General features: G+C 34.1%; 65 protein-coding genes and 2 pseudogenes (2 of these 67 cut by a window edge). 35 read left to right on the top strand and 32 right to left on the bottom strand.

What is annotated here, in order from left to right; translation table 11 throughout:
* Positions 1-1,056: the 5' portion of a CoA-disulfide reductase gene (gene cdr / locus J5U23_RS05550; protein ID WP_218267222.1), read on the bottom strand. It extends 270 nt beyond the left edge of the window; the window shows 1,056 of its 1,326 coding nt (coding positions 1-1,056); it begins with the start codon at positions 1,054-1,056; its stop codon lies beyond the left edge, outside the window.
* A gap of 52 nt (positions 1,057-1,108) precedes the next feature.
* On the opposite strand from cdr, the gene J5U23_RS05545 reads away from it, so the two are divergent.
* The 3 genes from J5U23_RS05545 to cysS are packed head-to-tail and all read left to right on the top strand — an operon-like array spanning position 1,109 to position 3,854.
* Positions 1,109-1,546: a hypothetical protein gene (locus J5U23_RS05545; protein ID WP_218259826.1), complete on the top strand. Its 438-nt coding sequence runs from the start codon at positions 1,109-1,111 to the stop codon at positions 1,544-1,546.
* Positions 1,539-2,429, top strand: a complete 891-nt coding sequence (locus tag J5U23_RS05540; RefSeq protein ID WP_218267221.1) for a bifunctional phosphoglucose/phosphomannose isomerase — start codon at positions 1,539-1,541, stop codon at positions 2,427-2,429. The genes J5U23_RS05545 and J5U23_RS05540 overlap by 8 nt, the downstream gene beginning before the upstream one ends.
* Positions 2,430-2,441: 12 nt before the next feature.
* The gene (gene cysS, locus J5U23_RS05535) at positions 2,442-3,854 is read left to right on the top strand and encodes a cysteine--tRNA ligase (RefSeq protein WP_218259824.1); all 1,413 of its coding nucleotides are present in this window, start codon (positions 2,442-2,444) and stop codon (positions 3,852-3,854) included.
* Here the strand turns inward: cysS and J5U23_RS05530 are convergent.
* Positions 3,835-4,260 carry an NUDIX hydrolase gene (locus J5U23_RS05530; RefSeq protein ID WP_218267220.1) on the bottom strand — a complete coding sequence of 142 codons (426 nt, stop codon included), beginning with the start codon at positions 4,258-4,260 and terminating at the stop codon, positions 3,835-3,837. The genes cysS and J5U23_RS05530 overlap by 20 nt on opposite strands.
* Before the next feature lie 47 nt (positions 4,261-4,307).
* On the opposite strand from J5U23_RS05530, the gene J5U23_RS05525 reads away from it, so the two are divergent.
* A complete protein-coding gene (locus J5U23_RS05525; RefSeq protein WP_218261375.1) occupies positions 4,308-5,591 on the top strand; it encodes a hypothetical protein in 1,284 nt (427 codons plus the stop codon).
* 21 nt (positions 5,592-5,612) lie between these two features.
* Here J5U23_RS05525 and J5U23_RS05520 read toward each other — a convergent pair whose 3' ends face one another.
* The 5 genes from J5U23_RS05520 to J5U23_RS05500 form a co-directional block, all read right to left on the bottom strand.
* Positions 5,613-5,858 carry a TIGR00304 family membrane protein gene (locus tag J5U23_RS05520; RefSeq protein ID WP_218259821.1) on the bottom strand — a complete coding sequence of 82 codons (246 nt, stop codon included), beginning with the start codon at positions 5,856-5,858 and terminating at the stop codon, positions 5,613-5,615.
* Positions 5,859-5,861: 3 nt separating this feature from the next.
* Complete coding sequence (locus J5U23_RS05515) at positions 5,862-7,349, bottom strand: ATP-dependent nuclease (protein ID WP_218259820.1); 1,488 nt, start codon at positions 7,347-7,349, stop codon at positions 5,862-5,864.
* 110 nt (positions 7,350-7,459) lie between these two features.
* Positions 7,460-8,245 (bottom strand): SDR family oxidoreductase, encoded by a 786-nt coding sequence (locus J5U23_RS05510; RefSeq protein ID WP_218267219.1) that lies wholly within the window; start codon positions 8,243-8,245, stop codon positions 7,460-7,462.
* The gene (gene udg, locus J5U23_RS05505; RefSeq protein ID WP_218259818.1) at positions 8,196-8,846 is read right to left on the bottom strand and encodes a type-4 uracil-DNA glycosylase; all 651 of its coding nucleotides are present in this window, start codon (positions 8,844-8,846) and stop codon (positions 8,196-8,198) included. Before udg ends, J5U23_RS05510 begins: the two co-directional genes overlap by 50 nt.
* Positions 8,847-8,907: 61 nt before the next feature.
* Positions 8,908-9,777: a dihydrodipicolinate synthase family protein gene (locus J5U23_RS05500; RefSeq protein WP_218267218.1), complete on the bottom strand. Its 870-nt coding sequence runs from the start codon at positions 9,775-9,777 to the stop codon at positions 8,908-8,910.
* A 55-nt stretch (positions 9,778-9,832) separates the two neighbouring features.
* On the opposite strand from J5U23_RS05500, the gene J5U23_RS05495 reads away from it, so the two are divergent.
* Both J5U23_RS05495 and J5U23_RS05490 read left to right on the top strand, forming a co-directional pair.
* Positions 9,833-10,231 (top strand): metal-dependent transcriptional regulator, encoded by a 399-nt coding sequence (locus J5U23_RS05495; RefSeq protein WP_218259816.1) that lies wholly within the window; start codon positions 9,833-9,835, stop codon positions 10,229-10,231.
* 204 nt (positions 10,232-10,435) lie between these two features.
* Positions 10,436-11,317: a sulfite exporter TauE/SafE family protein gene (locus J5U23_RS05490; RefSeq protein WP_218267217.1), complete on the top strand. Its 882-nt coding sequence runs from the start codon at positions 10,436-10,438 to the stop codon at positions 11,315-11,317.
* Here the strand turns inward: J5U23_RS05490 and J5U23_RS05485 are convergent.
* Complete coding sequence (locus tag J5U23_RS05485; RefSeq protein ID WP_218259813.1) at positions 11,300-11,605, bottom strand: hypothetical protein; 306 nt, start codon at positions 11,603-11,605, stop codon at positions 11,300-11,302. The two genes, J5U23_RS05490 and J5U23_RS05485, sit on opposite strands and share 18 nt — an antisense overlap.
* Before the next feature lie 89 nt (positions 11,606-11,694).
* Here J5U23_RS05485 and J5U23_RS05480 point away from each other — a divergent pair, with 89 nt between their 5' ends.
* Positions 11,695-12,171, top strand: coding sequence for a hypothetical protein (locus J5U23_RS05480; protein WP_218259812.1), 477 nt, complete (start codon positions 11,695-11,697; stop codon positions 12,169-12,171).
* 83 nt (positions 12,172-12,254) lie between these two features.
* On the opposite strand, the gene J5U23_RS05475 is transcribed toward J5U23_RS05480, so the two are convergent.
* The gene (locus J5U23_RS05475; RefSeq protein WP_218267216.1) at positions 12,255-12,794 is read right to left on the bottom strand and encodes a hypothetical protein; all 540 of its coding nucleotides are present in this window, start codon (positions 12,792-12,794) and stop codon (positions 12,255-12,257) included.
* Positions 12,795-13,002: 208 nt separating this feature from the next.
* On the opposite strand from J5U23_RS05475, the gene J5U23_RS05470 reads away from it, so the two are divergent.
* The gene (locus tag J5U23_RS05470; protein ID WP_218267212.1) at positions 13,003-13,410 is read left to right on the top strand and encodes a winged helix-turn-helix domain-containing protein; all 408 of its coding nucleotides are present in this window, start codon (positions 13,003-13,005) and stop codon (positions 13,408-13,410) included.
* Here J5U23_RS05470 and J5U23_RS05465 read toward each other — a convergent pair.
* The gene (locus tag J5U23_RS05465; RefSeq protein WP_218259809.1) at positions 13,397-13,684 is read right to left on the bottom strand and encodes a hypothetical protein; all 288 of its coding nucleotides are present in this window, start codon (positions 13,682-13,684) and stop codon (positions 13,397-13,399) included. The genes J5U23_RS05470 and J5U23_RS05465 overlap by 14 nt on opposite strands.
* Before the next feature lie 111 nt (positions 13,685-13,795).
* Here J5U23_RS05465 and J5U23_RS05460 point away from each other — a divergent pair, with 111 nt between their 5' ends.
* Together J5U23_RS05460 and meaB are read left to right on the top strand one after the other, a co-directional pair.
* Complete coding sequence (locus J5U23_RS05460; RefSeq protein WP_218259808.1) at positions 13,796-14,221, top strand: cobalamin B12-binding domain-containing protein; 426 nt, start codon at positions 13,796-13,798, stop codon at positions 14,219-14,221.
* Positions 14,211-15,158, top strand: a complete 948-nt coding sequence (gene meaB, locus J5U23_RS05455) for a methylmalonyl Co-A mutase-associated GTPase MeaB (RefSeq protein ID WP_218267210.1) — start codon at positions 14,211-14,213, stop codon at positions 15,156-15,158. The genes J5U23_RS05460 and meaB overlap by 11 nt, the downstream gene beginning before the upstream one ends.
* Here the strand turns inward: meaB and J5U23_RS05450 are convergent.
* Together J5U23_RS05450 and J5U23_RS05445 are read right to left on the bottom strand one after the other, a co-directional pair.
* Positions 15,147-15,788 carry a DUF2250 domain-containing protein gene (locus J5U23_RS05450; RefSeq protein ID WP_218267208.1) on the bottom strand — a complete coding sequence of 214 codons (642 nt, stop codon included), beginning with the start codon at positions 15,786-15,788 and terminating at the stop codon, positions 15,147-15,149. The genes meaB and J5U23_RS05450 overlap by 12 nt on opposite strands.
* Positions 15,785-16,378, bottom strand: a complete 594-nt coding sequence (locus J5U23_RS05445) for an alpha/beta fold hydrolase (RefSeq protein WP_218267207.1) — start codon at positions 16,376-16,378, stop codon at positions 15,785-15,787. The genes J5U23_RS05450 and J5U23_RS05445 overlap by 4 nt, the downstream gene beginning before the upstream one ends.
* A 133-nt stretch (positions 16,379-16,511) precedes the next feature.
* Between J5U23_RS05445 and J5U23_RS05440 the strand changes: the two genes are divergently transcribed.
* Positions 16,512-17,756, top strand: a complete 1,245-nt coding sequence (locus tag J5U23_RS05440) for an NAD(P)/FAD-dependent oxidoreductase (protein ID WP_218267206.1) — start codon at positions 16,512-16,514, stop codon at positions 17,754-17,756.
* Positions 17,757-17,762: 6 nt separating this feature from the next.
* A complete protein-coding gene (locus tag J5U23_RS05435; protein ID WP_218267204.1) occupies positions 17,763-18,431 on the top strand; it encodes a DUF1641 domain-containing protein in 669 nt (222 codons plus the stop codon).
* Here the strand turns inward: J5U23_RS05435 and J5U23_RS05430 are convergent.
* Positions 18,421-19,230 (bottom strand): ATPase, encoded by an 810-nt coding sequence (locus J5U23_RS05430; RefSeq protein ID WP_218267202.1) that lies wholly within the window; start codon positions 19,228-19,230, stop codon positions 18,421-18,423. The genes J5U23_RS05435 and J5U23_RS05430 overlap by 11 nt on opposite strands.
* Positions 19,227-20,762 (bottom strand): phosphoenolpyruvate carboxylase, encoded by a 1,536-nt coding sequence (gene ppcA / locus J5U23_RS05425; protein ID WP_218259801.1) that lies wholly within the window; start codon positions 20,760-20,762, stop codon positions 19,227-19,229. Before ppcA ends, J5U23_RS05430 begins: the two co-directional genes overlap by 4 nt.
* 80 nt (positions 20,763-20,842) lie before the next feature.
* Here ppcA and J5U23_RS05420 point away from each other — a divergent pair, with 80 nt between their 5' ends.
* Positions 20,843-21,292, top strand: a complete 450-nt coding sequence (locus J5U23_RS05420; protein ID WP_218259800.1) for a peroxiredoxin — start codon at positions 20,843-20,845, stop codon at positions 21,290-21,292.
* Here J5U23_RS05420 and J5U23_RS05415 read toward each other — a convergent pair.
* The gene (locus J5U23_RS05415; RefSeq protein WP_218267201.1) at positions 21,284-22,789 is read right to left on the bottom strand and encodes an NAD(P)H-hydrate dehydratase; all 1,506 of its coding nucleotides are present in this window, start codon (positions 22,787-22,789) and stop codon (positions 21,284-21,286) included. The two genes, J5U23_RS05420 and J5U23_RS05415, sit on opposite strands and share 9 nt — an antisense overlap.
* 257 nt (positions 22,790-23,046) lie before the next feature.
* On the opposite strand from J5U23_RS05415, the gene J5U23_RS05410 reads away from it, so the two are divergent.
* The 5 genes from J5U23_RS05410 (at position 23,047) to nurA (ending at position 29,945) form a co-directional block, all read left to right on the top strand.
* Entirely contained in the window at positions 23,047-23,595 is a 549-nt protein-coding gene (locus J5U23_RS05410) for a rubrerythrin (protein WP_218267200.1), read from the top strand.
* 92 nt (positions 23,596-23,687) lie between these two features.
* On the top strand, positions 23,688-25,190 hold the full coding sequence (herA, locus tag J5U23_RS05405; RefSeq protein WP_012710244.1) for a DNA double-strand break repair helicase HerA: 1,503 nt from the start codon (positions 23,688-23,690) through the stop codon (positions 25,188-25,190).
* A complete protein-coding gene (mre11, locus tag J5U23_RS05400; RefSeq protein WP_218267199.1) occupies positions 25,190-26,338 on the top strand; it encodes a DNA double-strand break repair protein Mre11 in 1,149 nt (382 codons plus the stop codon). The genes herA and mre11 overlap by 1 nt, the downstream gene beginning before the upstream one ends.
* A complete protein-coding gene (locus J5U23_RS05395) occupies positions 26,335-28,929 on the top strand; it encodes an AAA family ATPase (protein WP_218259796.1) in 2,595 nt (864 codons plus the stop codon). Before mre11 ends, J5U23_RS05395 begins: the two co-directional genes overlap by 4 nt.
* On the top strand, positions 28,926-29,945 hold the full coding sequence (gene nurA, locus J5U23_RS05390) for a DNA double-strand break repair nuclease NurA (protein ID WP_218267198.1): 1,020 nt from the start codon (positions 28,926-28,928) through the stop codon (positions 29,943-29,945). Before J5U23_RS05395 ends, nurA begins: the two co-directional genes overlap by 4 nt.
* Here the strand turns inward: nurA and J5U23_RS05385 are convergent.
* The 3 genes and pseudogenes from J5U23_RS05385 to J5U23_RS05375 form a co-directional block, all read right to left on the bottom strand.
* A pseudogene (locus J5U23_RS05385) lies at positions 29,942-30,758 on the bottom strand (cation diffusion facilitator family transporter). The gene nurA and the pseudogene J5U23_RS05385 overlap by 4 nt on opposite strands.
* 131 nt (positions 30,759-30,889) lie before the next feature.
* A complete protein-coding gene (locus tag J5U23_RS05380) occupies positions 30,890-31,567 on the bottom strand; it encodes a class I SAM-dependent methyltransferase (RefSeq protein WP_218267197.1) in 678 nt (225 codons plus the stop codon).
* Positions 31,545-32,030, bottom strand: coding sequence for a hypothetical protein (locus J5U23_RS05375; RefSeq protein WP_218267196.1), 486 nt, complete (start codon positions 32,028-32,030; stop codon positions 31,545-31,547). The genes J5U23_RS05380 and J5U23_RS05375 overlap by 23 nt, the downstream gene beginning before the upstream one ends.
* Positions 32,031-32,134: 104 nt before the next feature.
* Between J5U23_RS05375 and J5U23_RS05370 the strand changes: the two genes are divergently transcribed.
* The gene (locus J5U23_RS05370) at positions 32,135-32,545 is read left to right on the top strand and encodes a Fur family transcriptional regulator (RefSeq protein WP_218267194.1); all 411 of its coding nucleotides are present in this window, start codon (positions 32,135-32,137) and stop codon (positions 32,543-32,545) included.
* Here J5U23_RS05370 and J5U23_RS05365 read toward each other — a convergent pair.
* Entirely contained in the window at positions 32,519-33,442 is a 924-nt protein-coding gene (locus J5U23_RS05365) for a nucleoside hydrolase (protein WP_218267193.1), read from the bottom strand. The two genes, J5U23_RS05370 and J5U23_RS05365, sit on opposite strands and share 27 nt — an antisense overlap.
* A 207-nt stretch (positions 33,443-33,649) precedes the next feature.
* On the opposite strand from J5U23_RS05365, the gene clsN reads away from it, so the two are divergent.
* Complete coding sequence (gene clsN, locus J5U23_RS05360) at positions 33,650-35,413, top strand: SMC-like protein coalescin (RefSeq protein ID WP_218267192.1); 1,764 nt, start codon at positions 33,650-33,652, stop codon at positions 35,411-35,413.
* A 1-nt stretch (position 35,414) separates the two neighbouring features.
* Here the strand turns inward: clsN and J5U23_RS05355 are convergent, their stop codons facing one another.
* Together J5U23_RS05355 and J5U23_RS05350 are read right to left on the bottom strand one after the other, a co-directional pair.
* Positions 35,415-35,741 carry a hypothetical protein gene (locus tag J5U23_RS05355; protein ID WP_218259788.1) on the bottom strand — a complete coding sequence of 109 codons (327 nt, stop codon included), beginning with the start codon at positions 35,739-35,741 and terminating at the stop codon, positions 35,415-35,417.
* Positions 35,742-35,948: 207 nt separating this feature from the next.
* Positions 35,949-36,926 (bottom strand): metallophosphoesterase family protein, encoded by a 978-nt coding sequence (locus J5U23_RS05350; RefSeq protein WP_218267191.1) that lies wholly within the window; start codon positions 36,924-36,926, stop codon positions 35,949-35,951.
* A gap of 68 nt (positions 36,927-36,994) precedes the next feature.
* Between J5U23_RS05350 and J5U23_RS05345 the strand changes: the two genes are divergently transcribed.
* Positions 36,995-37,627, top strand: coding sequence for a 2,3-diphosphoglycerate-dependent phosphoglycerate mutase (locus J5U23_RS05345; RefSeq protein ID WP_218267499.1), 633 nt, complete (start codon positions 36,995-36,997; stop codon positions 37,625-37,627).
* Here J5U23_RS05345 and J5U23_RS05340 read toward each other — a convergent pair.
* Entirely contained in the window at positions 37,592-38,305 is a 714-nt protein-coding gene (locus tag J5U23_RS05340; protein WP_218267190.1) for a D-aminoacyl-tRNA deacylase, read from the bottom strand. The two genes, J5U23_RS05345 and J5U23_RS05340, sit on opposite strands and share 36 nt — an antisense overlap.
* Complete coding sequence (locus J5U23_RS05335) at positions 38,295-39,209, bottom strand: NAD(P)/FAD-dependent oxidoreductase (RefSeq protein WP_218259785.1); 915 nt, start codon at positions 39,207-39,209, stop codon at positions 38,295-38,297. The genes J5U23_RS05340 and J5U23_RS05335 overlap by 11 nt, the downstream gene beginning before the upstream one ends.
* Positions 39,210-39,265: 56 nt before the next feature.
* On the opposite strand from J5U23_RS05335, the gene trxA reads away from it, so the two are divergent.
* Together trxA and J5U23_RS05325 are read left to right on the top strand one after the other, a co-directional pair.
* A complete protein-coding gene (gene trxA, locus J5U23_RS05330) occupies positions 39,266-39,673 on the top strand; it encodes a thioredoxin (RefSeq protein ID WP_218267189.1) in 408 nt (135 codons plus the stop codon).
* A 12-nt stretch (positions 39,674-39,685) separates the two neighbouring features.
* The gene (locus tag J5U23_RS05325) at positions 39,686-40,339 is read left to right on the top strand and encodes a hypothetical protein (protein ID WP_218267188.1); all 654 of its coding nucleotides are present in this window, start codon (positions 39,686-39,688) and stop codon (positions 40,337-40,339) included.
* 45 nt (positions 40,340-40,384) lie between these two features.
* Here the strand turns inward: J5U23_RS05325 and J5U23_RS15695 are convergent.
* Both J5U23_RS15695 and J5U23_RS05315 read right to left on the bottom strand, forming a co-directional pair.
* Positions 40,385-41,486: pseudogene (locus J5U23_RS15695) on the bottom strand (RNA-guided endonuclease TnpB family protein).
* 112 nt (positions 41,487-41,598) lie between these two features.
* Positions 41,599-42,114, bottom strand: a complete 516-nt coding sequence (locus J5U23_RS05315; protein WP_218259782.1) for a DUF84 family protein — start codon at positions 42,112-42,114, stop codon at positions 41,599-41,601.
* Between the two features lie 104 nt (positions 42,115-42,218).
* Here J5U23_RS05315 and J5U23_RS05310 point away from each other — a divergent pair, with 104 nt between their 5' ends.
* Positions 42,219-43,085, top strand: coding sequence for a menaquinone biosynthesis family protein (locus J5U23_RS05310; RefSeq protein ID WP_218259781.1), 867 nt, complete (start codon positions 42,219-42,221; stop codon positions 43,083-43,085).
* Here J5U23_RS05310 and J5U23_RS05305 read toward each other — a convergent pair.
* Positions 43,053-43,937 carry a cation transporter gene (locus J5U23_RS05305; RefSeq protein ID WP_218267187.1) on the bottom strand — a complete coding sequence of 295 codons (885 nt, stop codon included), beginning with the start codon at positions 43,935-43,937 and terminating at the stop codon, positions 43,053-43,055. The two genes, J5U23_RS05310 and J5U23_RS05305, sit on opposite strands and share 33 nt — an antisense overlap.
* Positions 43,938-44,532: 595 nt before the next feature.
* Between J5U23_RS05305 and J5U23_RS05300 the strand changes: the two genes are divergently transcribed.
* Entirely contained in the window at positions 44,533-44,712 is a 180-nt protein-coding gene (locus tag J5U23_RS05300; RefSeq protein WP_218259777.1) for a hypothetical protein, read from the top strand.
* Between the two features lie 75 nt (positions 44,713-44,787).
* The gene (locus J5U23_RS05295; protein ID WP_218259776.1) at positions 44,788-45,363 is read left to right on the top strand and encodes a hypothetical protein; all 576 of its coding nucleotides are present in this window, start codon (positions 44,788-44,790) and stop codon (positions 45,361-45,363) included.
* On the opposite strand, the gene J5U23_RS05290 is transcribed toward J5U23_RS05295, so the two are convergent.
* Positions 45,344-46,015, bottom strand: coding sequence for a 16S rRNA methyltransferase (locus J5U23_RS05290; RefSeq protein WP_218267186.1), 672 nt, complete (start codon positions 46,013-46,015; stop codon positions 45,344-45,346). The genes J5U23_RS05295 and J5U23_RS05290 overlap by 20 nt on opposite strands.
* Before the next feature lie 21 nt (positions 46,016-46,036).
* Between J5U23_RS05290 and J5U23_RS05285 the strand changes: the two genes are divergently transcribed.
* From J5U23_RS05285 to J5U23_RS05275, 3 genes are read left to right on the top strand one after another with little or no spacing between them, the layout of a single operon-like run.
* Complete coding sequence (locus tag J5U23_RS05285) at positions 46,037-46,351, top strand: ribonuclease P protein component 4 (RefSeq protein ID WP_012710221.1); 315 nt, start codon at positions 46,037-46,039, stop codon at positions 46,349-46,351.
* Positions 46,311-46,604: a YhbY family RNA-binding protein gene (locus tag J5U23_RS05280; RefSeq protein WP_218267185.1), complete on the top strand. Its 294-nt coding sequence runs from the start codon at positions 46,311-46,313 to the stop codon at positions 46,602-46,604. The genes J5U23_RS05285 and J5U23_RS05280 overlap by 41 nt, the downstream gene beginning before the upstream one ends.
* Positions 46,564-47,049: a DUF371 domain-containing protein gene (locus J5U23_RS05275; protein ID WP_218267184.1), complete on the top strand. Its 486-nt coding sequence runs from the start codon at positions 46,564-46,566 to the stop codon at positions 47,047-47,049. The genes J5U23_RS05280 and J5U23_RS05275 overlap by 41 nt, the downstream gene beginning before the upstream one ends.
* On the opposite strand, the gene J5U23_RS05270 is transcribed toward J5U23_RS05275, so the two are convergent.
* Positions 46,972-47,712: a class I SAM-dependent methyltransferase family protein gene (locus J5U23_RS05270; RefSeq protein ID WP_218267183.1), complete on the bottom strand. Its 741-nt coding sequence runs from the start codon at positions 47,710-47,712 to the stop codon at positions 46,972-46,974. The two genes, J5U23_RS05275 and J5U23_RS05270, sit on opposite strands and share 78 nt — an antisense overlap.
* Positions 47,713-47,734: 22 nt before the next feature.
* Positions 47,735-48,733, bottom strand: a complete 999-nt coding sequence (locus J5U23_RS05265; RefSeq protein WP_218259771.1) for an NAD(P)/FAD-dependent oxidoreductase — start codon at positions 48,731-48,733, stop codon at positions 47,735-47,737.
* Between the two features lie 84 nt (positions 48,734-48,817).
* On the opposite strand from J5U23_RS05265, the gene J5U23_RS05260 reads away from it, so the two are divergent.
* Positions 48,818-49,171, top strand: coding sequence for a hypothetical protein (locus tag J5U23_RS05260; RefSeq protein WP_218259770.1), 354 nt, complete (start codon positions 48,818-48,820; stop codon positions 49,169-49,171).
* Here the strand turns inward: J5U23_RS05260 and J5U23_RS05255 are convergent.
* The gene (locus J5U23_RS05255; protein ID WP_218259769.1) at positions 49,149-50,216 is read right to left on the bottom strand and encodes an MFS transporter; all 1,068 of its coding nucleotides are present in this window, start codon (positions 50,214-50,216) and stop codon (positions 49,149-49,151) included. The two genes, J5U23_RS05260 and J5U23_RS05255, sit on opposite strands and share 23 nt — an antisense overlap.
* Positions 50,217-50,318: 102 nt before the next feature.
* Between J5U23_RS05255 and J5U23_RS05250 the strand changes: the two genes are divergently transcribed.
* The 4 genes from J5U23_RS05250 to J5U23_RS05235 all read left to right on the top strand — a co-directional run bounded on the left by J5U23_RS05250 (position 50,319) and on the right by J5U23_RS05235 (position 54,404).
* Entirely contained in the window at positions 50,319-51,068 is a 750-nt protein-coding gene (locus J5U23_RS05250) for an NAD(+)/NADH kinase (RefSeq protein WP_218267182.1), read from the top strand.
* The gene (locus tag J5U23_RS05245; protein ID WP_218261360.1) at positions 51,052-51,528 is read left to right on the top strand and encodes an NOB1 family endonuclease; all 477 of its coding nucleotides are present in this window, start codon (positions 51,052-51,054) and stop codon (positions 51,526-51,528) included. The genes J5U23_RS05250 and J5U23_RS05245 overlap by 17 nt, the downstream gene beginning before the upstream one ends.
* 61 nt (positions 51,529-51,589) lie before the next feature.
* Positions 51,590-53,302, top strand: a complete 1,713-nt coding sequence (locus tag J5U23_RS05240) for an AMP-binding protein (protein ID WP_218267181.1) — start codon at positions 51,590-51,592, stop codon at positions 53,300-53,302.
* Positions 53,274-54,404, top strand: a complete 1,131-nt coding sequence (locus tag J5U23_RS05235) for an aminotransferase class V-fold PLP-dependent enzyme (RefSeq protein WP_218267180.1) — start codon at positions 53,274-53,276, stop codon at positions 54,402-54,404. The genes J5U23_RS05240 and J5U23_RS05235 overlap by 29 nt, the downstream gene beginning before the upstream one ends.
* On the opposite strand, the gene J5U23_RS05230 is transcribed toward J5U23_RS05235, so the two are convergent.
* Positions 54,397-54,738 carry a hypothetical protein gene (locus tag J5U23_RS05230; protein ID WP_218267179.1) on the bottom strand — a complete coding sequence of 114 codons (342 nt, stop codon included), beginning with the start codon at positions 54,736-54,738 and terminating at the stop codon, positions 54,397-54,399. The two genes, J5U23_RS05235 and J5U23_RS05230, sit on opposite strands and share 8 nt — an antisense overlap.
* 63 nt (positions 54,739-54,801) lie before the next feature.
* On the opposite strand from J5U23_RS05230, the gene cobT reads away from it, so the two are divergent.
* Positions 54,802-55,845 carry a nicotinate mononucleotide-dependent phosphoribosyltransferase CobT gene (cobT, locus tag J5U23_RS05225; protein WP_218261355.1) on the top strand — a complete coding sequence of 348 codons (1,044 nt, stop codon included), beginning with the start codon at positions 54,802-54,804 and terminating at the stop codon, positions 55,843-55,845.
* Between the two features lie 125 nt (positions 55,846-55,970).
* On the opposite strand, the gene J5U23_RS05220 is transcribed toward cobT, so the two are convergent.
* Positions 55,971-56,102 carry the end of a hypothetical protein gene (locus J5U23_RS05220; RefSeq protein ID WP_218259762.1) on the bottom strand. The gene runs 564 nt beyond the window's last position, so only the last 132 of its 696 coding nucleotides appear in the window; the start codon falls outside the window, past its right edge; it ends in the stop codon at positions 55,971-55,973.

Genomic DNA, 56,102 nt, shown 5'->3' with positions numbered 1-56,102 from the left:
ATGATGGACTGTAGCTGAAACTGTTTTGATGTTGTGACGTTTAGCCTCGTTCTCGGTAATACCAGTCTTGGCTATAACGTATTCCTCAAATTTAGTTATCATCGTCCCTATTACTCCAGGGAAAGTTACATCTTTACCGCCTATGTTATTCCCAGCTACGAAACCCATTTTATTGGCTACTGGCGCAAAGGGAACCCAATCGGGTTGTTTGGTAATAATATTTATCGATTCTGTTGAATCTCCAGCTGCATAAACGTTTTCGATGCTCGTTCTCATATGGTTATCAGCCCATATAGCGCCAGTCTCCCCTATTTTTAGCTGATCTTTAACTAGATCGACATTTGGCTCAACTCCTATAGCAACTACGGTAGCATCTACCTCATATTTTCCTTTATCTGTTACTATGAGTCTTCCCTTTTCTGTAACGCTTATTAAACTCTCATTTAACTTTAGCTCTATTTCGCTTCCAACTTTATCTGTTATTATCTTACCCATATCTTCATCGAGCATTTTATTGAGCAAATATTTTCCCCTATGAATCAAAACAAGTTTCTTTCCTCTAGCTCTTAGTGCTTCTGTCATCTCAATGCCTAATATACCCCCGCCAATTATTGCAATCCTATCAAAACTCCATAATTTTTGCCTTATGTATGAGGCGTCTGCTGGATGATGAACATAGAAAATTCTGTCTCCCTCTGCATTTAGCTTTTTGGGTTTAGCACCTGTTGAAAGTAATAGATAATCAAATTCGTATTTTTTATTTTCCTGATTTTCCCTTACTGTGATAGTTCTGGATCTTAAATCTACCTCCTCCACCTTAGAATTTATCTTAACATTTATCTTTCTCTTTTCAACAAAATATTCTGGAGTATATGTCATGAATAAGTTTTCATCGTCAAAAAGACCCTCAGTAAAATAGGGAATACCACAAGGTGCATGACTGACCATCTTAGTGGATTCAAAGACTGTTATATCTATATTTGGCTTATGCCTTCTAGCCCACGAGGCAGCTGTCATTCCAGCAGCTCCACCACCTATAATAATAAGCCTTTCCATAACTGATTAAATTCACAGAAACCTTATTATATTTACGGTCTAAATATATCACATGAAAGCTGTTGAAAGATTAGATAATACTATGGCTGAGCTGAATAAAATAAATGAGAGTGAACTAGGAATAAATGAATTAGATCTTTTAAGATTCCTAAAAAACCAATTGTCAAAATCCAAATCTCTATTCGAATCCTTCTCTAAAAGTATTGATGAAAAGAGATGGGATGATGTACTCTCTTACACTTTTCAAATATCACAACGAGTTAACTCAATCTTCGGTTACTTAGTGCAACCAGCGGTTTTCTCCATGATCTCTAGAAGTAAACTTTCAGAAAATATAGAGAATATTATAGATTCACTAGCGTTCTCTATTTCGGAAATGATCATAGCACTAAAGCAAAACAATAAGTCGCTAGGTATAGATACAATAACTGTTAACATGTCCTCTAATCCTCCATCAATGTCTATATCTGTGGTGATAAAAGGTGGATGAAATTTACCTTAATTGGGATAGAATGTTTGATGAGGCATATAGAATTCCCATTCATGAAATTAAGAACGATAACATAGTATTCTCCGGAATTGGTGGAAGTGGAATCGTTGGAGAAATAGCAAATATCTTAGGCGTTGAACTTTCCTTCAAGAGAAAGTTCACGGGAAAAGAATCATTAGTAGCCGTAAGTTATTCTGGGACTACTTCAGAGACAATAGTTGATGTAGAAAATGCAGTAAAAGCTGGATCTGAAGTCATAATAATAACGTCTGGTGGGATACTTGAAAAGTTTGCTAAAGAGAAGAGTTTGAAACTTATCAATGTACCATCAGGTTTTCAGACAAGATATGCTTTTCCATATCTTTTCACACCCTTAATAAAAATGACTACCAAAAAAAGAGGAATCAAAATAAATGAGACCGAATTAAAAGAGGGAGTAGTAGAAGCTAAAGAGAAAATAAAGGCAGATGCTTCAAGATTGGCTGAATTGCTAATAAATAGAATTCCTGTAATTTACTCGTCAAAATACTTGGCGATAGCGAAAAGATTCAAACAAGAAATAAATGAGAACGCTAAGCACCCTGCGTTTTATGGCGAAATACCAGAGATAAACCATAATGAAATAGAAAGCTATGTTCACGGACCTTCCCTTGTATCAGTCATTGTTGAAAGTTCGGAAATAGACAAAATTACTGAAGATGTATTAAACTCAATAGTTATAAAACCGTATTTTAGTAATGATTTAAAGAATATTTCTAGCCTACTAGCATTGGCTGGGGTTACATCACTTGAAATGGCTAAAAAAATTAATGAAAAACCGGATAAACTCTATAATATACCAAAAGCTAGACAATTAACTTCAAAATTATTTAGAATAAACTAGCGTGAGTTGATAATGGACTTCAGAATAAGGGTATATAATTCGCTGGGGAGAAAGCTAGAGGAATTTAGTACAATAAATCCGAATTTAGTGAAAATGTATATTTGTGGTCCCACAGTCTATGATTACGTTCATATAGGCCATGGAAGAACTTTCGTTGTATTTGACGCAATTTCAAGATATTTAAGGTTAAAAGGTTATACAGTCATTAGGGTTCAGAATATTACAGATATTGATGATAAAATAATTAAAAAATCCCAAGATACTGGAAAAGATTGGAACGAAATCGTTAATTATTACACAAAGGATTACTTGGACATGTTATCTCAACTCAAAGTAAAAATAGATATACACCCTCGCGTAACACAGCACATAAAGGAAATCATTGACTTCGTACAGAAACTAATAGATAAGGGGCACGCGTATGTAGCACCTAGCGGTAGTGTGTACTTTGACGTCGATACTTATCCTAATTATGGGGAACTTTCAAACACTAAAAAAGAAGAATGGAATCAAGGAGAAGAATTCGTTAAGGAGAAAAAGCATTCCTATGACTTCGCGTTATGGAAAGCATGGAAGCCAGGTGAGCCTTATTGGGAATCACCTTGGGGTAAGGGAAGGCCTGGGTGGCACATTGAGTGTTCGACTATGTCAACTAGGTATCTAGGTGAGAGATTTGATATTCATGGAGGAGGAGCCGATTTAGTGTTCCCACATCATGAAAATGAAAGAGCACAAACTGAGGCGTTAACTGGGGAGAAATGGGTCTCATATTGGGTTCATAGTGCATTTGTGACTATAAGAAAAGAAAAGATGAGTAAATCTTTAGGCAATATAATACCATTAAACGAAGCTATAAAGAAATGGGGACCCTCAGTTTTAAGATATTGGTACTTAACGTCTCATTATAGGTCACCGATAGACTTTTCTGAAGAAGCCCTAGAGCAAGCAAAATCCGCGTTGCAGAGAATAAAGGATTCAATGGCAATAATTAGAAACATAATATCTGAGGGGCCTAAGTTCTATGCAAAAGATAATGATATCAAAGTATCTAGAGAAATACTTAATAATTTAGATAGTTTCCATACGGCAATGAGTAACGACTTCGACACTTCCACTGCCTTGTCATATATACATGAGATAGTGAGATTAGTATTCTCCACTTTACAGTATAGTAGAGATTTCCTTGGTGCTATGTTAGCTTTCGAGGCGCTTAGACAATTCAATGAGGTATTTGGAGTAATGGATGAGGAGTTCTATCCTACCTACGATAAGATGTATAAAGTAATAGACGCAGTTGTAGATATAAGAAATCAATTAAGGCAAATGAAATTGTATGAAATCTCCGATAAGATAAGGGAGGAGTTACTAAAGGCTGGAGTTAGAATACTTGATAGTAAGGACAAGTCTACCTGGAGATTTGAATAATGGAGTATGGTGCCTTTTCCCCTTTAAAGTACATAATTAACATATCATAAGTGGTTTTTGTAGTTGGTATATCTTTCAGTTTATTGAAAGGTATATATTCTACTTCTAAGGCATCACTGGAGGCACGAAGTTTCCCACCTATTGGTTTGCACTCAAAGTCTAGAATCACATAATGATAACCTTCATTTATTACTTGCACAATAGATATAATATTACCTACAGCTATTTCAAGTCCAGTTTCCTCCCTCATCTCTCTCTTCAATGCATCCTCCAACGTCTCACCATACTCTACCTTACCACCTGGTATTGCCCATAACCCAGCATTTGGTGGGTTCTTTCTTTTAACTAAAAGAACATTATTTTCTTCAACAATAAGACAACCTACAGCTACGAGCGGCCTATCCATAAAATAACGATAAAAGTTAATATTAAGTAATTTGTGGTGTATTGTGTATGAGATCAACAACAGTTGCAATCTTGGCCTTAATAACCATGTGGGGAATTTTAGGGTCATTGGTAATTTCGCAAGCTAACACTACTATCATTAACTCCATAACTATACCTACTTCCATGACATACACTGTAAAACTAATAAATAGTACTACTGTTGAAAATAAGACGATAACACATGTTTATAATTATACGCTAACTTACCAGGTGACTAAATTTGTTCAAAATGTGATTTACGTTAATATAAGTGGGAACTTCACTAACGGTAGTTTAAAACTAGGAAATGGTGTTTATATTAAGAAAGGAGAGTACGAGGTAAATTTGTTATATCAACCATTATCGATTTATTATCCTTTCATAGAACCTAGTCTAATTTATAATACTTCATACGGAATAATAACACCAAATGAGACGATAGCCTTAGTCTATAAAAGTAAGACGTTCAGTATTATTAATGGAGTAAACTATACTTCATACAATTACTCAGTAAATATAAACAATCAACAAATAAGTGTAAATATACTTGGAAATGGTATAGTATCAAAATTAGAAAATAGATCTTTAGAATTAATCTTGTATTCCTTCTCGAACTTATCAACCATTCCGCTAAACTCTATAACCAACAGTCAATATACGAGCTTCCTAAATAGATCGTATTTGTACGCCGTGTACAACTACTCCACATTATCAAACTCTCTTATCCCTGAAGGTTATTTGCAAATAAGTTATCCAATTATCCTGGGAAATGATACTATTACTGCACAGATAACTCAAATACAGATGAGAGCAGGGCAACAATTAGCGTTGCCGGCTTCATTATTGGGAGATTCAGTAAATTTCGTATTATATATTAACCAACCACAAAACATACCTACTAGTTTTACGCTGAATGTAGGTGCAAAAAACATTACGTGGAATAATAACGTATTCACATTAGTTGGTGAAAGTAAAGTTTCTACTCCTATTGGAAACTTCATAGCATACCAGTACGTTCATAACATTTCACAAAATCAAGTACAACAAGTTCTATACTTCACGCCTAATGGAACACTAATAAAGGAAGAAGTAGTTGAGATGATTAATTCCACAACACAAATTCCATCTTTTAGCCTAAGCTTCGTTGGTAACAATTATATAAGTCCATACGAGACCTATCCTAACGTATTTAACTATACTAATACTTCATTACCATTCAAAGTAATTAATCCTAATCTGTCATTTACCATCTCTATAGTAATTACCATAATAATTGTAGCAGTACTCGTAATATTACGTAAAAAGGATTAATAATTTTTTATCATAATCACGCTACAAGATGTAAAATATCACCATTAGAATGAACAATATTACCGCGACTATCAGCATCCATTTAGCTATACCCTTTGATGAGCCAAACACTATCGGTATCGGACCAATAAAAATTACCCCACCAACTTGTGTTTTTTGATCCCTATTAGATGATTTGCTAGCTTCACGTATCATACCTACGAAAAGAAGAATTATCCCTATAAATATAAGGAAAATGCCTATATCGAATAAGATACTAAGATCCATAATTTATAGTGTTGCTTGGAGGGATTTAATTTTATTTGCTAATATCTCTATTTCCTTAGGTATTTCAATCGTGTCAGCATTAGTTATAAGCTCTCCTATAGACATCCTAAGCTTCTCGTACTCTATACCTCTTTTTCTCAAAACATTTATAATCCATCTCAAGTTTTCCTCTTTGCCTAAATCTCTTATTTCCTTCTCATCTGGATATATGCCAAGCCTTCTCAAGACCTCTAATAGGGCTTGTTTACTATAAAAATTCTCCACCTCACGACTTAAAGGAACGCAATAATCCTTTAAGGTCATATCAAGCTTGTCACATAATCCAAGGAATATCACGTCCAGGTTCAACATATTTTTCAATTTGAGCCAATGTTGTAATTCTAAGTCTGATGATACTTTATAGACAGATATACCATTATCTTCCACATTTATGTTAAGCCTCTTTAACCAATTCACTATTACAGAGGGTTCTGCTAATTCACTTGTCAGTATTATAATCCTACTAAACAAGATACTACTTAAACTGGCATTTAACAAGCTTATAGTACCCCTTAAATCTGCTGTTGGTTTCACTGTTATCGCAGTGGAATTTCCGTTAACTCTTCTCATAACGACATAACTATCCGCTGGCATTTCCACGATGTATGGGGAATGTGTAGTAAGGAAAGACTGTAATATGTTATTATCTGTCCAGTTCTTAATTAATTTCATGATTTTAGCTTGAAGAGTTGGATGCATATTCACCTCTGGTTCTTCAATTAGTAATATCTTATTTCCACTGAGCCAGATTATAAATAACATAAGTATGACTCTCTGGAAACCACTTGCAGCCAAATCTATATATATCGGCAAATTATATACGTTAAGTACCAATCTTCTTCCATCCCAAAATTCCATTCCTTTAACTTCTGGTATTGTTGCAGCTACCAAATTAACGAAATCATACCAGTACTTTCTTAAGTTAATCGGTGACTTATTCATATCAGTCATTCTCTTCAACGTTTCGTCAAAGTACGCCTGATCGAAGATAGGCACATACTCAATGGCTTGTGAAGCGTATTCAGCCAGTTTCTTTGCAACCTTCAAATCGTCCTCTCCCGGAGGAGATCCGTTTATATAAAGAGTATCCAAATTCCATTCTACAAACTTATTATTATACCTCATTTTATTTACTATCTCTAATGTTATCTTCTGATTTTTACCTACGATTTTATTTGCTTCTTCGGGCGAAAATTCCACTTTTCCTCCTATCATAATAGGTTTTGAAACATCATAACCTTGCCATAATAATATAAACTCTTGATTCCTATCTTCTACTGACCTTTTTTCTATTCCTGCTGACAAATTTTTAATAAATAAGAAGATGGATGAAAGTAGATTAGTTTTTCCATATCCGTTATAGCCAACGACTATGTTAAACCCACCTAGATCCTTTAAATTCACCTCACTGAGACTCCTAAAGTTCGACACGTAAAATTCAGTAATCCTCACTACAGATCACTCTACGGTAATACTTAGCAGAATAAAATATAATCGTTAGCAGGCTTCTTTAACGTTAATCTATTGTGAGAGAAAAAACGGAGTATTATCTGCAAAAACGCTTAAAAGACTCCTTTTATGCTACCTCCATCTACTGGTATTAAGGTACCGTTAACATAAGTAGCAAGATTGGATGCCAAAAATATTGCAATGTTAGCAATCTCTTCTGGTTCTCCTGCTCTACCAAGAGGTACATCAGCGACAATCGCCTTAAGAACTTCCTCTTCACTTTTACTCTCCCTCATCGCTCTATCTCTCACAATCTGAAGCAGCCTTTCCGTCTTTGTCCAACCAGGCATTATTCCATTTACTAAAATTCCCTTAGGTCCCAGTTCCCTTGACGCAACCTTAATTAAGCCCGCTAATGAGAGTCTCACAACATTTGATAAATCGAGGTTATCTATAGGTTGCCTTAATGTGGTTGATGTAGATAGAATTATCCTACCTCCGCTTTGCATTAGCTGACCAGCTTCTCTGACTGCAATAACTGCACTGAGTAAAAGTAGGTTAAAAGCATCTATCCAATCCCTATCTGTTAAGGAGAATAAATTTCCAGGTTTTGGACTACCGGTAACGTAAGCTAAAACCTCTAAGCCTCCAAGTTTTCTATATCCTTCATGAACGAGATACTTAACTTCTTGTGGATTCGTCAAATCTGCCTTTATATAACTTACATTGTCACCATAAATCTCCCTTAGTTTATTGTAGGCTTTTATTAGATTTGATTCTTCATGAGATGAAATAATTACTTTCGCGCCCTCTTCTAAAAAACGTTTGGCTATGGCTAAACCTATACCTTTACTTGCTGCTGTCACTATTACCTTTTTCCCCTTTATTCCCAGATCCATACAAGAAATTATCTAAAGAAATAGGTTTTGAACTTAATGCTTCTTTAACTTTTCTGAAATCTTCTTCTAGTATTTTTCTAATGGGTGGATTATAAAGAGCTGCAGCGGGATGATATGTTGGGAATACCAGAATCCTATATTCATGTCCATTCCAAGTATAAAACTTTCCTCTAACTTTCCCTATGGATTCCATTTTTATGTTCATTATCTGGAATAGATAAGATGTGGAATGCCTACCTAAAGTTATTATAATGCGAGGTCTTATCAATTCAATTTGTCTATGTAAATACGGTGAACAAGCAATTATTTCGTCCTCCTCCGGATCCCTATTATTTGGAGGCCTACATTTAACTAAATTCGTTATAAATACGTCCTCTCTACTTAGACCCAATACCTCGTTTATAAGCCTCGTTAACAGTTTACCAGCAGCCCCAACAAAAGGTTTACCCTCAATATCCTCGTTTTCGCCAGGGGCTTCTCCTACGAACATTATCTCAGCTTTATTATTACCTTCTCCAGGTACAGCGTTTTTCCTATACTTCCATAATCTACACTTTTGACATTTTCTTACCTCTTCCGCAACAAGATCCAAGGTATCCATAATTCTCAGCCGGGGATAATTCTCTTCATTATCCAGTATTTCCCATCGACCTTCATCATCCCTATATACCTATTTCTTTTAGTACATTATATATTTCCCCTTCAGCCCTACTGTCCTCCATTAACGGTTTCCTAACACTGCCGACGTTAATCCCCCTATACCTTAAACCTATCTTAATCCCGCTTGGATAATCGCCTAAGCTTACTACATCTACTAATTTATTCACCATTCTTTGAATCTCTATAGCCTTTTGAATATTACCTCTATCAAATTCCAAGTATAAATTAGTAACCAATTCTGGAACTAAATTAGAGATCCCAGAAACTGCACCATCTGCGTCATAGATAAGAGCAGAAAGGATCATCCTATCCTCTCCAATGAATACCTTAAAGTTCTTATTTACACTTTTTAATCCCTTTAAATACTTTAGGAAAGAGACGAAATCTGTGGTTGAGTATTTCATACCATCTAATACTTCCTCTTCCGCTAGTTTCTCAACTATACGAAGAGGAACATTATACCCAGTAAATGAGGGTATGTTGTACAAGAACAATGGTAAATCTATCGTGTTACGTAACTCGTTGAAATAGGTTACTAACCCTTTTTCTGAAGGTTTATGATAAATAGGTGGGACTGAAAAAATATAATCAACACCAATATCATAGTATTTTTTAGCCAATATTAGACTATTTTTGAGTGAATTCTCATTAATACCAGCGTATATTTTGCCTTTTATAATTTCACGTATTTTACTGACGATTAATATTCTCTCATCTTGAGAAAGCATATTAAACTCTCCACTAGTTCCAAGAACCCAAAAGTCCTTAATCCCATTTCTAGTTAAAAAATCCAACAATTGCTGTAATGCTTCGACATTTATATTCTCTTTATCATCAAAGGGTGTAATAAGAGCGGAAATATTGTCTTTCACGACTATATGATTTAAAACAAAACTTTATTTATTTTTATTGAGAGTTGTTTCACAGATGTCTAACTTATCACGAAGAGAATTCTCATACTTGCTTACCATAAAGAGGTATAATGACGATGGGGAGGGGGCCAAGATAAATAGGATTGCGAAAGATCTAAAAATAGCCCCATCAAGCGTTTTTGAGGAAGTATCCCATTTAGAAGAGAAAGGTTTAGTAGAAAAGAAAGAAGATGGAGTATGGATTACCAATAATGGAACAAGAAGTATAAATTACCTAATAAAGGCTCATAGAGTTATAGAGATACTACTAGTTAATATTGGAATAGATAAGCAAACAGCTTGTGAATATTCCAAACAGTTTGACTATCTTGTCCCTGAAGAAATCATTGATAAATTATATAATTACTTGGGAAGGCCATCTTACTGTCCACACGGATTGGAGATCCCACTCTGATTTCGTAAATTTAAACAAGAATTTAATAATAAACATTAAACTCAACACATCAAGTTAGCTATTTGTGACTTACGCATAAATATAGAGTTAAAAATCATTCATTCCAAATAAACCTTAACAAATTTAACTATGTTTGCTTTAAAAGTACTAACAAAGTTTTACATAATCATAAACTTTTTAAAGTTAAAACTAGATTAAGTTATTATGTTTCAAGACCCATCATTTCAAATAACCGTGACACCATTGCAATACGTACTCTCTATTATTTCTGGAATATTAGTAGGATTCAGTCTTGGTCTTATTGGGGGAGGAGGTTCAATCCTTGCAATTCCGCTTCTATTGTATTTTGTTGGGCTAGCAAATGGAATTGCACCAGGGACGCCAGAATACAATTACATAACACATCTTACTTTAGGAACTACTGCACTTGCTGTTGGTATTAATGCATATATTAATTCCTATATGCACTTCAAGAGAGGAAACGTTAGGGTATCAGAGGGAATAATATTCACAATTCCAGGGATAATAGGGGATATAATAGGGGCTTATTTAAGTCATTTAATGTCAGGTGCACTAATACTATTTCTCTTCGGCTTTCTAATGATAGCGGTGGCAATCAGAATGTGGAAATCTAAATGCAATCCTAATCAAAGTATATTAAGCAATAACTCTCATAAACTAACTCTGCGTGAAAGGATAAAAATAGATAAAGTGATCCCAGCGGGATTTCTAGTAGGATTCGCATCAGGCTATTTCGGGATAGGAGGAGGGTTTCTAGTAGTCCCAGGTTTGCTATTTAGTACTGGGTTAGATATGCTTAGGGCTGTAGGTACATCACTTATTGCAGTAGGTACATTTGGCGTTGCAGCAGCCATTACATACGCGGTGTATGGGTATGTTGATATATTAATAAGCCTATTATACTTAGTAGGAGGAGTAGCAGGTGGATATGCTGGCTCCACGATTGCATCGAGAATGCCAAGACAAACTTTAAGAAAGTTATTTGCAATAATTATTATTCTTGTTGCTATATATACTATGTACGTAAATAGAGTAGGAGTAGTAGATCTATTGCATTTTCTGTAAATCTTGATAATATTTTTCAATTTCATCCGATATAATATCCAATGATCTTTTTACGTTTTCAAGTATTAACTCATAATTTTCCTCCTCTAAACCCTTATTGATATTATTTACCAAATCTCTAAAACTTTCCATATTAGAAAATTTTCTGAAGAACCCCGTTAGTTCCTTCCTAACCCATTTGAATATGGTTCTATCCTTTCTCTCTTCAATATGTAATTTCACCTTTTCTAAAGACACCTTAGCTAAAATTAAATCTTGAAGTTCATAGAATTTTTTTGTAGTAGACATTACATGAAATAACTTGCTAAAGGATTTTATATAGATACGCTTAATGCTGAGGAATAAAGTTATAATTTATTATATACCCATTATCGCTTATGAAAGATTCTGAGTATTATGTTTGGGTATTAGTGGGATCAATAATATTAACAATTATACTACTTTCCATGGCTCCCTTAGTTCCAATAGATGAACCACTTGTATATAGGGCAAGTAGTGGAGTAACATATAATCTCACAATTCCAGTAGGAGTATCATTTTCTGCATTTATAGCACTGATTATGTTTATAATATCTATTTTATTAGTTTCAAGTTATAAAAACGATTATTACAATGTGATCATTGACGCATCTGCTATAAGTTTTGCATTTTTAAATTATCTTAATTATTACCTCATATGGTATGTATGGAGGCCACAAATACAAATACTACCTTTTCTTATTGAAATAGGTTATAATCATGCTACCACATTACAACTGGATATAGGTCAGATAGTAATTGTTATATTCTTGTATAGACTATATAAAAGATTGAGAAGGCCCCGTTCTCTATCTGGGCCCGACGAGAAGTTATAAAACGAGTGAAGGCTCTCAGCCGAACGGGGCACATGATGATGCCTACATCGTCTAGACTAGTGAAGAAGGGTCGATAGACTGACCTACTCATAATATATTAGAACATAGTACGTAACATTATACTGATTCCATATTGGAATCAAATAGATCGTATTCGGAGATGCGTTAAAGAATGTAATTTCTACTTGAGTAGCTACAATTTGATCATCAATAACTGTTGTATTAATCACACTAACATTAAAAATTTGCTGGGTTACAGCTATGTTCACTCTATCGTGAGCTGAGTAATAAATAGTTATTATAGCTGAGTTATTGAATGAATTCAAATCAATTATACTTGGATAAACATGGAATACTGGATCCTTGTTAATTACCAAAGAAGATTGGAGAGGGGAATAAATAAGGTAGGAGTTTATATAACTCCCATTTGCTGGTCTTGCATTGACAGTTAACTCATACATTTGTGGGGCATAGCCAGATTGTCGTTCAACAATGTTAGGCTTTTTTATACTATATGTTATAAACATATGAGAGACATAAACTACTAAAGACGCAATAGCTAAGCTGACCAATACGCCAGCGATAATCATTAAGTACTGTTTCACAATAACTACGATATTCACATGGTATATATATCTATTCGCTACAACTATAATATTATTAAAAAAGATAAGAACATTCCCTACTCTAGTAAGCTTTCCTAGAACTTATCAAGTTATGAGAACTTTCAATTTCTTTATTTGAATAAACTGAAGAATACATTTAGAATGAGGAGAAACTAGATTTTTTAGATAGAAAACCTTATTTGTAACGTTAAACTATAAGTAGTTAATGGAAGAGGAGTTGACAGGGACTGCTAGGAAAATATACATCTACCTTCTTAGGCAGAAAAGACCGGTTGGAATTAGGAAAATACAAAAGGATCTTAATTTAAGTTCTCCATCCATCGTAAGTTATCACATTAAGAAACTAATTGAAGATGGCCTCGTTAAGGAAGTTGATGAGGGATATATAGTTACTAAAGTGATATTAGAAGATTACGTAAGGTTTAGAAGTGCAATTGTCCCGAGATCGATCTTTCTTACTTCTTTTCTAGTCTCCTCACTTGTAATTCTAATATATCTTATTATAAGTCATCCATTTTCAGCTGATATATTTTCGTTAGTAGTAGTTTTCATAATAACCGTGATTTCAGTTTACGATGTAACTAGAAAATATAAAAAGCTCAAATCTTTGTAATGTAATAATAGAATAAAAGTATAGTAATAAAGGAGAGAGAAACAGTTATCAAAGATGGATAAATATAGATAGGATTCTTATCATTAGACCATATAATGAAGTCTAGGAGAAAGGATCCAAATTGAGCAATTAAGAAGCTACCAAGTAATACTAAAACTGTAGTTAACTTCCCTCTAAATTCTTTTCTCATCCTTACAAATTCCAACACTACTAGGCTGGATAGAATCAGTGCAATTATTGCAATAGAGATATGAAGATACCACATCTTAAACATATGATGAATGATTAACAAGCTGACATTATTAAACTTTTACCCATATTTATCGACCTCTAGGTTTGACAAAACAACAAGCAAAAAGTTTAAACGTTTTAAGTATTAGTAATAATGATGATTACGACAAAAAGAATTAAGGTGATCGTAGCAAAATTAGGTTTAGATGGCCACGATAGAGGAGCAAAAGTGGTTGCAAGGGCGCTAAAAGATGCGGGAATGGAGGTAGTATATACTGGATTAAGACAAACTCCAGAACAGATAGTAAAAGCTGCATTACAAGAGGACGCAGATGTCATAGGAATTAGTATATTAAGTGGAGCTCATTTGGAGTTAATACCAAAAGTAATAGAGATAATGAGGCAAAATGGGTTAAATGATGTAGGACTAATAGTGGGAGGAGTAATTCCTCCAGAGGATATTAAAAAATTGAAAGATATGGGAGTGGATGAAGTATTTCTACCTGGAAGTAGTCTTAAAGAAATAGTAGAGAAGGTTAAAAAAGTAGCAAGGCAAAAAAGAGGTATAGATGTTGAATAACAATTTACCAAAATTAATAGAAGAAGCCTTAAATGGAAATGAGTTAGCAATAGCCAGATTATTAACAAAGATTGAGTATATGACCGATGAAGGAATAAGCGCATTAGGAGCTCTCTCGAAGAGATCAGGGAATGCACATGTGATTGGCATAACTGGAATCCCTGGGGCAGGGAAGAGCACCCTAATAGGAGGACTGATCCAGGAGTACGTATCTAGAGGACATCGAGTCGGAGTGATAGTAATAGATCCATCTAGCCCATACACTATGGGTTCCTTTATGGGAAATAGGTTAAGGTTTCAAGATAAGACAATGCTCAAGAACGTTTTCGTAAGAAGTATAGGATCTAGAGGATATCTTGGTGGGATTTCAGCAGAGGCACTAATGCTTACTGAAGCTCTAGATGGATTAGGATATGATAAAATAATAATAGAGACCGTTGGAGCTGGACAAACAGATACGGAAGTAGAGCAGAGTGTCCACACAATTCTAGTAGTAACAATACCTGGTGCGGGAGATGATATACAAGCGTTAAAGGCTGGAATAATGGAAATTGGTGATATATACGTTTTAAATAAGGCTGATAGACCAGATGCTGAATTGGCATTTAATACACTAAAATTCGCCATAGATAGCTCCGAGATTTCCTACAGAGATGGATGGAAACCACTTATCGTTAAGGCTGTAGCAATAAAAAATGAGGGAATTAGTGAATTAGTGAACAAAATAGAGGATCATCTTAATTATTTGAAACAAAAAGAGTTATTTAAAAAGAGAATAATAGACAGAAGAGCTAAAATAGTTGAGTTAATAGCGAGAAGAAAAATAGATGAAATAATAAGTGAAATAGTTAAAAAGAACTACAACACAATTATAAATGAAGATATTACAGAAGCTATCCCAAAAGTCATACATAATGTAAAAGAATTACTTAGGTAAAATCCCCCTTCTTTTCATCTCCCTAACTACCAATTCTCCAATCCTTGACAGACCGTAATATTTATGGTGAGTCCTTGTTTCCTTTTTCGGCTTGGCTTTTCTATCGGCAAATTTAATTATTTTCGAATTCTTTTCTTCTAATAATCCCATCTTAGCTAACTCCTCAATCTTTGGTGTAATCTCTTCTAGCCTCTTATGAGTCAATTTTGCATACGTTAGGGCATGATCTGCGTTAAGTTCATCTGCTAGTCTAAGAATATTTAACGCTAGATTATCATTCTTGACGATATCCATATAGGCATCGATTAACATTCTATCTTCTAAATGCCTTAATAGATGATCTCCTTCTCTGGTGAGTTTATAATACGTATGATGCTTGTGTACCTCAGAACTAAGCTTAAATTTGGCTTCAGTATTCTTTAGGGTTGCACCGTGAACTCTCTCTATTAAACCTAATTTTTCAAGGTCATCCAATATCTCAACTATCTCAGCCAATGGAATCTTGGTGTTTAGCATTATCGACTTACCATAGTCTACATTAGCAATTTTCAAGTGTTTTAGAATAGTAAGATATCTTATATCTCTCAATATTATCCTAAGTTTAGCGCTTAATTCCTCTTTATCACTCATTTCATCCCCTTGAGAAAATTAACAATTTTTTCATTAAACGTGTTTGGATCATCTAAATAACAAGCGTGATTTTTACCTACAATTTCTAGTTTCACATTTTTGACTTTATCTAATATTAACTCATAATTTCTTTTAGGAGAAATAGTATCACGAGAACCCCAAATTAATAGTAAGGGAATCTTATTTAGTTTTGATAATTGGACCTCAAACCCCTCTACACCCACAGCACCTACTAGTACTAGCCCAGAAACAGATTCAGTATATTTAAGACTAAATTCTAATACTGCCTTCCCACCCATCGAGGCACCCAGCAATATTGCCTTATTGATACCTAGAGAATTCATGAAGAGATTTATGAACTCTGAGAGACTAATGCCTTCAATCTTTTCAGAAGATCCAAATCCCGGAAAGTCCACCGAAATTGCCTTGTACCCTATACTCGAAATTGAGTCAACTGTATTAGTCTCTACCCACGTTCTTGCGTTGAACCTCGCACCGTGAAATAAAAGAACTGGAGAACCGTCTCCACTCTCAATGTAATGTATTTTACGTCCTTTTACCTCTAAGAACTTATCTATTAACTGTTGCATGAATAATTACTGGTTCAAAAAGTTATAAGCTTTTTTACATTTTTAACAGAATGAAATACTTAATGATAACTTTAGAAAAAGGGAGACAATAAAGTTTATAGAAACAAACCTTTATAAACTTTAAATTAAATTAATGAAATTGATATGTATGACAAAGGTACTTGTTTTAGGAGCTAGGTTCGGTGGCTTAAGTGCTGCATATACTCTAAAAAGATTAGCCGGAAACAAAGCCGAAATCAAAGTAATTAACAATACAAGATTTTCTTACTTTAGACCAGCACTACCTCATGTAGCTACTGGAGTTATTGACGAGGATGACGTAAAGGTAGATCTAACTAAAGCACTACCCGAAAAAAGAATGAACTTTCAGCAAGGTACAGTAGAGAAAATAGATGCTAGCGGTGGTCTTGTATATTACACTAAACCAGATGGGAACAAGGCAGAAGAAGACTATGACTATCTAATTATAGCTCTGGGAGCACATCTAGGTACCGAACTCGTTAAGGGATGGGATAAGTATGGTTATAGCGTTTGTGAACTGGATTATGCTCTGAAATTGAGAGAAAAATTAAAGGATTTTAAAGGTGGAACAATTGCAATAGGATCTGGGTTATTTTATCAGGGCAAGAGTCCAAAGCCTAAAGTCCCAGAGAATTATGTACCAGTTGCAGATGCAGCTTGTGAAGGACCAATATTCGAAATGTCATTAATGTTATCAGGATACTTTAAGAAGAAAGGAATGCTAAATAAGGTAAAGTTTGTCGTATTCTCACCCGGTGAATATTTGTCAGATCTATCTACAATGTCAAGAAAGATAGTTAGAGAAATGTATAAGCAAATGGGGATTGAACTAGTTGACAACTTTAGGATAAAAGAAATTAGAGAGAATGAGATAGTAGATGAGGCCGGAAAGACAATTGAAGCTGACCTAACCATATTAATTCCACCGTATACTGGGAATCCAGCCTTAAAGAACTCTACACCAGACTTAATTGATGATGGTGGATTTGTTCCAACAGATCTCAATATGGTCTCAATAAAGTACGATAACGTTTACGCAGTAGGTGATGCAAATTCCCTTACAGTACCTAAATTAGGTTATTTAGCAGTAAAGACTGGAAATGTTGCAGCACAACATTTAGCTACGAGATTAGGAGTACAAGTAAAAGTTGATCAATATTATCCTACTATAATATGTGTTGCTGATAATCCCTTTGAAGGATTTGGAGTAGCTGTAAAAGATGATACATGGTATGGAGGAACTACTTCAATAGCTGCTCCTTCACCGATAAATCATATGAAGAAGGAATTATTCCATAAGTATTTCATTTGGACTAAAGGAGATATGGCGTTAGAAAAGTTCCTAGCGAGCTGGTGAATTAATGTGACTAATGGAGAATTGTATGCTTTAGACAATTTACTGAAAGATGAAAAACTTAACAGTCTTAACAAAATCCTAGACATAATAAACACTACTGATAGACTTGGCATACTTGACGTAATTAAAGGAATATTAGAAGATGAAAACACAATAGGAAAGATAATAGGATCACTTACTAGCGATGACGTTTTAGAATTATTAGCGAATTGGGATAAAGTCATAAAGACCACTAAGTTATTTATTAATGATGACAATATATACAATATACAGTTCTTAATAAATCTTATAGATAAAGTTAGGAGCAAAGGAATTTTAGACCCCATAATTGGACTATTAGAAGATGAAGAAAGCTTAGGAAAGATAATAAATGCTCTAATAAACGATTTCACATTAAGCCTAATCAACCATTGGGATGAGATTACTAATGATCTGTCAAGAATAGATCTAACTAACTTCAAATATTATACTTTATTGGTTTCTGCAACTGGAGAAGCCTTAAAAACCGAAAATGTAAAACCCATAACCAGTATTTGGGAAATTTACAAGTTATTAAAGGATCCGGATATTCAAAGAGGACTGGGAGTAGCTGCATCTGTACTAAAACACATTGGAAAATTGTACGTACCCGACAAGGGATTAGCCTTTGAGGCAGAGAAAAACTCTAAGACTTGAGTAATATATCTAGAATCTCGTCTTTAGCTACTCTTTCTCCTACATCTATTTCAAAACTTTTCCCTATTTTTAGATACTTTATAAGAGTGGAGACTCTAACATTCCATGGCGGGATTGAAAATAACGATAAGGCCTTCTTAAATTCCTCACCTTTTATGAGAAACGCTTTTGTTGGGGACACTGTAAACACGTAATCTACGTCAGCCGAATTATAAGTAGGAGAAGCCGAGTCATTATAGGACTCTATTATCACGTTTTCATAGTTTCTAAATACATCTATAGTACAATTGTCTACTAGTTGTGGAGAAGCGTCTATTATCTCTCTCATTTTATCATATGATTTTGCATTAAATTTTAGGGCTAGGTTTCTAGTAAATTTCAGCATTGATTTCGGCACATATATATCTGCACTACTGTTTACAAAATACTGATCTATACCATTAATGCAGTCGCTTAACCTTATTAAATATGGAAATCCATACTCCATTATCATATTATATAGAGATACGTTGTAGCTTACCTTTTCCAAATCTATAGGAACGAAAAGAACAGCAAATGGATTAATTCTCCTAATATCATATTTTGTTTCATCATAATACTTTAAAGCATCATTCCCAACCAATATTCCTAACTCTTCACTCCTTATGAGAGTGTTAAAGCTATACCAAGCATTATGCCCAGCAATTGGCTTGAATGGAAACAATCTGATTCCTACTTGATTAAATAGTCGAATTATGGATAACGAAAATGTTGTCTTACCCGAATCCAGTGGTAGTAGACCGTTTACTAGTATTCTCATCCCAAGGATTTTCTAATTAATGCCATCTCATATAAATACTTCTTAGATTCTTGAAGGATTTTCTCTTTAAATGATAGTAAAAATAGCGAAGACATTAGGATGTGTTTTCTACTATCGTAATCTATGCCGCCTAATTTTATGCCTATCACGCTCTCAGCGTAATCGATATCTTCCTTGATCTTTGCTATAGTATCCTCACTAATTTTCCATATATCCTTAATTAATTCGAACGACTCCCAATTAAAGAATCTAGCAGCAGTTTGTAGATCATGTTTAAAATTAACGTAATTCTGTTTGAATATATCCCATTCTTTCTCATCTAAATTGCTTAAAGACGAAATTCCTATTAGTTCTGGTGGTATTCCTATTGAATATAGTGAACCCACGAAAGAAATTGCCCTAGGTAAGCTAACCTTGCCTGCGCTTCTAGAATATCCAAAAAGGCCAATATGAAGTTTTCTGGCTCTTCTTCTAGGAAGTAGCACGGAGACGTCATTTATAGCGTTTGCAAGACTTTCTATAATTGGCTGGTAACGTTCAGTATATAAGATCGTTATCTTTCTTAGAACATCCTCCTCGTATTTTTCCAATATTTTAGCTGGGCTAATCCTTGAGTTATTTATTGAAGAAATAGCATTTTTTACTTTGTCATACTCATAGTCATACTTAAACGCTGATTGAATCGTATATGTATAAACTCCCTTATACTCTTCCAATGTTTTTTCATAGTTTTCAGGAGATAAATGACCTCTAAATGGAAGCGAACCAACACCAATTATTGGATATATTTCAAAGTTTAACGATTCTGAAAGTTTGTATAATTCGCTTAAGGCAATCTTTACTGATAGAACTGCTGTTATCATTCCATAATTCATTGCTGGATCCGACCTGGCTAAAAAGACTCTCATATACTTAGGTTTAATTACCTTATAATACCCCTCCACTATATTGTCAATATTTTGAAGAGAGTCCCTATCTTCGACTAGTGGTATAACTTCTATTACTTTAGGATATATTTCTCCAACTAAATCCTTTACTTTTACACCATCGTAAAGTTCTAGTTCATCTTCATTTGCAACTGCTTTTTCGTAATACCTAGCCACACTTATTATCTCTAAATTACTAGTTGTCATTGGTAAAATTACTTCAAAAACTGGCACCGTAATCCCATTACCGTAAAATTTCTCTGCCAAATCATAAGTTATTGGAATACTCTCCATGGTTTCGGCAAATACTTTTCTATCAGCACCTTCCACCTTTGGGTTAGGTAACCTATAAGTTAGAAACAGATCTTTACCTAAAATATGTTCTCTAAAGTAATCTGAATAATTTGACAATAGCTTTCTTACCACATGAGTATCTACATCTTTTCCCTCAGCATCCCACATTACCTCATGAACTCCATACATACTATAAGCTAGGAAGGCTTCTTTAACTTCATCTTCTCCTTCGATAACTTCGCTTTTTGCCCACTCTGGTACTTTCGCATTATCGGGATGTTGTGTTGACATAGTGCGCGGTATGATTCTCATTTTACTAACTGACTATGAGTAAGAAGTAAAAATATTTTGTCTAAATTCTTATATCCGAATTACGCTAGAGTTAAATTAGTATGAACGTAGGAGAAGAAGCACCAGATTTCGAGGCTGAATCCACTCTCGGAAAAATTAAGTTATCAGATTTTAGAGGGAAAAAAGTAATATTATACTTCTACCCAAAATCCTTTACCAGTGGTTGTACAAGGGAACTACAAAGATTTACTGAGCTCTATGACGAATTCAAAAAATTGAATGCTGAGGTAATAGGTGTTAGTGTAGATAAAATTGATACCCAGAAAAAATTCGCAGAGAAATATGGAGCTAAATTCCCAATAGTTGCCGATGACCAGAAAACAATATCGAAACTTTATAGTGTATTAAACGAAAGGGGGACTAGTGCCCAAAGAGTGACTTTCATAATAGACGAAAATGGCAAAATAGTAGATATCTTGAAAAATCTGAAGAAGGCAGAGGAACACGCTGACAAATCATTAGAGATAATAAAGAAACAAAATTCAACTTAAAACTCTTTTATACAATTTTCTTTTGAAAGAATCCAAGGGATTATTTATCACATTTGGAATTTCATTTATTATGTCAGTAGGTGTCAAATGAGCTCCGAGCCTATTATATGCTAAAGTTCCAGCTAGGCTATTTATGAAAACCCCTAAATATGCGGCTATAAATGGTTCGATTTTTTGAGCCATTAATGTTGCTGTTATACCAGTCAACGTATCCCCACTCCCACCCACAGTCATGCCTGGGTTACCAGTTTTATTTAATTTAAACCTTTTACCATCACTTATTATATCAACATACCCCTTAAGTAGAACTGTACATTTACATTTCTTAGCATAACTAATTACTTGGCTTATTCTATCTCTTATGTTCTTATTCGGTTCTTCTCCAAAGAATATCTTGAATTCACCTGCATGGGGTGTTATTACAGCATTTTCATACAAATCGAACCCACTTATTGCCTTAAGTGCATCAGCATCAATAACAGCTAGCTTATTCTTCTCTTTAAGATAATTCACAATTAGTTTAGAAGCCTCAATAGTCTCCTCAGCTAGACCCATTCCCGGACCTATAACCACCACATCTGCTCTATCTATCCACGATTTCAATTCTTCAAAATTGTCTGGAGAAATGTTCTTTCCCCTTAATTTTATTGTAATTAAGTCTGGAGAGTATCCCGCTATAATTCTAGCCGTATCCTCTGGTGATGCTACATAAACTAGGTCAGCTCCAGCTCTCAAAGCACCCATAGCGGCTAGAGTTGGTGCACCACTAAAAGTGTAACTTCCTCCAATTACTAGTACTCTTCCACTATCACCCTTCTTAGAGTAATAAGGTCTACTACGCACGTTAACTATCAAATCCCCTGGCCCAACATATATTTTGGCTTCTACTGGAATACCTATTTTCGTAACCACAGTATTGAAATTATACTTTAATAAGCCAGGTTTGATATCGTGAAACGTGACAACCAGATCCGGTTTAACATAATCGTCTTCATATGCTTCACCAGTATCAGCATTTATCCCAGAGGGAACATCTATAGAAACCTTGAACCCTTTACTATTATTGAACGCTTTTATCGCACTTCTAAACGGTTCTCTTGGCTTTCCAGAGAATCCCGTACCTAACATGGCATCGATTAAAATATCAGCAGAGATTGGCTTTAGTTCATCCATATCCTTTATCTTAACTAACGTTATTGAATAGTCCATCTCTTCTATGACATTAAGATTAAGGATTGCATCCTCGTGTTTATTTTCTCCCAATAAAATTACGGTTACCTTAGCACCTTCATCGGCTAAATGTCTCGCTGCAACTAACCCGTCACCACCTTTTCCACCATGTCCTACATAAACATATGCTACCTTATCCTTTACGTTAAATCTCTTTACTATTTCGTCTTTAACGGATCTACCTGCATTCTCCATGAGTAATAATGTAGACACGCCTAAAGCAGAACTATTTATTTCCAAAGCCCTCATTTCTTTTACCGAAATCATATACTTGAATATAAAAAAATGGGTATAAATGCAATTCAGTCGCGAGTTACTACATCATTGATCAGAATTGGAGTTATTCATCACGCTAAGCTTAAATAGGAGGAATGTCCTTATAATTTTAATTAGTACTTCTTTATGTAAGCTTTCTAGTAACTTAGAACAGTATTATTATGTGTGATGGAATGATAACAATATTAAGTTAGACTATAATTAAAGTTTATAAACCTTGGATTAGTATATTAATGTAGGTGTTTGTTATGGCTCTCGGAAAAGAAACCGAAATGGGTCTAAAGGAGTTATTTAAAGCAAATGCAGAAGATTTTATGTCATTAATGCTAGTAGCTGAGAAATTAGAGCAACTAGGAAAGAAAGAAGAAGCTAAGGCATTAAGAGAGAAGGCATTAGTAGAATTAGGGCACGCTAAGGCAATCTTCGAGACCTTATTAAAGAACCAAGAATTAAGAGGAATAGTAGGGGAGATGGCTAAAGAAGAGCAAGAACAACATATAAGTGAGTATAATAAGGTTGCAATGACAGCAAAACAAGAAGGACATGAAGACATTGAAAAAATGCTATGCAGTTTTGCGGATCAAGAGGCTAAGATTGCAGAAACGATAGCAAAGGTTTCTAAAGTCTTAAATGAAATGGCTAAGGAAGAGGACATGCAACATATAAGTGAGTATAATAAGGTTGCAATGACAGCAAAACAAGAAGGACATGAAGACATTGAAAAAATGCTATGCGCATTCGCCGAACAAGAAGCAAAAATCTCAGAAACAATTAAATCTGTCGCCAAAGCCTTGTAAAGCTATTTTGCTTTTTAATTTTTCCATTTCTAGGTATTACTCTTCTACAATGAGTAAGCCATTTTAGGAAGCCAGTAGTATTTTATCTATACATGATAATTGGTTATGTAATTGGTCAAGCTACAACACAAGAGGCTTTGATACTAGCTGAAAGGCCAGTTAGATTAGGCACTTATGTTGTTCTAGAATATGATAACGTTAAGGCCCTTGGACTAATAACAAACGTGACTAGAGGTAGCCCTATGCTAGATGATAATATGAATGATATAGAAATCGTTCAAAGATTAAAACAATTCAACAATAGTATACCCGTTTATACAAAGGCTAAAGTAAAAATGTTATGTGATATGAATAATCACTTTTTAATGCCCGATATACCCCCGTTCGCTGGAACCCCAGCTAGAGAGGCTGAAGATGAGGAGTTAAAAAGTATTTATTCGCAAGATGGCCAAATTAGAATAGGAAGCTTAATAGGTAAAAATGTGGAGGTTAAATTAAATATAAATTCCTTTGCAAGGCATTTAGCTATTTTAGCAGCTACTGGTTCTGGGAAGTCAAATACAGTAGCAGTTCTTTCTCAAAGAATTTCTGAACTTGGTGGATCTGTTCTTATATTCGATTATCATGGAGAGTACTATGATAGCGATATAAAGAATCTAAATCGTATTGAACCTAAACTTAACCCTCTTTATATGACCCCAAGGGAATTTTCTACGTTACTAGAAATAAGAGAGAATGCAATTATACAGTACAGAATTTTAAGAAGAGCTTTCATAAAGGTAACAAATGAGATAAGAGAAAAGCTAAAAGAAGGACAAATACCATTTTCTACTCTAAATAGCCAATTTTATGAACTAATGAGAGACGAATTGGAAACTCAAGGAAATAGTGATAAAAAGAGTAGTGCAAAGGATGAGGTACTGAATAAGTTTGAAGAATTCATGGATAGGTATTCAAACGTCATTGATCTTACATCTTCAGATATAATTGAGAAAGTAAAGAGAGGTAAGGTAAACGTTGTAAGCCTAACACAATTAGATGAAGACTCAATGGATGCAGTAGTCTCACATTATTTAAGAAGAATCCTTGATTCTAGGAAAGATTTTAAAAGAAGCAAAAATAGTGGCCTTAAATTCCCAATAATAGCCGTAATAGAAGAAGCTCACGTTTTCTTGTCTAAAAACGAGAATACATTAACCAAGTACTGGGCGTCCAGGATAGCAAGAGAGGGCAGAAAATTCGGAGTTGGATTAACAATAGTAAGTCAAAGGCCTAAAGGCCTAGATGAAAATATATTAAGTCAAATGACAAACAAGATCATTTTAAAGATAATTGAACCGACTGATAAAAAATACATCTTAGAGTCAAGTGATAATCTAAGCGAAGATTTAGCTGAACAACTGTCCTCCTTGGACGTTGGTGAGGCTATAATTATAGGTAAAATAGTAAAATTACCTGCAGTTGTGAAGATAGATATGTTTGAAGGAAAATTGCTTGGATCAGATCCCGACATGATAGGGGAATGGAAGAGAGCAGAAGAAAATGAAAGAATAGCTAAAGGCTTTGCCGACTTTGGAACGGAAATTGGTGATTGATGATGGTACAAATTCTACATATTTCTGATACTCATTTAGGAAAAAGACAGTACTCCCTAGCAGAAAGGGAAAAGGATATTTACGATGTTTTCTCACAACTAATTGACATTGCGATCAAAGAACGTGTTGACGCAGTAATACATTCTGGAGACCTTTTCGATGTTTCGAATCCTACTACAAACGCATTAGTAATAGCTGTTAAAATCCTAAAAAAATTAAAAGATGCGAATATACCATTTCTCTCAATACCGGGGGACCATGACACTCCAAAGAGGAAAGGTTACCTCATTCCTCATAATATTCTAACTGAATTGGATTTAATCAAAATTTTGAATTATGATAAGCCATATATTATAAAAGACATAGAAATATACGGAATCCCCCATATTCCCACAGTTTCAAAAAACGTATTGGTTAGTACGTTATCCTCTTTAAAACCAAAGTCAAGTAGGAGTATCCTATTACTACATCAAGGTGTAAAACAGATATTGCCGTATGATGGTTCGTGGCAAATGGAATTAGGAAGTTTACCTAAAGGTTTTGGGTATTACGCTTTAGGACATTTGCATACTAGGTGGCGACTTATTCAAGATGATGGTTCAATAATCGCTATAGCTGGTTCTCCAGATATTATGAGAGAAGAGGAAATAGAAGGGTATGAAAAATTTGGAAAAGGAGCATACCTAATAGACTTTTCAAAGGACTTACCTACACTTACCACGATAAATACTACAGTAAGGCCACAAAAAGTTATAACCATAAATACAAAAAATCTGAAGAATGACATATCAAAAATAAAAAGTGATTTATTAAAAAATAATAATGGTGAAAACAATAAGCCAATATTACACATTATCGTAGAAGGTGAAAGAATGAGAAAGGATCTACTTTACAGAGAGTTACTTCCTTTAAACGATATTGCACTTTATTATAGAATATATAAAGATGAAACTATTCAAAGTGTAGACAACTTAACATATACCTTGCCGCAAGATAGGGGATTAGATAAGATAATAATCGAATACCTTACTAAATACGAGAAGTTCAACGAGGACGAGGCTAATTTAATTTTACAAATGATAAAGAACGTTGATTCTGAAGATATAGTAAATGAGATATTAAAAAGACTAACAGGTGTTAACTTATGAGAATTGACAAAATTACTTTGACTAATTTTTTAAGTCATGAACACAGTGAAATACAGTTTCTAGGCGAAATAAATGTAATAGTGGGACAAAATGGAGCAGGTAAGAGTTCTATAATAGATGGCATAGTATTCAGCTTGTTTAGAACCCATAGTAGAGGAAATAACGACAACTTAATAAGAAAAGGTTCAAATAAGGCGAGCGTTACCTTACATCTTTCTAATGAAAAAGATAAAATAGAAATAATAAGGGATATAAGAAGCACTACAGAAGATAGGTTAATACGGAATCAAATACCAGTTGCACGTAGTGCAACGGTAGTCTCTAATGAAATAGAGAAAATTCTGGGTATTGATAAAGATATTGCCCTATCAACAATAATAGTTAGACAAGGAGAATTGGATAAAATTTTGGAGAATTTCCAAGACATTATGGGGAAAATTCTAAAGTTGGAATCAATCGAGAAGCTTATTGATAGCAGAGGTCCAATAGTGGAATTTAAGAAGAATTTGGAAAACAAGTTAAGAGAGTTAGACAGAATAGAACAAGACTATAATAATTCTAAGAAGAACTTAGAGGAGAAGAGAAATAGAGTGTTGGAGTTAGAAAAAGATAGGAAAAAACTGGAGGATGAGATAAAGAACTTGGAAAATCAAATAACTGAGTTAAAGAAACAATTCGAAGATTATGAGAAGAAAAGAAATCAGTACTTAGAGTTGACCACTATCTTAAAGGTAAAAGAAACTAAATTAAATGAATTAAACAAGAGTATAGAAGAACTAAGAAGACAAACGGAAAACATGGATAAGCTTGAAAAGGAGGTAAACGAACTTGACAATTTAAAGAATTTTAGATTAAAATTTGAAAAATATGAAGTTTTATCGAGAAGTTATATGGAGATATCCAATAATATACTTAATTTAGAAAAGGAAATTGAGGAATATGAAAAAGCTATCAAAAGAAAGAAAGAACTTGAGCCACATTATCTAAGATACAAGGAATTGGAGAGAAAACTGGAAGAATTACAGCCAAAATATGAAGAATATCTCAAATCGAAATTGAATTTAGACTCCAAACTAAATTTAAAAGAACGTTTAGACAAAGACGCAAGCGAGTTTTCTAAAGATATAGATAGAATTGGTAATCTTGAACAAATCATGGAAGAGAAAAGAAAAAGACAACTTGATCTTCGAGCTCAATTAGGTAAAGTTGAAAGCCTAATATCTGAGAAAAATGAGATAATAAATAATCTTAGTCAAGTTAAGGGGGAAACTTGTCCGGTATGTGGAAGACCCCTAGATGAGGGACACAAACAAAAAATAGTAGAAGAAGCAAAAAGTTACATTTCACGATTAGAATTAGATAAGAATGAACTAGAAGAAGAATTAAAGAAAATCACTGATGAATTAAATAAAATTGAAAAAGAATATAGAAGACTCTCAAATAATAAGGCAAATTACGATAATATAATAAAACAACTTAGAAAGTTAAACGAGGAAATAGAGAATCTTCATAATAGGATTGAAGCTTTAAAGGATATAGAGGAGGAAATTAAGAAAATAAATGGAGAAATAAAGGACCTAAAACAGTATTATGAAGAGTTTATGAGACTATTTAAGTATGACGAGAAGGAACTTGAAAGAAAAAAAGTAAGGTTAGATGAAATGAACAAGAAAAAAGTAGAAATCGAAAAAGAAATGAGGGTTCTAGAAACCGAATTACAAGGGTTAGACCGTAAAGAGCTGGAGAATAAAATTTCAGATTTAGAGAGGAAGAAAAAAATCTTGGATGAAATGAAGAAGAAAAGAGGAGTACTAGAAGACTATATAGGACAAGTTGAGCTACTACAAGAAGATGTTAAGAAACTAAAGGAAAAATTAAATATCATACAGTTTGATGAAAATAAATATAATGAACTTAAAACGAGTTTAGATGTCCATAATGCCAGTCTTAAGGAGAAGGAAAACAGAAAAAGTAGAGTGGAGGGCGAATTGGATAGTTTAGGTAAAGACATAGAGGAGATAAGTAATCGAATTAAGAATTATGAATTGCAACTAAAAGATAAAGAAAAGATAATCAATGGTATTAATAAGCTGGAGAAAATTAGAGATGCATTAGGAGAACGAAAATTACAGAGTTATATAATCATGGCAACAAAACAATTGATTGAAAATAATCTAAATGATATAATATCGAAATTTGATCTATCTATTAAAAACGTAGAAATGGAGATAATGCAAAAAACTAGTAGAGGAAAGGGCAGTGGTGGGAATATAGTAATATACACTAATAACGGCGATACTTTGCCCATAGTATCGCTTAGCGGAGGTGAGAGAATTGCCTTATCTATAGCATTAAGGTTAGCAATAGCTAAGGCACTGATGAGTAATACTAACTTCTTCATTCTTGACGAGCCAACAATTCATTTAGATGATCAAAGAAAAGCGTACTTAATAGAGATAATTAGGGCAGCAAAGGAAAGTGTACCTCAGATATTAGTGGTAACTCATGACGAGGAGGTAGTCCAAGCAGCTGATTATGTTATTCGTGTTGAAAAGAGAGGAAATAAAAGTTTTGTGAGGGAGGAGACTTGATAAGAAAAATATATGATAAGTTAGCGGAAAGTCACAACGAGATAAAAAATCAGATTTATAATATTGCTAGCTATCTCAGGCAAGAAATACAAGAAAAGGTTAATGAGTTTTGGACTGAATACACCAGAGATAATGAGTTAAGCGAAATATGCAAATTTGTAGCTATTGATGGCGGTTCTTTCAGTAAACCTATGAGAATAGGGATAGTTTATGCTGTAGGAGCTGAATCCGTAATCGGAGATAATAAAGGAGTAAAGACATTAAGCGAGGATGGTCAAATAGGTATATTCAAGCCAGGGAACGATGCACAAGAAAGAATATCACTATTAATGGAGGCATTGGAATTATCACTAGCTTTAAGGGATGGTAGTAAAGGAGATTACATTCTTATGGATGGAAGTTTAAACAAAAAGATTGGTAATAAAGTTGATATTCAACAAATCTCTGATGAAGAGCTAAAGCTAGTTAAGAATGTCGATATAAATAGTATTATTAGCATAAAAGATGAAAGGAAAATGAGAGATTTGCTAATGCTACTAAATCAATTTCTCGTTAGTAGAATAATAGAGGAATATGATGGCAAGGTTTTATGGATATCTAAAACCAGTAGGGGGAGAGATTTATTTGGTACAGACTATCCCGACATAACTGTTTTTGAACTGTTTACTGAAAAAAGAGGATTTTCAAAACTTATAATCAAAAATATAGACGTCAGAAAAATTTCTGAGATACCCGAGCTTGAGATATTAAGAAAAATGGAATATACGACTTTCTATACTAGATTGGATAATGGTAAGAGGGTTGTTAGAATAGATATGATTGGAAGAGTGGACGAGAAAATAGTAAAGGAGATAATGGATCATTTGAGTGGAGTAAGCATTAAGGGATATCCATTTCCACTCTTAAAAGCTCATATAGACGTTAGATTTTCAAGGATGGATAGGGAAAAAATAATAAAGTTAATGGGAAGTAAACTTCACAAAGATATCGAGTGGTGGCCCAGCCAGTTTTATTAATCGTCATCATTCGTCTCAAACTGAACCGTTACATGAGAAATGCCATATTTTTCTCTAAGCAGACTACAGATTGAACCCCTTATCTTATCCGCCTCAGCTATAGTCAGATTTGGAGATGCTTTAACGTGAAGCGTTGCTACCTTTACATGATCACAAATTGACCACACATGTAAATGATGAATATCTGGAGAAATTTTTGTAAGTTCTCCCATGATATTATCAATTTTCACTGGAGAACCTTCCATAAATATTAAAAAAAGATTCCTTTAATAATGGAATTGCAAGTGCAAAATTCAGTATTACAAGTATAATTGCTCCTACTGGATCCAATTCACGTATTCCGGAAATAAGGATAAGAATGCCTATAACAAAGCCGATTATATATCCTAGAAAGTCTGATATTGTGTGCACATATAATCCCCTCTTACCCAAGTCGTCCTTTTCTTTAGGAGATGCAAAGAAAGTTAGAATTGATGCTAGGGCTGACGAGATAATCAACGCAAAAGAACTGTTAGTAGTCTCTTTTAACAATGACGTTATGGAAGTATATGCTACGATAAGTGAAAGGAGGATAATAGCAAAGATATTAATCATAGCAACAATAACTTCCAGTCTATGTAATCCATAAGAGAACCTCCCCTCGCTTACTTCGTTCTCCCCTATAAATTTTAGGGCGATAATTGAAAATGTAATTGTTAAGAAGTCAATTAAGGCGTGAGAAAATTCTGCTAAAATTAATGGACTAAGGGAAACATAGTAAGCTATAATAAAACTAAGGGATGTAAACAACGTCAATATAAAAGTTCTTTGCACAATGAAGAGATAGATGAATAATATAAATAAGTCTTTTTAAGGTTTACCCTAAGGGAACCATTACAAAAAACTAAATAAGGAGCATTTTTGGAAGAAAGGATAGTCGTTAGAAAAAAATATAAACTAAGTTTTTAAAGTTTAGAGATAGGGTCAGCAGGATCAGCCCCCGAGTGTCTATTAAGACTCGATGAAAGGGGCTCCGATTTCTTAGGGATAGCTTCAACACAGATGAATGACCCGCTATCATCATTATATGTTTCATCAGTTTCCGTTTCGTTCATATCTTTTAGTGTGGATGTAATTCTTGAGATTTTCATGAAATCGTTTATAATTAAGTAAAGCTCTCTCCTTGATATAAAGTGAGCATATGAATAATACTTATGGCCACTTTTACCTAGCTTCTCATAATATTCGCCCCATGGAGAGTCCCTAGCAATAAAACAAATAACTGCCCTTTCTTTAGCTACCCTAGCTATTTCCTTTATAAACCCCTTTACATCTTCTATAAAACAAACGGTGACGGAACTAAATATACATTTAAATGAGTCATCTCTGAAGGGTAAATGTAAAGCGTCAGCTAGAACTTTCTCGTCACTTTTACTTTCTTTTAGCATAAGTAACGATATATCCAGAGATACAATCTTTCCCCTAATTTCCTCATGAAAAATATCTGGTCCTGATCCTAAATCTAAACAATCTTTAAGGTTAAAACTTCTAACTACCTTTCTCTCATTCTCGTATAATTTATTATGAAGTTCGTACCATTTCTTATAATTTTTTGGATCATTAAATATGTCTTCCGTCCTCATGCTCTCTCTCACTTACCCTTATTATTTCCATGAGTATTTTAATTTTAGTTGAGATATCATCAAGGAAAGCTACCAAGTCCTCCCTCCTCCTCTTCAGAGCTATGGAAGTGGAAAACGAAAACTCTGAAAGTCTGCTCTCTATAAATTCTAATTCCCTTTCAATTTGTGTCTTTAAATTTTTATATGTTAAGTAAATATCGAAAAGATCAATAGTTACGGTTTTATCATCGTCTCTTAACGAGTAAAATGGACATAAATAGCAGAATAAGGGATGAGGAACAATCTTTCCATTAGATATCCAGCTAGCAAGAACTTTACTTTTTGACGAAACTTTTTTACAATAGCCATAAGTGAAAAACACGCACGAATCACGTTTTCTACTGCCCTCAAGAATTATTTGGTCATAGTCCCGTATCCTATGCGAAAGAACTATATCAATTGATAGTTCCCTAAAGTTCTGCATTATTATATAATACTCACTTAACCTTATAAACCTAAATTTAAAGGTGTAAGAGGGTTGCATATAGGAGAAATTTTAAATTACTCCAAAATAGAAATGAGTACAGTATGGAAGTTGATCTTGCAAACCTGTTGAGGCAAAGAAACCTTAAAGTAACGCCACAAAGAATAGCTATTCTAAAGCTAATAATGAGAGGGGGTCATTACAGTGGGGAACAAATTTACGAAGAACTTAAAAAAACAGAGCCTAGTATTAGTCTATCCACAGTATATAATACACTAGAAACATTAAAGGAATCTGGAATACTAAATTCCTTTGAAGCAAACGGTATAACTTGGTTTGAAATTAATAGAAAGCCTCACATTAATGTTTTTTGCACGGACTCTAATAGAATTATTGACTTAGATGTTGACATGGATAACTTCATGGATAAGCTAGTTAAAAATGGCTTAGACGTAAAAAATGTGAACATTATAGTATACGCTGATTGTTCAAAACTCGGAAAGGGTTCTGAATAGAAGATTTTTGAACTTGTTACTATCTGCCTTTAATACAATTTCAGCATTAGGCTTATTTTTATGTAAACTGTACCAGTCTATTAACATTGCTCCTCTTGACTTTGAACATAATTCTACATCAATATAATTTAGAGAAGACTCTGAGATAATAGATCTATCATAGGCTATAGAAACTGTTAAGGAATCTGGATGAGTACTACCTGATATACCTTGATTCTTAGTAGTATATTCCTTTAATGTCTTATTGACATTAATAAAGAATTTTGAGAGCTTAGTATTGAGTTTGGAGATAAATTCCCAATCTCTCTCGTTTAAAGAACCACTTGTTTCAGCGACTTCCCAAGGAACGACGGTAATATCAAATCCTGCATCTAAAACTATTTTAGCAGCCTCAGGATCTACCCAGAAATTGAACTCCGCTATAGGGGTAGTATTGCCCTTTGAAAAAGCACCACCCATTATCCAAATCCTTCTTATTCGCTTGACAACTGACGGATCTTTAAGATAAGCCAAGGCAATATTTGTTAAAGGGGAAACTGCAAGTATTTCCAATTCCCCGTCGTATTCTTTCGACAATCTGAGTATAGCATCTATTGCATGCTCTTTCTCTGGCCTTTTAGTAGGTTCGGGATAGTCCCAATCACCCATTCCATTACTTCCATGGACTTCCTCAACTGTTCTCCAATTTCCCAAAATAGGTCTTTGTGATCCTAAATATACTGGTACGTCTTGCTTACCAATGTACTCTAAAGTGAAAAGTGCATTCTTAACCTCTTGATTATAATTTACATTTCCAGCGACTATTGTCACACCTAATAATTGGAAATATCTAGATGCAAGCAATATGGCTATAGTATCATCACTAGCTGTATCTGAATCTAATATGACTTTCCTCATTAAACCATATCACCTTGACAAATATAATAAACTTTGAGTATCTAAAGTCTTCTCTGCTTTAATAAATTATAAAAATTTGAAGTTGATTGAATTTATACAAGGTCAAAGTTATTGAGAAAGAGTATTTATGACTTTTATCATTTCTATTACACTAGAACTAGACAGTAGGAGAGAATTTTTATACTAGTTTATCTTTAATACCACTAGATGAAGGTTAGAGTATTTAATATAGGCGGCATAACGCAAGACTATAGTCTTGATTTAGAGAAAGGAGTAACATCATATGAAGCGCCAAATGCTTACGGTAAAACATCACTAGTAAGGGCATTGATATCTTTACTGACATCCAGTATTAAGGCAGAAGATCTACTTAATGTATTTGCAGATAGTGGTTATATAGAAGTAGAATTGGATAACAAACTATACTATAGAAGGATAAAAAGGATAAAGAATGGACTAAGTGAAGACAAAAATCTAATTATGGATGACGATAGAGCATTGCTACTGACGTATTTCTCTCCAGAGAACAAGTTAGTAACCCAAATATTATCTGGAGATGGTAATGTAGAGTGGTTTATATCTGCTACATCAAAAATAAATGAAATAAAGGCAAAAAAGGAAGAATTACAGAAACTCTTAACTGCTGAGATAAATGCTAGAGATGATTTACAGAAGAAGTATAATAATATTAGAGAGATACAAGCTAAAATAAGGGCGATAGATGAAGAGATAGACAAACTGGAGAAAGAAAGGGAAAGCAGTAGTAATATAGTAGCTAAAACCACATACACAATAACACTAACAAGACAGAATAAAATAAATGAAATATTAAACAAAATAAAAGTTAAGAAAGATGAGTTAGCAAACTTAGAATTTGCCTTAAAGAAGATTGAGGAAGAGATCCAAAACAAGGAGAGTAAAGTCTCTCCCGACATAAAGACTCAACTTCAGAAAGAGTTAGAAGAAATAAATGAGAAACTTAAACTGAAAACCTCTGATAGATCTGAGTTAGAAATAGAACTTAAGGTGCTTGAACGCGTATTAGAAGAAGTAGACGAAAGTGATAGACATCATTTAGATACGTGTAACGTCTGTGGGAGCAAAGTAGATCCTAGTATATGGAAAGAAAGAGCTGAAATAATATCAAGAGAATTAAGAGATAAGACCTCACTTCTAGATAGCTTGCGTAACGATATAATAGGATTACAGAAAAGAAAAGAAGAAATTGACCTTAGATTAAAGGAGTTACAGACGCTAGAGAATGAAATCGCAAGACTAAAAGCTAAAAAGGAAGAATTGATCAACAGGATAGGTTCAGTTAAGTTCCAGATAGATGATTTGGAGAGACAGAAGAGAGAGACTGAAGAGAGATTCAATAAATCCGAATCATTATCAGGGGCAATAGCAACTAATGATGATAGTACAAGCATTTTAAAGAGAATAGAAGAGCTAAGAAAGAAAAGAGAGGAATATGAGTACGAACTTCAGCTATTAGGAGTGCCATCCTCTATCTTAGAGGAGTTGAAAGAAAAGGAGGAACATATAGAACAATTACAGAAGAAGGTGGATGAATTACAAGTAGAATATATAAAAAGATTAACTAAGGCTAGGGAAGAATTTAACAGAATATCTAACCAATTATTAAGGAAATTCGAATTTGATATGGAAGCTGAAATTGACGGTAATTACAGATTAATTGTAAGGAGAAAAGGTGCTATAATTGATATAAAGAAGTTATCATCGTCGGAGAGAACTACGCTAGCTTTAATATTGGTATTAAGCGCGTTAAGAGCTTATTTCAAAACTCCTTACTTCATAATCGACGAGTCTGCAATGACATTTGATCAGAAAAGATTCAATAGACTATTAGAATATCTAACTGAAATTGCAGACTACGTAATTGTGACTAGAAGTAGTGAAAACACAGAAATAAAGACACTACCGCCTAAGCAAATAGAGATTTCTAGTTAAATTATGGCGACCATGGAACTTCTAATTTTTTCATCAATATCTTGTTTAAATCAGTTCTTATCGCATCTTCAACTTGTGGAGGTATTTGATTTATAGGCTGGAACCATCCAACTGCAGATGTCATACCCAATTCTTCTGCACGTTGTTTTAACCATAATGCCACAGCTAAACCTGCCATAGTTGGCTTAAATATAACTACAGAAGGACCAATCGAGGAACTTGCTATCTTTATGGCGTGCTTTGATATAGTCTTCCACCTTGTTTTTGTTATAATTCTAACCAATTCTTTTGCTCTATCCCTTTCACCAATTGCATAAAATATAATCATAAATAGAAGAAAGTGCGAACCTTAAAAAAAGTATTGGTCATCACTTAGATACAAATCCACATAATTTCTCCCAATTTCTAAAAGAGTTAGATACAACTTATGCGTTATTAGTTGAAAAGTTTTGATAGAGATAATTCGCTTCTTAGCTTTCTAATTCTTTCCTTTTGGCTTACCATTAGATAATTTTGGTTGTTACAAGCTAGCTAATTAACCTAAGATAAACTGATGAGCCTTGATTGATTCTCCTTCTAGTATTACTAGAGCTGCGTGAAGAAGACCACTATTATATTCACTGCCTGGATTGATGACTACTGTGTTATTGACTTTATCAAAGCCTCTTGATTCGTGAATATGTCCGTGTAATCCTAATAGTGGATTAGTTTCCTCAATAATTCTCCTTATTGATTTAGAACCCACGTGTGTATATACAATCTCACCTCCTCTAACTATGGGCTTTAGATTCTCATCTAAAAGAGGAGCATTATCTAAATTGGTATTGTAAGGAGGAGCATGAAAGTTGTAAATAGCCTTTGAATAATTAGTTATTTTTGACACTATCTTACTTAGGTCATTATAGATCTCCTCTTCCTTCTTCTCCCTAAACGTATTCCAAGGTGTTGGATTAACGTAGCCGTATGATATGATTTCGTATCCATTAAAATCAAACACCTCACCCTCACCAACTTTAAATATCTCGCTCTCCTTCAATACTTCAAAGAGATATTCTGGGTCATCGTTCCCAAGGTTTATAAAGATAGGTATTTTATAATCCTTTAATCTCTCCTCAGCAATTTTCATCCATTCACGAATAGTCGCAATGATTGCCTTCTTAAATAATTCGTCTTGGGCTTTTTTATTTTGAGACGCTTCTTCATACTCATTTTTGCTTAATATAGCATAATAGATCCCTTCGCTCTTAAACCTCTCGATGAAGCTATTCAATTCACTTGATGTTATAATCTTATCTTGAATATTGTAATTATTATTTCCAAGATCAATAATAGGTAACAATGTTTTGCCAGCTATATCCCCACCTATTATCAACGCATTGACCTTGTAAATTTTCCCTGCATTTATAAACTTCTTGAAGACTGTATACGATGCGTGAAGATCCGAGCTAAAGAGAATTCTCAGATTAGTAGTAGAATTTGTAGAATGTTTGTTCCTTTTAAATAATGAGACCACAATACTCCTATTCTTATGATGATATTTAAGTTTAAACTAATAAAGTGGGGAAATATAACAACTAAGTGATGACAATAATTATTTTCATTAGGCATGGGCAAAGTACCTCTAACGTTAGTAAGATACTTAGCCATGATATTAACACTTATCCTCTCACGGAAGAGGGTATTACACAAGCAAAGGATGCTGGGAAGGAACTTATGAAATTGAAAGTTGAAAAAATATACACTAGTCCAGTTCTAAGAGCATATCAGACTGCGCTTATCATTGGTGAAACCTTAGGAATTTTTCCAATAGTAGATCAAAGATTAAGAGAAAGATCCTTAGGAGAATTGAATAACACCACTTTTGATCCAAATGACCACTGGAAGTTGAAGGTCTTTAAAAAACAAATGGAGATTAAAGGTCTGGAAAGTTGGGAAGATATGACAAAGAGAATGAAAAACTTCCTCGAATCCGTTATAAATAAAGATAATAATGTAATAGCTGCTGTATCGCACTCCGATCCTATAAGAGCTATAGTTACGTACATACTTGATATGGACGATATCAGTGGATGGGGAGTGAGAATACCTAATGCTAGCTTGACTATCTTGAGATGTGAAAATAACATAGATAGTTGCAAAGTCCTTAGTATAGGTTCACCACTACTAACTCCACAAATACTATCGAAACTGAATATAAATATCAAAGCTTTTTAGAGCCGCTATAATTCGTTCTCTCTGCCTGGAGTTTAAGCTATCGATAACGACTTTATTAATATTATTCACAGAATTGGCTATAGCTTGAATTATAACCTTGTCATCCAACTTATCGACATAATGCTTAGAAATCACATGGCCTATACAACTCTCGTCAGCTAACTTAGTAAAAAGCTTAGAATAGTGGGGTCCACCGAAACCTGAAATGTAATCTCTACAATCTATCTCGTCAACCTTATCAATACCTTTTAGAGTTGAATCAACTAAAGTTCTGACTATTCTCTCGTTAGTCCAATACGTCTTGTCACTACCAATCTCTACGAATATTACTGGTACGTTTTGATATGTAGGGCCATGATGAGTAGCCTCCATAGTTTTCTCTATATCTAGATCTATTTTTTTAATTTCTCTTAAAATCGAAGTAAGTAGCCTAGGATAAGCTATTCCGAGTTTTTTAGGCTCTCCACCCATAACTTCTTCAGATGGATTGCCAGGATAATGTACTGTTAGTGAGGGAATACTTGCCTTACTTTCATGCCTAGAAAAAATTACTATAGCCTCACCATTCTTGTAGTGAAAATCTGTTACATCTTCATCAATCTCTTCGAAACGATATCCAAGTTTTTTTATCGTCAAACCCACTGGATCTGAAGTAGAGTAAACTAGCTTAATGTCCATATTTGATCATCTGTATGGCTTTCTCAGCAAGTACCGGAGCTAATGCAAAGCCGAACCTATAACCAGTTATTAGTATTGCATTTGAGTAAATCTTCTTTACAATTGGTTCCCCATCTTTACTTACGCTTCTAAATCCTACTCTGATCTCTAAACTTGTAGTGTCTATCTTTAGCACCCTACCTATTTCATTAATGGTCTTAGATATTTCATCATAATCTATTGAAATGGAGGAATTTTGCTTTGAGTCGCCATTAAGGTATAAGTTCTTCCCCTCCACTGCAATTCTATCATTCACAATTAATATCCCATTTAAACTAGTTTTTTTGGTAATAATTAAATGTCCTTTAAACAGATTTACCTCTATTCCTAATTTCGAGAATAATTTAGGAGTTAGGTAGCCAGTAGCAAAAATATAGAACTCTCCCTTTACCTCACCCTTTGATGTTAAGAGAGATTTTATTTCATTGTCTTCAACTAATATATCCGTAACCTCTGAGTTCGATTCGATGTTAAACTCTGTTCCAAGTATGTTAAAGAGTTCGTCACCTTCTACGAATAGACCATTGTCAAAAAATTCTGCTTCTTCAATATTCAGTTGAGGTTCAAAACTTCTTATTTCCTTTCTATCAACAATCTTACCACCTATTTTTTTACTGGAAACTCTAAGAATGTGAGTCTTTTTACAATAGATACCATATTTTTCGCAAATCTCTTCATAGAATCTCATACCTTTTTCACAATCTTCTCTATGGTTGCTACATAAAGGTGGAATGATTGACCACAAACTAGCTTTTGAATTATTTGCAATACTTTTATTCCTTTCTAAAATTATCACATCTCCACTATATTTCAGTGCAGTAATTAACCCCGTTATCCCACTACCTACAATTATAAGTTTTGTCATGTCTAATCTCTTTATATGATAAAAACTTTTTAAATGAATACTATATATAATCTCTTATGAATGACGAACTAAATGACCCAGAATTACAAAAAATCCTCTCTAAAAAAGCAAATCAAATACTCAACAGCTTGAAGGAGAAAGATAAAGAGCTAGTAAAACATCTTAACTCAAAAAACTTTGATGAATTTATAACTAAAAACAAAATAGCAGTTGTTGACTTTTGGGCAGAATGGTGTGCGCCATGCTTTATATTGGCTCCAGTAATAGAAGAACTTGCCAATGATTATCCTAAAATAGCTTTTGGGAAATTAAATACTGAAGAGAACCAAGATATAGCAATGAGATATGGAATAATGAGCCTTCCAACTGTAATGTTCTTTAAGAATGGAGAACCCGTAGACCAAATACTAGGTGCCGTACCTAGAGAGGAAATAGAGATAAGACTAAGGTCTCTATTAGAGTGACAAGTGGGAGAAATGAATCCTTTATTGTTAGGAATAGATGGGTTAAGCTATACTAGCTTTATGAAATGTAATCCAAGAACGTTATTTACACTATTTAGTAGTACTTATAGAGGAGTTGTTTTAAATAAAAAGCCACAATTTCCGCAAACTTCATGGATGTCAGTATTAGAGCTTAAGGATATAAAAGATATGTCAGAAGTTAATTTGAATGATACAACGCCTAGGCTTCTTAAAGAAACTAACGCAGTAGCAATAAATTTGCCTATAACTAATCCAACTTATGGTAAACTTAGCCTTCCATACGATTCTTCAGTAAATGCAGAAGAGGAAATCAATAAGGTAACACAAATAGTTCTAGAGTTAATAGATGAAGCTCCCGTTATAGCATCCATAACTGCTATAGATAGACTTCTACATAGAGAACCTACAGAAAAGTGTAAAATCTATTCATTAGTAGACACAGCGGTAAGAAAGATTTTAAACAAGATTGATGACTTTATAATATTTTCTGTATATGGCGAACCAAAGGGTGAGAGTGAAGATGGAAATCACGAAGATTATGGAGTATTCCTAGCAACAATTCCAAGACCTTCAGAACACGAGACTATCAAACTACAAGAGATCGGCGAGTTATTTATCAAACTGGTTAAAAAGGAGTATTATTAATCATTGTATTCTGACTTCCTCTGCCATAAATGGCGGATGTTCCCCTCATCGATTCGCTCTTACATCTCTCATTTGAGGGGCAGTCGAGAGGGTCAGAGACCCCCTCCCATTCAAATTCATAATCGCAATAACGTCACGATCATAACCACAACTGCATTTAAACTAACGATGAGAAACCTCAACCATCCTTTTCCCACACTTAGGACATGAGACGGAAGAATGACTTGGATTAACATACTCAACTAATAAGCCGTGTTTCTTAGCTTCCCACCCAAACCCAATACTGAACCCTACGATACCACATCAAATATAACTTATCCCTAAACTCTGAAGGCAGATCTTTCACACGCTTAACCAAGTTAGTCAACCTCTCCAACTTGATAACGTTAGCCTTAAAATCCTCAGCAATCTCTACTACCCACTTACCAACCTTCTCGGCAAAATCCTCCATAATACGCTTAACCTTAGCGTAAAAATGGGAAATCCTTGATATGATATGCTTATTCCCCCTCCACCTCTTAGGGTACTTTCTCTGTAAACCCTCAGCTAAAGACTTCCAGTGATGAACCTCGGATAAACAAGTTGGAATCCTAACGTAATGAGTATCATCTTTCCCTACAACTATCTCGCCAATATTAATATTAACAGCCACACTACCCTTAGCTTCAACCCTTACCGGCTTCTTCTCGAAAACAACCTTAAGGAATGCTTTACCATCTTTAATTACAAGTCTAGCCTCCTTCATCTTCCAGTCCTTATAAAACGAGAGGTTCCTAGGATAACCTAGGATTGGTAGTTCACCAACACTTGCTATCCTAACAGTCATTCTTTCAAAGTTTATTGAGTAACTTAGCTTGGGTGTTAACCACACCGTGGGTTTGTATACTCTCGGAAAACGCCCCTTTCTCGGATTATTGTACCAACTCTTGTACGTTGTTAGGGCATCACGATAGCAGTCCTCAGCAACCTTTGATGGTAGTTGGAACTCGTCCCTTAGCTTTTCATACAACTCTTGATGAATAACTCCTAGTACCCCTTTTTCATTTGGGTTTGTCTTATTTTCTTTTAACTAGAATAATACGTATCTTAATGCTTTTACATAACGACTTGAGAGAGCTAGGAGGGAATCATTTACCCCAATCTTCATGGAAACTGTTGCTCTGATTGAGTTCCTCTCCTATGCATTAAAGGGAATTTAAGAAAAGCTTATATTTAAATATAAGGGGCTATCCATCTCCTTGGCTAAGCTTTTCGCCCCCTTAACCACTATTTTGGTAAATTGGATATAGTGCAAGAATGATAGGTTGAACATAGAGCGTTTTTCTACTAATTGCATTATTAGTTAATAATCCCACAGCACCTTCTCTAGTCTTGCTATTGTTAGTTTTAAAAATAATGTCTGATGCTTCACCAAGTTCCTTTCCTTGAAGTATTAAAGAAACCATAGAACTAGGTAAGGTAAAAGATGAAGAAATAGCAAAATTCTCTACACCATCTTTAGTAATAACATATACAACGGCGTTTGCTATAAATTTGCCATAGACGTTGCAAACTCCTCCCTCTATCCCTAACCCTATATCTGCATTCGTAGCCCTTATCACATTCAGTGCCCTATTTCTAGCACCCACATACGTCTGATCGCAAAAAGGTTGTTTATCCACACCACTATCAACTTCAATTGCGATCAAATCCCAATTAAGCTTTAAAACATCTAGTGCCTCCCTAGTAGCATTGATTTTTACAGGATTTTTACTACCTAAAGCAATTGTTACCATCTTTTAAACTTAATATTAACAAGGATTTTAATAAGTTGCTAATGTAAAACATTATAAACGTCTTTTAAATTACACTTATATATCGTTGTGTTAAATTATAGCTTATGGTAACAATAAGAGTCGGTGCACTTGCAGATTCTGGAGACCTTTATCCTTTTATCCCATTAATGGAGGGCAAAGTTAAACCAGAAGGGTTCAATTTAGAGTTTGAAGTAATACCTACTGTTCAAGACATTAATGAAGCGGTATTAAAGAAAGAGGTGGATGTTTCAGTTCCATCTGCTGCAATGTATCCATTCATACAAGATGACTACTACATTCTAAGTAATGCTGTAGCAACTGCAGTAGATGGTATAACTGGTATGCCAATTTTAGCAATAAAGGAAATGAGTGAGGAGGAAATAAAGAGAAGTAGATTAATAGTTCATGGACCAAACACCACCGCTTTCACATTATATAGGCTACTTATGGGAAAATATGGAAAATTAGTCATAATTAGAAGAGTATTGGATGAAATAAAAGCCTTGGGAAAGGAGGGAGATGTGTTAGTAGCAGTTCATGAAATAAAGATGATGTACGCTCTGAAGAAGTTGGGAATTAACGTAGTTAGAATAGGTAGTATGTGGGACATGTGGAAAGCAATTTCAAATAATACACCAATGCCTATGGGTATGGTAGTGATTTCTAAAGAGGTTGGGAAGGATTTGGCGATTAAATTCAAAGAGACTTACGAGAGAAGTAAGAAATATGCAGAAAAACACTTAGATGAAGTAATACCAAGAGATGTTCAAATAATGAGGGAATCACAAAAGGCAGAACTTGATGAAGAGATAGTAAGAAAGACAATTTGGGCTGATATACAAGAGTATAATGTTCCAGTCGATGAGGTAAGAAGAGGACTAGAGTTCTTCTTTAAGATAAGTGAGGAGAGAGGAATATTACCCAGAGTAAAGAGCATTGACTTGCTCTAATATTTTCTTTTTCTTAATTTCGGTTAAAGGAACAAGTATTACATCAACACAAGCTATATTATCATATTTCTTGATTATTCTCTTAGTTTTCCTCTTAATTTTATATGCTTTTTCAAGGCTTATATCTTTAGACAAACCTATATAAGCATATACTGCATAGAAAGATCCGCATCTCTTTAAATACAAGTTTAGTATAGGTATATTCTTTGACCTAAGTTCATTAATCAACTGAAACTTCATTGGAGAATCTATTGAAGCACCAAGTATGGATAGGACTGAATCTTTAATCTCTCTAACCACATCGCTTAAGGTAAATGTAATAATTGATAATGTTACTACATCTATTAAAACCGTATTTTGTACGATTAACGTTATGCCAGAAACCACTTCAGCTATAGTATCCAAAAAGGAGTGAACCATGTCGTTTTTAACTATTTGTATCTCAGCATATCTCCTCTGTATGAAATATAACGTGAGTGAGTAAATGCTACTTACGAATAATATAATCGAATACCAGGGTGAAATTGAAAAAGTTGTAGAACTATCAAACATGCTAAGTATTAAATTTACTGATAAATAAACAATAAATATGGATGCAGCCAAAATTACAAGACTTTCGAGATTATAGAGTCCCCAAGGAAATCTTCTAGATCTAGTATTTATTTTAACTAAAGTAAAATAAAAAAGAAGTGATATTAAAAAATCTATTAGCGTGTGATAAGAGTCTGCTATTAGTATATACGATTTAAATAGTATTCCAACGATAAACTCAAGCAGAAATATTGGAATGAGAAAAATGCTACTGAAAAGGAAAATGGTAGAGACTCTTCTTAGGACTTTAACTGAAATCAATTCTCATCACCACACCATAACTTATAGGAAAACAGAGTCTCTATTATACAATATTTATTAAATAATATGGGTATTTATAACTTACCAAGGAATGATAGCATGTTAATTAACTACATAAGACTTTCCCCGTGAAGGTACATTATCGAGGAACTACAATATTGGAATATTTAATGGCTAAGATAGTCTAATATTGTACCATAATCATCTTTAAAGCTTCAAGAACATCTAACCATGTGATGTCTTCTCTAGAGATAGATCTAGGACAAACTATAAAGGAATGTGCTTTGTTAGAGAATATTCCTCCATAGAGAATAGATATTTATCGCAACTTCCATGAGTTCCCCTCGGTTAGAAGAATTCAATATTCTAATATGACTAATAGCACCGTAAGTCACTGTTAAAAGCTTTCAGCAATGTTCTAATACTTAATCACATGTTTAATGGAAAAGGTCATCATCACACACTGGAATCGGATTCAATATAATTATTTCATAAGTAGCTAATACGCTAGATTGGGGGTTTTTTCTTATACCCTAGTATATATGATTTATTTCATAAATAAACTTTCGCATATATATTAGAGCAAAAGTTATAAATGGGAAAACATAAATTAAAGTGGTGGATTTACTTGAGCCAAAAGAAAAGTGAAATAAAGAGTTGGACTGATCTAATTAAGGCATTATTTACTGATGATAATTGGTATTTAGGAGGCTTTATAGTATTATTAATACTGTTCTTAATTTTTGATTTAATTGCTTTCACACCTCATTCATAGTTTTTTAAAATAAGTTTAAACGATAGCACGACTAAATATAAATAGTCTTTTTTACAAACTTTCTATAGACAGATTATGCCAAGAGTTAATATAGCAGCTGAAGCTGACCTAATAGAACAATTGGAAAGCGAGGCAAAAAAGAGGGGTTATACTATTTACTCTTTAACTAACGCTGCTCTTAAGGCCTTACTCAAACTGTTGAAGGAAGGTGAGGACGCTAATACACTAGAAAGTTTAGTAGATTATTATGCGATATCAAAGGCATTAGATATAGTTCCGGTAACGAGTTGGTTCCTTGAGAACTTAACCAAATTGGCCTATGAAAAAGATAGTAAACAGTATGAGAATATGTGTGAAGAAGTAGGAGAGCAAATAGGATCGTTCTTGAGATCAAAAGCCTCAACGCTAGATGAATTATTTGATTTTTATAATGCAATAAAAATTATCCTGCCCATAAGAAATGTTGCAATTAAAAATGCTGGTGATGTGATAGAATTTAGAATAACTGGAACCGGATTTAGTTTAATCTCCACCTTATGTGCAGGAAAGATATTCTCAAAAATCGCAGAGGCATATGATTTGTCAATACAAGATGTAGATGTAGTACCAGGTGGAATAGTTACCATCAAAGCTAAGGCCAACCTAAAATAGAGTTGCAGGCGGAAAAGATTCTGCATAAAACCTGTTGTGTTTCAAGCTGAAATTTGCTTATAGAATAGATTTTCTTAGCTAAACTCAAAATTTTTTCAGAAAAGTCTCCATGAGGAAAAGCTCCTATTCCCAAAATCCATTTTTCATCTAACTTACAGAGTTCTTCTGGATTTATTTTCTCTCCCTTTTCTGACAACACTACTAAATTATATCTAGCCGCAATTTCCTCTAGCGTAAGATTTGTAACTTCCATTAGACTCTCATTGCCATTAATAGGGATTCTGCCATATTTCAATAGTTGCTCCATTAAACCTATAAACCTCAAATAATTTTTAGGTGGCCTCATATTGGGATTTACCTTAATTATCTTAGATTGTATAGTATGTATAAACAGATTGCCTTTAATTACTGGATCGGTTAGAATTACAAGTAAGGCTTGATGTAAAATATCAGGTCTGCCTCTTTTATGGCTATTTTCTAAACTTTTCATTGCATGATAATGTAAGGAAATGTCTAGTAAAGTCTCTTCTGGTTTTTTATTCCTCCTTTTAGCGTTTTTAATAACAGCTGGATGATTAACTATTTCTTTTGGGACTAGTTCTAGACTAGTTTCCAGTAAGACAATATTTAAATGCATAGAATATTTTAACATAAAGGGGGTTTAGTAGTTATCGTGAGAATAAAAAACAAGATTAAGAAGAGAATTATTGAGCTTATTGAGCTGGCTTACATTACTGCAAGGAAGGGAGATTTGGAGTTAGCAAGAGAATATATAAAGTTAGCCGAAATGTATTCGAGAAAAGGTAGAGTTAAAATTCCTTTAAAGTACAAACGCATGTTTTGTAGAAAATGTTATACACCCCTTATTACTGGTGTGACCGAGAGAAGGAGAATTAGGTCAAAGATTTTAATTAGAACATGTCTTATTTGTAATTGGCAAAGGAGATATGTACTCTCAAGAAATAAAGGATCTAATAAAGAAAACTAGGACTGAAAGGGCAGATATAAGAATAGGCAAATATAGTGTAACTGAAGGTATGATAAATGAAATAAAAAGGAGATTAAATGAACATAAAGTGATAAAGATAAAAATAGGAATTAAGGAAATTGATGATCGAAAAGAATTCGCAAAAAGAGTTGCAGAGATGGTTGGAGCTAAACTTATAGAGGTAAGAGGATATACTTTTATACTAGCCAAAGTTGATAGCAATAGACAAGATAAAGATCAAGGGGCATTATAACATTAGAGGATTACATAAGACCACATTAGAAATAACTAAGGATCATTATCTTACGACTAGAGGAGACTGTATAATAGGAATATTAGCCAATAAAGGGGCAAGAGATCTAAGTGAAAGCTTCAAAAAGATTGCTAGAAACGATGAAAGTTTTATTTACGCGGTGATTAGGGTGAAAGAGCTCTTCGACATAATTCACGGTAGAGGTTCGTCTAAATTTACTTTTGAGAATCAAAATAAAATTATATTCAGAAAATCTACTTTTATAGAAGGATCAACAGTAATGATAAGGTCAGATAAAGCAGCAAGAGATATAAATAGAGAAATAATTAACTTGCTTAAAACTGAAGTTGAGGGAGAAGTTCATATTTTAGCATCTGACAACCCCCTTGAAGATAAAGAGATTCTTAGAATAGTCGTTGATCTTAACCCACTCAGTTTTACCTAAACTTGAATTTGCCTTATCTTTGGATTCGCACAAAATGTAAAATACGACATTTTCAGAAACTCTGCACAACTCTTCTTTGAAATCAATTATCAAAGTAGGATTATCTCCAAAAGATAACTTAAAGACCTTATCCCTAAATGGCAGATAATGCGCATCATATTGAACGATATCTATCATACCTTTTATCTTATTCAGACTTAAAGACTTCTTGAGCAGATACAATCCATCGATATTAACATCCCCAGCAACAACATAAGCCTTTTTTTTATGAGCTATATTTAGTGCAATAGCACCATAACCAGTAAAAGCATCTAATATGGTACTTCCTTCTTCAACAAGTTCCACATTTTTTAGTCTATCCCCAGAAAGAGAAGGATTAACATAAACCGTGACTATATCTACGTAAAATAATACTCCATTCTCCTTGTAGATTGTGCTGGATATTCTTTCTCCAGATAGAAATTCTAATTCATTTGTTCTTAATTCACCTTTTACCTTCTTTTTGAGATATACGGCCTTTATCTTAGGATGAGCTTGCATAATCTTCTGAGCAACTAAATTGTAATCAACGTTAACTCGTTTAGGAGTTACTATAGCTATCTCGCCTATAATGTAATAACTTCTCACGCCAGGGAAATACGCGTTAAGCCTTTCAGTCTTCATTGCATTTAGGAAAAAAGAATAATTACTTAGGTTTAAATTTGTCCATTTCCGAACTATGACCAGCAAATAAGGAGGCACTAGGCTCCACATACTTCTTTGCTACACTTATAGCAATAGCGGCATGGGCAAAACCCACAGCTATTAGCGCTAACTTGGGAGAACCTTCTAGCTGTACAATGTCTCCTCCAGCGTAAACACCCGGTAAATTAGTTTCCATCTTACCGTTAACAACAATGTCCCTTCCCTTCATGTTTACTCCCCATTTAGGAATGTTACCAAGATCACCTTTGTATCCTATACTTATAATTACACTGTCCACATCCAGCACTTTCTCCTCCTTTGTCCTATTATCAAATATTATAGCTTGCGTTACCTTATTACCATCCCCTTTAACTTCTTTTAGTTCGTGCCAAACGTAGACATTGGCGACCCTAAAGAGTTCCTTTACACTTCTCTCATGAGCTCTAAACTGATCTCTTCTATGTATTAATGTCACGGACTTAGCTACTGGGGCTAAATTTAATGCCCAATCCACTGCGGAGTCTCCACCACCTACTACTAATACCCTCTTGCCCTCAAAGTCTTTCTTTCTCCTTACGGTATAATAAACCCCTTTATTCTCATATTCAATCTCTCCTTTAGCTCCCAACCTTGAAGGTACTATTTTCCCTATACCTGCTGCAACAAAAATTGTCTTAGTTTTATATGAACCTTTATCAGTCTTAACTATCCACATGTTATCACTGGTTTTTTCTATCATATCTGCCCATTCATTAACTCTTATATCTGGACCAAACATTTTAGCTTGCTCAATGAGTCTTTGAGCTAATTCATAAGCTTGAATTCCTGCGAAACCACCAACATCATATACAATTTTCTCCGGATATAATGAAACTAATTGACCTCCCAACTCATCTTGAGCATCTATCAATAATGCTTTCATATCTCTTAATCCTGCATAAAAAGTTCCAAATAGACCTACTGGACCACCACCGATTATAACCATATCGTACTCATTCACTTACACACCACCTATTAGGTTGTAGTATTTATACTATTTAAACCTTAGTGCAAATTTTTATTACCAAATAACGTAAAGTTATATATGACTGATCAGATACAACTTGGTATAGTAATTTTAGCATTACCATTGCCTATTCTGACCTATTTATGGTTTAGATATTATAATATCATTATAAATGAGGGGACAAAATACGTTGGGGAGAATTACAGAGAGGAGGAAATATTCTTGTTACCTTCAAGCACTAAAACTGTCAAAATAGATGGAAAAGTATCCATTTTAGTATATGGAGTTAATCCTTGGATAACAATAAGAGTTAATGGTGGACCAAAGCAGAAAATCTTTAAAATACGCCTATTGAACGAAAGCGGAAATCTGGAGTTGATTAATGAGAGTAAAGTATTTCAAGTAAGAGTTAAATTGAGATATTCTGCCTAACTAACATTATAAGTGAAAAAAGTACTAGTCCGATGATATTAACAACAATCCACATATAATAACCTGAATATGACGCTAGAGGTTCAAAATTCATTCCAATTAAAATATTTAGTGAATTAACTACGGCTAATCCCATGGTTGCATTTGCGTCTCTTTGTAAACTAGCTATTATCGAGTACAGCACCGATATTGCTAGTTCATTAAAAATACCAGTTATTACTATACCTAGTAAATATACCTTAGTATAGAGAAGAAGAGAAGGAACTGATCCTAGAAGTGAGGAAATTATAAGGAGGTTGAACTTCTTGAACTTTCTATCTGCTAAAAATGTTAAACTTCCGCCTATAACTGAGGAAATAAGCAAGAGCGATGTAAACAAACTTGAATCAACTAAGTTTAGATGCAAGTAATAATATGCAAACGTCGGATATAATTCTCCTATAACATAATAAACTCCCCATATTCCAGCTATTGAAATCCCTAGAATTACGATTCTATTATCCCTAATTATTTTCCAACTTGGTTTTAGGTTTGGGTTATTTAAATTAATAATAAGTGAAAGAAATGTCAAAATTGATAGGACGTAAAATGATAAATAGTTCCCAAACATGGTATACCAATTTAAACCTATAAGACCTCCAACTGCAAAAGATGCATTATATATACCTAAAGCTAGCCCAGGGGAGTCCCTATTCAATGAAGCCAAAATCCCACCTCCAGTGGAAAAGAACATTGAGGCACCAATACCATCTGTTAGGTAAAATATTAATAATTCAATAAAATTAGAGGAAAATAATACTAATAATGGTGATATGCTCATTATAATAAGACCTAGGAGTAAAGTATTCCTCAACCCTATTTTAGTTGAAAGATAGGCAGAAGGTACTTGCATAATACCAGAGCCCAAAAAGAAGGAAAAAGGAATTAAACCAACACTCTGTAATGATAAACTGAGTTTACTTGCCAGAGAAGGTATTAGAGGTGCGAGATAAAACCAATGTATAGCGTAAATAACCCTGGCGACTATGATTTTTATGCCTTTCATTGTTGTAGTGGATGATTCAAAAATTACGATATTAAATTTTTCCTATACAGCCTAGGGAAAAGGAAAAGAATATTATAACTTTCAAGTATATATGTGAACAAAATGAGAGTTAAGATAGTGAGCAAACCTACTTCACAACTTAATAACATAATAGAAAAAATTAAGAATATTTCTACTAAATTGGGCTTTGAAGTAGTCGATAAGGATTTCGATTATGTTATTGCAGTAGGTGGAGATGGAACTCTATTAAGGGCCGTTAAGCAAAATAAACCAGTGATCGCTGTAAAGGCAGGAAGAAGAGGATTATTAATGGATGTTCCATTAGATAAGGTTGAGGAGGCTCTTTTGAGATTAAAAAAGGGAGATTATGAAGAGGAAGAATACATGTTATTAGAAATGATATATAATGATAAGGTAGAATTAGGATTTAACGAGGTAGGAATCTTATACGATAGACCAGAGGCCATAAAGGTTGGAATAAGTTTTGATACAGAAAGAGTCTCAGTGGAAGGGGATGGGGTTTTAGTTTCCACACCACAAGGAAGTAGCGGTTGGGGTATGTCTGCAACCAACTCCCTGTTATATAAAGACCTAAGTGCCATAGAGATAATATTTGTTAATCCAATTTTCTACTATCTGAGATCGGTTGTAATACCACCAAAGCCCCTAACCTTAAGATTGGAGGATAAGGGGTATCCACAAACAGCCAGAGCGGTAGTAGATGGCGAGGTTGTAACATTGATAAAAACTAACCAAGAAATTACGGTAAGGGTTTCCCAACGCAAGGCAAAAATCTTAAGATTTTTCAAACTAGACTTAATAGGAGAAGTATTACATGCATATCATATTTGATACCTCGGCGTTTCTAGCTGGACTACAATTGTCGTTAGATAGAGTCTATACCACACAGGAAGTCATAAATGAAGTTAAGGATAGATATTCTAGATTTAACCTAGAAATCGCTATATCGTCCGGAAAGGTAATAATAATGAAACCCTCTCCAAAAAGTATGGAAAAGGTAATTAAGGTATTAAATGTTACCAAAGAGAGAAAACTATCTAATACGGATATATCAGTTATAGCACTAGCGCTAGATCTGCAACCGTCAATCGTATTTACTGATGACTTATCAGTACAAAATGCACTTAAACATCTTGGAATACAGTTCTCTTCGGTGAAGATCAATAAAAAAATAGAAAAATCTTTCAAATTTAAATATATATGTATTGACTGTAAAAGAGAATTTGACATAGACCATAGAGAATGTCCATATTGTGGTGGAAAAGTGGTAAAAAGAAGAATAATGGAGTAAATATAGGGTGTGTTTCTTCTACCCATAAAAACAAATTAAAAAGTTATAACAAGTAAAAGATATGGACTACTATACACTTTACGATCTTTCCTTGAAAAAACCAGAAACCTACTGGGAAACCTTTGCCAATAAACTATCATTCTTTAAGAAATGGGAAAAAGTCATAGAAAAGAATAAACAACTACCCATAGCTAAATGGTTCGTTAACGGTACTACAAACATTGCATACAACGCTCTTAATCACACTGGGAAGGCCCTTATATTTTATAAAGAGGATAAATACAAAGGAGACGAAATAACCTTCAATGAGTTAAACAATATGAGCTCAATAATTGCTGGATTACTGTTAGATAAAGGGATAAGAAGGGGAGATAGGATTGCAATCTACATGCCTAACTCAATACACACGATAGCTACAATATTAGCTGCAGCTAGACTAGGAGTAATTTATACACTCATTTTTGCAGGATTAGGAATAAATGCTATAGTAAGTAGGATTTCAAATCTGGAACCTAAATTAGTAATCTCCACAGATAAGACGTTCAGAAGGGGAAAGGAAATAAAATTATACACTAACTTAGCTAATATAGTATTTCCAAGGGAGTCGCAATTTGATTATCCAAGAGAGTATAAAGAATTTGAGAAAATAGAAAGTAATGAACCATTAAAGATAATGTACACTTCTGGAACAACTGGAAAACCTAAAGGTATAATCTTACCACATGGAGCTTGGATGGTAGGAGACTACACAGTATTTGACTTAATGTTCTCATTAAAAAGTAATGATATAGTTCTAACAACTGCAGATGTTGGATGGATAACGTTTTCGAGAATAATGTATGGAACTCTAATGCATGGTTCCACATTGGCATTTATAGAGGGAGCACCAGACTATCCAACAGATAGATTACCGAAAATAATTAACGAGTTACAGCCTAAAGTACTATTTACATCCCCAACACTTCTTAGAACTTTGCAGAAATTGGATATAAAACTACCAAGAGTGGAGTTTATAGCCACTGCTGGGGAGATAATGGATGAAACAGCATGGAAATACGCATTAAGATTCTCTGATAAAGTTACAGATGTATATGGACAAACTGAATTGGGTTACGTAATAGGTTATCCATATGCATTAGATAGTGTGGAACCAAAAATAGGGTATGCAGGATTACCATTCCCTGGTGCAGTTATAGATACAGTGGACGAATATGGGAAAAGTTTAAGAGGACATGTTGGCCATCTGATAGCAAGAGGACCATTCCCTACTCAATTTATTGGGATTTGGAAAGACGAAGCCAAATTTTTAAGCTATTTTGAAAAATTCGACGGCCATGATACTGGGGATCTAGCCATAATTAACGAAAAGGGTTATGTGAAAATAGTTGGTAGAGATGATGATATGATAAAGATAGCTGGACATAGAATAACTAGTGGAGAAGTAGAAAGTGTAATAAATTCTTTGGAAGGAATAGTTGAATCAGCTGCTGTAGGAATACCAGATGAGATAAAAGGTGAAAAATTAGTAGTTTTTTACGTGGGAAACATAGACGAAAAAACAATAGCAACTAAAGTAAGGGAGATGTTAGGTCCCATATACGTTATTGACAAAATATACAAGGTTGAAAGACTACCCAAGTCTCGAAGCGGTAAAATAGTTAGGAGAGTTTTGAGGGATTTACTATTGGAAAAAGAAATAGATGAAACTATATTGGAAGACCCAGAAATATTAAAGGAGATCAAAAGTGAGATTAAGAGATCCGAGAGAATTTAGGGAAAACTTACCTGTTACGAGAAAATATGTTTATTTAAACCATGCGGCAGTATCACCTACCCCTTTACCGTCATTATTTGAGGCTTACAGATATTTATATGAAGTTGCAAATAGAGGAAGTATAGCTGCTAATGAAGAGGAAGAGGACGAACTATATCACATAAGGTCTAAAATAGCCAATTTGATAGGAGCATACCCAGATGAGATTTCACTAATTCCAAATACTAGTTATGGGGTAAACTTAGTTGCACATGGACTAGAATGGAAAAGAGATGATAATATAGTAACAGATAATCTCGAGTTCCCAACTGTAGTATATCCATTTTTGAAATTAGCGAAGAAAGGAGTCAAGGTAAATGTAGTAAAGACTAATCCTTATAACTTTGAGGAAGATATAATATCAAATATTAATAAAAATACTAGATTAGTTGCAATAAGCCATGTTAGTTTTAATACCGGCTTGAAAGTGGACGTTAGGAAAATTGTGAAAGCTGCAAGGGAGAATGACGCATTAGTCCTATTAGATATCATACAAAGTGCTGGTGCAGTCAGAATAAATGTAGAGGAACTTGGTGTGGATTTCGCTATCGCAGGAGGGTATAAATGGTTAATGAGTCCACAAGGGTCCGGATTTATCTACGTTAAAAGAGGACTAATAGAAGATCCACCGTTTTACGGATGGAAAACTAGTGCTGATTACTTGGATTTTAATCCAAATAAGTTCACATTAGAGAAAGGTCCTAGAAGGTTTGAAATAGGTACAGTAGATATAGCTGCAAACTTATCGCTTGCTAAGTCTTGCGAAATAATAAGTGAAAATATGGAATTGATTGAGAGTTCAGTAACGCATCTTTCCCAATTTGCAATTAGACTAGCAAAGGACCATAACATGGAGGTAATCACTCCAGACGAAAAGAGAGCTGGAATTGCCGTAGTAAAGGTTAAAAAACCGAAAGAAGTTGCAAAGGAACTATTAAGGGAAGATATAGTGGTGTCGCCGAGAGGAGAAGGAATAAGAATATCAACACACTTCTATAATACAGAGGAAGAGGTTCAAAAGACCATTGAGAAGATTTTAGAAATCGAGAGAAAACTTAACTAGAATTTTTAGCCATATATTTATCTATACTATTTATGGCCTCTTCAACATCTTCCATAATTCTTACAAGCATACTGTGTAATATTTCGTCATCAACATTATCTAGATTATTTACAATTTTAAGGATGTCAAGAAGTTCTTGAGCCAAAGTAGCTGAAATTAATCCTAACTTCATCAATTGAAATATCAAATCGTCATTAGAGGTAAATTTAATTATCTTACCAGCTTCTTGAAAAAGTAACTTCACTAAACCTTTAATCCCATTCTTAACACTTTCCTTTAATTTCTGATTACTTTTAAACTCCTCGAGACTTACTAATGTTCCCCTTTCAATCATTCTATAATACTCCCAGAAGCTCACAAATTTTTATATACGTGAAATTATTTATATGCACCGAAAATGATTAAGGAATATTATGGAGCGGAAACTTTCACCCTAAATAAAGACTTCGCCTACATATTGGTAATAGGAACTACTGACGTCAGTTTAGTCCCAGGATTAACCATAGCTGGGGCAACTCCAGAGTTAACTCACTTTACTCCTGCCGCTGACGCCGAATACGTACTTCTAGGTAAATGTAAAAGTATAAATACTATTCCAGTTAGTCCCACTGGAATACCAACTCCTGCTTTGTTAACAAGAGCGTCACTATCCTTCATAAACCCTTTAAAAGTTGTAGTAAATGCAGGCAGTAGAATACTCCCCAAGATTCCATATATAGATCTTCAAGGTGAGCCCGGAAAAGATATCAGGAAACAAGCGCTCTCCATGGAAAAAGTTAATAGCATAATAGAGAACGGTATCAAATTAGGCGAAGAATTATCTAACGAATATGAACTTATTATGATAGGAGAATCGATACCAGCGGGTACAACCACGGCCATGGCTACTCTTTTGGCATTAGGTTATGATGCTATGGATAAAGTGAGTTCTGCGTCTCCTGATAATCCGAAGGAATTAAAAAGAAAAGTTGTTGAAGAAGCTTTGAGGAATTTGCCAACAGATCCCTTACAAAGATTAGCTAAAGTTTCGGATCCCGTCCTATTGGGCGTAGCTGGAATATCTTTAGGATTTAAAGGAAAGATTTTACTAGCTGGAGGAACTCAAATGACAGCTGCAGCTGCTATAGTAAATGAATTCGATAAGAATAAGTTAAAGGATATTACAATTGGTACCACAAAGTGGATAGTAGAAGATAAGTTTGCAGACATGTTAAGTTTAGCAAAACAAGTAGGAGTTAAAGTATTAGCAAGCATGTTAGATCTTTCCATTTCCGCATATGAAGGGATAAGAGCGTATGAAAAAGGTTATGTAAAGGAGGGAGTAGGAGCTGGGGGATCAACAATAATGGCCCTCGTGAGAGGAGTTAGTAATAATACGTTAGTGAGAAAAATTGACGAGTTATATGGTGAATTAGTAGGAAGTAATAATTTACATATCTAGAAAAGATTTTTATTTCAATCCATAATTTTTTAAAAAGTATTAGTATTATAAAAATACTAAACAATGCTCTGCTATCAGTTACTGATATCATTACGTAATAGACATTAAGCTACTCTATGATATTCCTAGCTTATTTTTAGTATAAGATTAACTAGCTGATCGGCGAGTTGTTTAGAGATTTCCATAACTACATGAACAGAAGGCTTATCCATTGAAAACTTAAGAGGTGCAGAAAATAGAATAGTTTTATCATCACA

The organism is Saccharolobus shibatae B12 (genome assembly GCF_019175345.1).
Lineage (GTDB): Archaea > Thermoproteota > Thermoprotei_A > Sulfolobales > Sulfolobaceae > Saccharolobus > Saccharolobus shibatae.
This window is presented reverse-complemented; position numbering and strand designations above follow the sequence as displayed.

What these genes read in the sequence shown, in the direction of transcription:
- J5U23_RS05440 (WP_218267206.1), top strand. Translation starts at nt 16,512, where the DNA reads ATGAAATTGATATGTATGACAAAGGTACTTGTTTTAGGAGCTAGGTTC.
- J5U23_RS05485 (WP_218259813.1), bottom strand. Translation starts at nt 11,605, where the DNA reads ATGTCTACTACAAAAAAATTCTATGAACTTCAAGATTTAATTTTAGCT.
- ppcA (WP_218259801.1), bottom strand. Translation starts at nt 20,762, where the DNA reads ATGAGAATCATACCGCGCACTATGTCAACACAACATCCCGATAATGCG.
- J5U23_RS05380 (WP_218267197.1), bottom strand. Translation starts at nt 31,567, where the DNA reads ATGAGGACGGAAGACATATTTAATGATCCAAAAAATTATAAGAAATGG.
- J5U23_RS05345 (WP_218267499.1), top strand. Translation starts at nt 36,995, where the DNA reads ATGACAATAATTATTTTCATTAGGCATGGGCAAAGTACCTCTAACGTT.
- J5U23_RS05545 (WP_218259826.1), top strand. Translation starts at nt 1,109, where the DNA reads ATGAAAGCTGTTGAAAGATTAGATAATACTATGGCTGAGCTGAATAAA.
- J5U23_RS05495 (WP_218259816.1), top strand. Translation starts at nt 9,833, where the DNA reads ATGTCTAACTTATCACGAAGAGAATTCTCATACTTGCTTACCATAAAG.
- J5U23_RS05230 (WP_218267179.1), bottom strand. Translation starts at nt 54,738, where the DNA reads ATGATTGAAAGGGGAACATTAGTAAGTCTCGAGGAGTTTAAAAGTAAT.
- J5U23_RS05270 (WP_218267183.1), bottom strand. Translation starts at nt 47,712, where the DNA reads ATGAAGACTGAAAGGCTTAACGCGTATTTCCCTGGCGTGAGAAGTTAT.
- J5U23_RS05465 (WP_218259809.1), bottom strand. Translation starts at nt 13,684, where the DNA reads ATGTTTAAGATGTGGTATCTTCATATCTCTATTGCAATAATTGCACTG.
- J5U23_RS05260 (WP_218259770.1), top strand. Translation starts at nt 48,818, where the DNA reads ATGACTGATCAGATACAACTTGGTATAGTAATTTTAGCATTACCATTG.
- cysS (WP_218259824.1), top strand. Translation starts at nt 2,442, where the DNA reads ATGGACTTCAGAATAAGGGTATATAATTCGCTGGGGAGAAAGCTAGAG.
- J5U23_RS05460 (WP_218259808.1), top strand. Translation starts at nt 13,796, where the DNA reads ATGATGATTACGACAAAAAGAATTAAGGTGATCGTAGCAAAATTAGGT.
- J5U23_RS05490 (WP_218267217.1), top strand. Translation starts at nt 10,436, where the DNA reads ATGTTTCAAGACCCATCATTTCAAATAACCGTGACACCATTGCAATAC.
- J5U23_RS05315 (WP_218259782.1), bottom strand. Translation starts at nt 42,114, where the DNA reads ATGGTAACAATTGCTTTAGGTAGTAAAAATCCTGTAAAAATCAATGCT.
- meaB (WP_218267210.1), top strand. Translation starts at nt 14,211, where the DNA reads ATGTTGAATAACAATTTACCAAAATTAATAGAAGAAGCCTTAAATGGA.
- J5U23_RS05445 (WP_218267207.1), bottom strand. Translation starts at nt 16,378, where the DNA reads ATGCAACAGTTAATAGATAAGTTCTTAGAGGTAAAAGGACGTAAAATA.
- J5U23_RS05365 (WP_218267193.1), bottom strand. Translation starts at nt 33,442, where the DNA reads ATGAGGAAAGTCATATTAGATTCAGATACAGCTAGTGATGATACTATA.
- J5U23_RS05290 (WP_218267186.1), bottom strand. Translation starts at nt 46,015, where the DNA reads ATGTTAAAATATTCTATGCATTTAAATATTGTCTTACTGGAAACTAGT.
- J5U23_RS05510 (WP_218267219.1), bottom strand. Translation starts at nt 8,245, where the DNA reads ATGGATCTGGGAATAAAGGGGAAAAAGGTAATAGTGACAGCAGCAAGT.
- cobT (WP_218261355.1), top strand. Translation starts at nt 54,802, where the DNA reads ATGATTAAGGAATATTATGGAGCGGAAACTTTCACCCTAAATAAAGAC.
- J5U23_RS05530 (WP_218267220.1), bottom strand. Translation starts at nt 4,260, where the DNA reads ATGGATAGGCCGCTCGTAGCTGTAGGTTGTCTTATTGTTGAAGAAAAT.
- J5U23_RS05375 (WP_218267196.1), bottom strand. Translation starts at nt 32,030, where the DNA reads ATGCAGAACTTTAGGGAACTATCAATTGATATAGTTCTTTCGCATAGG.
- J5U23_RS05470 (WP_218267212.1), top strand. Translation starts at nt 13,003, where the DNA reads ATGGAAGAGGAGTTGACAGGGACTGCTAGGAAAATATACATCTACCTT.
- J5U23_RS05300 (WP_218259777.1), top strand. Translation starts at nt 44,533, where the DNA reads ATGGGAAAACATAAATTAAAGTGGTGGATTTACTTGAGCCAAAAGAAA.
- udg (WP_218259818.1), bottom strand. Translation starts at nt 8,846, where the DNA reads ATGGATACCTTGGATCTTGTTGCGGAAGAGGTAAGAAAATGTCAAAAG.
- J5U23_RS05355 (WP_218259788.1), bottom strand. Translation starts at nt 35,741, where the DNA reads ATGATTATATTTTATGCAATTGGTGAAAGGGATAGAGCAAAAGAATTG.
- J5U23_RS05250 (WP_218267182.1), top strand. Translation starts at nt 50,319, where the DNA reads ATGAGAGTTAAGATAGTGAGCAAACCTACTTCACAACTTAATAACATA.
- J5U23_RS05370 (WP_218267194.1), top strand. Translation starts at nt 32,135, where the DNA reads ATGGAAGTTGATCTTGCAAACCTGTTGAGGCAAAGAAACCTTAAAGTA.
- J5U23_RS05310 (WP_218259781.1), top strand. Translation starts at nt 42,219, where the DNA reads ATGGTAACAATAAGAGTCGGTGCACTTGCAGATTCTGGAGACCTTTAT.
- J5U23_RS05245 (WP_218261360.1), top strand. Translation starts at nt 51,052, where the DNA reads ATGCATATCATATTTGATACCTCGGCGTTTCTAGCTGGACTACAATTG.
- J5U23_RS05325 (WP_218267188.1), top strand. Translation starts at nt 39,686, where the DNA reads ATGAATCCTTTATTGTTAGGAATAGATGGGTTAAGCTATACTAGCTTT.
- J5U23_RS05335 (WP_218259785.1), bottom strand. Translation starts at nt 39,209, where the DNA reads ATGACAAAACTTATAATTGTAGGTAGTGGGATAACGGGGTTAATTACT.
- J5U23_RS05280 (WP_218267185.1), top strand. Translation starts at nt 46,311, where the DNA reads ATGTACTCTCAAGAAATAAAGGATCTAATAAAGAAAACTAGGACTGAA.
- J5U23_RS05255 (WP_218259769.1), bottom strand. Translation starts at nt 50,216, where the DNA reads ATGAAAGGCATAAAAATCATAGTCGCCAGGGTTATTTACGCTATACAT.
- J5U23_RS05480 (WP_218259812.1), top strand. Translation starts at nt 11,695, where the DNA reads ATGAAAGATTCTGAGTATTATGTTTGGGTATTAGTGGGATCAATAATA.
- trxA (WP_218267189.1), top strand. Translation starts at nt 39,266, where the DNA reads ATGAATGACGAACTAAATGACCCAGAATTACAAAAAATCCTCTCTAAA.
- J5U23_RS05295 (WP_218259776.1), top strand. Translation starts at nt 44,788, where the DNA reads ATGCCAAGAGTTAATATAGCAGCTGAAGCTGACCTAATAGAACAATTG.
- J5U23_RS05340 (WP_218267190.1), bottom strand. Translation starts at nt 38,305, where the DNA reads ATGGACATTAAGCTAGTTTACTCTACTTCAGATCCAGTGGGTTTGACG.
- J5U23_RS05420 (WP_218259800.1), top strand. Translation starts at nt 20,843, where the DNA reads ATGAACGTAGGAGAAGAAGCACCAGATTTCGAGGCTGAATCCACTCTC.
- J5U23_RS05415 (WP_218267201.1), bottom strand. Translation starts at nt 22,789, where the DNA reads ATGATTTCGGTAAAAGAAATGAGGGCTTTGGAAATAAATAGTTCTGCT.
- herA (WP_012710244.1), top strand. Translation starts at nt 23,688, where the DNA reads ATGATAATTGGTTATGTAATTGGTCAAGCTACAACACAAGAGGCTTTG.
- J5U23_RS05430 (WP_218267202.1), bottom strand. Translation starts at nt 19,230, where the DNA reads ATGAGAATACTAGTAAACGGTCTACTACCACTGGATTCGGGTAAGACA.
- J5U23_RS05525 (WP_218261375.1), top strand. Translation starts at nt 4,308, where the DNA reads ATGAGATCAACAACAGTTGCAATCTTGGCCTTAATAACCATGTGGGGA.
- J5U23_RS05520 (WP_218259821.1), bottom strand. Translation starts at nt 5,858, where the DNA reads ATGGATCTTAGTATCTTATTCGATATAGGCATTTTCCTTATATTTATA.
- J5U23_RS05395 (WP_218259796.1), top strand. Translation starts at nt 26,335, where the DNA reads ATGAGAATTGACAAAATTACTTTGACTAATTTTTTAAGTCATGAACAC.
- clsN (WP_218267192.1), top strand. Translation starts at nt 33,650, where the DNA reads ATGAAGGTTAGAGTATTTAATATAGGCGGCATAACGCAAGACTATAGT.
- mre11 (WP_218267199.1), top strand. Translation starts at nt 25,190, where the DNA reads ATGATGGTACAAATTCTACATATTTCTGATACTCATTTAGGAAAAAGA.
- J5U23_RS05450 (WP_218267208.1), bottom strand. Translation starts at nt 15,788, where the DNA reads ATGAGTGATAAAGAGGAATTAAGCGCTAAACTTAGGATAATATTGAGA.
- J5U23_RS05410 (WP_218267200.1), top strand. Translation starts at nt 23,047, where the DNA reads ATGGCTCTCGGAAAAGAAACCGAAATGGGTCTAAAGGAGTTATTTAAA.
- J5U23_RS05240 (WP_218267181.1), top strand. Translation starts at nt 51,590, where the DNA reads ATGGACTACTATACACTTTACGATCTTTCCTTGAAAAAACCAGAAACC.